The sequence below is a fragment of the Lysobacter sp. Root604 genome, assembly GCF_001427505.1.
Lineage (GTDB): Bacteria > Pseudomonadota > Gammaproteobacteria > Xanthomonadales > Xanthomonadaceae > Lysobacter.
Map to the genome: position 1 here is coordinate 236,091 of NZ_LMGS01000009.1, position 57,671 is coordinate 293,761.

Here is a 57,671-nt window from a genome sequence, read left to right on the forward strand (position 1 = left end):
GGTGTAGTAGCCGCAGTACTGGAGCGCCGCGCCGGTGACCGGGTCGTGGCCGGAAGCGCCGGCCGGAATCCGGCAGCTGCCGACTTCGGTGAGCTTGGGATATTTCTTGATCTCGATCCGCCAACCCTGGTCGTCGGTGAGATGCCAGTGGAAGGTGTTGAGCTTGTGCAGCGCCATCTGGTCGATCAGGGTCTTGACCTGGTCGACGCTCTGGAAATGGCGCGCCGAATCCAGCATCAGCCCGCGCCAGCCGAAACGCGGCGCGTCTTCGATACGTTGCGCGGCGATGGTCGCCGCGCCGCGGCCGCCGTCGGCGGTGGCCAGCTGCCACAGCGTGACCGCGCCGTAGAACAGACCGGCCGGCGCACGCGCTTCGATGCGCGCGCCCTGCGGGCCGATGTCGAGGTGGTAGGCCTCGTCGTTGGGCAGCGCGGCCTGAGGATCGATCGCGAATACGACGGTGTGCGCGGCCTCGCCGGCGGCGTTGCCGCTGGCGTCGACGTTGGGCGCGAAACCGCGCAGACGCTGCAGGCGCGCGGCGAAGTCGCGTGCGATCCGCGCCGCGTCGGCGTTGCCGCCGGCGGCCTGCAGGCGCGTGCTCACGTCCAGCACGAACGCGCCTTCGCGCGCGATCACCTTGGCCGGCAACGGAATGACCGGCGTGATCTGCGAGGCCTGGGCGGCGGGCACGTCCGCCGTCGCGTCCTGGCCGCCGCGCTGGCAGGCCGACAATGTGATCGCCGTCACCATGGACAGCACTACCGTCGCGGCCACCGCCGCGCGCATGCGTTTACCGCTCATCCCCGACCCCTCGTTGTCCGTCCGACACTCATACAACAAGCGGGCCCGGCATAACCGGGCCCGTTGTCGCAGCTGAAAGCTACCGGAGCGCCCGAAGGCGCGGTAGTGCCTGGATCGTAGGGTGCGGTGAGCCGTAGGCGAACCGCACCATCGCGTCGATCCGAAACTCCGCGACGATGCGGTCGGCACCGCACCCTACACCCGCACCTGAAACCAACGGATCGTAGGGTGTGGTGAGCCATAGGCGAACCGCACCATCGCGCTAATCCGAACCTCCGCGACGGTGCGGTTGGCACCGCACCCTACATCCGGACCTTAGTAGTTGAAGCGGAAGTTCAAGTAGTACTGGCGGCCGTTCTCGTAGACCGAACGCGGACGGTCCTTGGTGGCGTAGTACGTGGTCTTGGGGTTGTTGAGGTTCATCGCGTCCAGGCTCAACGCCATGTGGTCGTTGATCTTGTAACCGAACGAAGCCGACACGGTGTCGATTTCGTCCTGATAGAACGCCGAGTTGCGATCCAGGCCGCTGTAGAACTCGGAGCGGTAGGTGTAGTTGACGCGGGCGTTGAAGCGATCGTTCTCGAACCACAGGCCGACGTTGTAGGTGTTCTCGGACGTGCCCAGCATCGGCGTGCCGTCGTCGGTGTCGGCCTCGGCGTAGGTGTAGTTCGCGAACGCGCCGAAGTAGTCGCCGATCGGGCCTTCCCAGGCCAGCTCGAAGCCGTTGACCTTGGCGCCCGAATTGACCGGGATGGTCACGTCGTAGTCGACCATGGCGCCATTGGGACGCTGCGCATCGATGGTCAAGTACTGGCGGCGCACGTTGGCCAGCGAAACGTAGTTGTCGATGTTCATGCTGAACACGCCGAAGGAAAACAGCGCGCGCTCACCGTAGTACCACTCCACGGTCGCGTCGAGGTTGGTAGACAGGATCGGGGCGAGGTTGGGATTGCCACCTGTGCCGTTGCCCACGCCTCCTGCCGCGGCCGGCGGGAGCAGCGAGACCGCGCCGGCGATGGCCGAGAAATCCGGGCGGGTCAGGGTGCGCGAAGCGGCCAGGCGCAGAACCACGTCGTCGGTGATGTCGAGCTTGAGGTTCGCGCTCGGCAGCCAATCCTTGTACGTGTTCTTGGTCAGCACGGTCTTGTAGGGACCGAAGGCCGAGGTGGTGATCGCGGCCGGATCGGTGGCCGAAGTGCTCACGTAGTTGGTGACGTCTTCCTGGGTCTCCACGTAACGCAGACCGACGTTGGCCGTCCAGCGCTCGCCCTGGAAGTTGAGCTGGCCGTAGGCCGCGGTGCTCTTTTCCTCCAGACCGTAGGCGCCGAGGTAGTAGAAGCGCGAGACCGGATCGCGGTTGGCCAGGCGGTTGAACGCGGCCAGGCTTTCCGGCGAGAAGTACCAGATGTTGCGCGGGAAGTTGCCGCCGATGCCGTTGGCGAAATCGCCCGGGTAGTTGCTGAAACCCTGCGGCCAGTTGGCCGGATTGAACGGATCCTGCGGCAGAGCGAAGTTCGGTCCCTGCGCGGTAACCTGGTCGAGATTGCGCTCGTGACGCGCCTGGCGCACGCCGAAATCGATCGAGGTCACCAGGCCGCCGTCGAAGAAGTAGGTGCCGTCGATCTGGCCCCAGTCCTCCTTGTCTTCGACGTCGATGTCCTGGAAGCCGAAGATCCAGTCCAGGCGGTAGTCGGTGTTGGGAATGCCAGGCGCGCCGGTGTTGGCGTTGCCCAGGTGCCAGTTGGCCGCGCCGACGCCGTTGAGGCCCCAGCCGCCGCCGCTGTTCAGGCCCACGTCCCACTCGGCCACGTCCTGCACCGGGGTTTCGCCGTGGCCTTCGGAGGTGCCGGCCTGGGCCGAGAAGCGCAGCTTGTCGCTGACGTCCCACTTGCCTTCCAGGCTGAAGAACTCGGTGCTGGACTTGGCGCCCGGGCGCGAGATCTGGTCGTAGATGCCGAAGGCGTTGGACGGCGTGGCGCCCGGGGTCGGCGCGAAGTTGGCCGAGACCAGGGTGTTGTTGCGCACCACGTAGCCTGGCAGCGGCACCTGGCCGTTGGTGCCGTCAAGGCCGTTGATGATGCGGCTGCCCCAGATCATGTAGTTGCGGTTGTAGTTGTCGGCCTTCATGTCCGAGCGGAAGTAGTTGGCTTCCAGCTCGAAGTTGTCGGCCGGCTTCCACTGCGCGGTGAACATGCCGCCGGTGCGCTTGCGCTCCTGCTCGAACAGCGCCGAGCCCAGCAGGGTCGGGAAGAACACGCCGACCAGATCGGGATGGGCAACGCCGGCGGCGGTGTTGGCGCCAATCGCTTCGTAGCCCAGCAGCTCCTGGCCGTCGCGACGCAGGTGACGCTCTTCGCTGAAGGCCTGCACGGTGATGCCGAACGTGCCATCCTCGTTCTTCCAGTTGCCCAGCACCGAGATCTGCGGATCGGTCTTGCTGGGCTGCTCGGCGTACACGCCGCCGACCGAGCCGAAGATGCTGAAGCCCTTCTCGAAGTTGAGCGGGTTGCGGGTGACGATGTCGACGCTGCCGACCGCGCCGCCTTCGACCAGCTTGGCCTCGGACGACTTGCGCACCACCACCTTGTCGACCAGTTCGGACGGCAGCAGCGAATAGCTCACGCTGCGGCCGACGGTGCCGGTCTGGTTGAGCACGAACCAGTCGCCGGTGGCGATGTTGTGGCCGTCGATCAGGGTCTGGGTGAGGCTGGGGCTGGTGCCGCGCATGGACACGCGGTCGTTCTCGTCGAACGCGCCCTCGTTGGCGCTGGCCGCCGAGATGTTCACGCCCGGCACGCGCGCGAGCGAGTCGGCGACGTTCTTGTCGGGCATCTTGCCGATGTCTTCGGAGGTGATGACCTCGACGCGGGTGACGTCGTCGCGCTTGGTGTCCAGCGACTGCTCGATCGCGCCGCGGATGCCCTTGACCACGATGGTGTCCAGGTCCTTGGCGTCCGGCGATGCGCTGCTTGCGTCCTGCGCCACGGCCTGGCCGGCAAAGCCGAGGGCCGCAACGATACTGACGGACAGAATGGTCTTGCGAACTTTCATTGGGTTCTCTCCCTCGGGCTATGGTCCTCTCCGCCGCTCGATCTGCGTCGATTGGGCGAAGCCTGGTACGTCTGTTCCAGCGCCGTTGGTGGCCGGCGCCGGCAATTCAGCGGATAACGCGAAGCGCGCTGCCGGGCTCAGGCCTCATTGGCGTGCTCCAGGTACCAACTGGCGGCGCCGATGACGCCGAGTTGTTCGTTCTCGATCAGGCGCACCGGCACGCGCTCCAACACCGGGCGCATCGCGCCCTTGTTGAGCAGGCGCTCGCGGAACGCGCTGGCATCGAGGAAATCCTTGAGCTGCGGCAGGATGCCGCCGGCGATGAACACCGCCTTGGCGCCGCTGACCACGGCCAGGTCGCCGATCACGCTGCCCAGCAGCGCGCAGAAGGTCAGCACCGCCTCGCGCGCGATCGCGTCGCCGCGGCGCGCGGCCTGGGTGATCGCGGCCGGCGCGCGCAGGCTGGGTTCGACGCCGTCGATCGCGCACAGCGCGTCGTACAGGTTGACCAGGCCGGGGCCGGAGACCAGGTGTTCGGTGGATACGTGCGCGCCGCGCTGCTGCATCCAGCGCAGGATCTCGATCTCGCGCGCGCCGCCCGGCGCGAACGCGGTGTGGCCGGATTCGGTCGGCAGCACCACGGTGGCGTCGCGGAACGGAATGCGCACCGCCGCGCCCAGACCGGTGCCCGGGCCGATCACCAGCACCGGACCCGGTGCGGCATCGCTGACGCCGGGCGTGAGCAGGGTGGAGTCGGCGGGCGCCATGCATTGGGCGGCGTGGGCGGCGGCCTGGAAATCGTTGATGAACAGCACTTCGCGCAGGCCCAGCTCGCGACGCAGCTCGGACAGCGAAATCCGCCAGGGCAGATTGGAATTGATGACCGCGTCGTCCAGGACCACGCCCGCACAGGCGATCGCGACCCGGTCGGCGCCGGCGCCGGCGCCCGCGCCGGCCAGGAAGTCGGCCAGGATCGCGGACAGGCTGGGGTAGTCGGCGCACACGTACTTGCGATGCGCGAGCACCGCGACCGCGCTTTCGCCCGGACCGCCCGCGCGCACCAGGCCGACCCGGGTGTGGGTGCCGCCGACGTCGGCGGCGATGAACGGGGACGCGGCCGGAGCCAGCTTGCTGGCAGCGCTCATGCGGTCCGCTCCGGGACGGTGGTTGCGGCAACGGCGTTTTGACCGCCCGCCCTTTCGGCGCGCATCGGCTGCGCTGCACAGGGCGAAACCGCCGTCCGCTTGGAATCCCACTGCATCGCTTCCCTCCATTGATCCCGGCCAGCCCCCGCTGGCGGTGCCGAGATTGCCCACCATTTGACAACGTTGTCAACTCGCGGTCACGCAGCCCTAACAAAGGCACTAAAACTGCGAACTAGCGGCATTTTCCATGATGCGACGCAGCATAGGGACGCGCTCGTGCGGCCCAGGCCCAGGCAGGGTTTCGGGCTGCCTTCTGGCTTGTCGGACAAAGTTGTGACACCGTTGAGCCAACGGATGTCGTGCAAGTCAAATGCGACAGTGCCGTAACGCCGCGGGGCGCTCCCCGCGTTCCTGGAGGGGAGTCCTGATCACATGTCCACGCCCAATACCGGCGGCCCGCCGCAGCGCTATCTCGGCTCGATCGCGATCGTCGGCGCACTGTTCTTCATCTTCGGCTTCGTCACCTGGCTCAACGGCCCGCTGATCTCGTTCGCGCAGCTGGCGTTCGACGTGAGCGAATCGCTGGCCTTCCTGATCCCGAGCGCCTTCTACATCTCGTACTTCTGCCTCGCCCTGCCTTCGTCGTCGATCCTCAAGAAGACGGGCATGAAGAAGGGCATGGCGCTGGGCCTGTTCCTGATGGCCGTCGGCGCGGCCGTGTTCGGCCACTACACGACGCAGCGCATCTATCCGGGCGCGGTGACGGGCGTGTTCGTGATCGGCGCGGGTCTGGCGATTCTGCAGACCGCGGTAAACCCCTACATCAGCATCCTGGGACCGATCGAGGGTGCGGCGCAGCGCATCGCGGTCATGGGCATCTGCAACAAACTCGCCGGTTGGGCGGCCCCCTTCGTCATCGGCACGCTCGTCATGCATGGCATGGGCGACGTCGCCAGCCAGGTCGACGGCGCGGATGCCGCAACGAAGGCGGCGGTGCTCAACGAGTTCGCCGCTCGCATTCATACCCCTTACATGGTGATGGCGGGACTGCTGGCCCTGCTCGCAGTGGGCATCCTGTTCTCGCCGTTGCCGGAAATTCGCGCCGAAGAAGTCAATGCCGACGGTTCGGACGCCCAGTCCGGCGGCAGGCCGGCCGGACTGCTGCAGTTTCCTCATGTCTGGTTGGGCGCACTGTGCATCTTCGTGTACGTCGGCGCGGAGGTGATGGCCGGCGATGCGATCGGCACCTACGGCCACGGCTTCGGCCTGCCACTGGACCAGACCAAGTTCTTCACCTCGTTCACTCTGGGCGCGATGTTGGTCGGCTACCTGGTGGGCCTCGTCACGATCCCGCGCTTCATCTCGCAGGAACGCTACCTCAGCCTGTCGGCAGTGCTCGGCGTGGCCCTGACCATCGGCGCCTACCTCACCCACGGCATGGTCTCGGTCGGCTTCGTCGCCGCGCTGGGCTTCGCCAACGCGATGATGTGGCCGGCGATATTCCCGCTCGCGATCCGCGGCCTGGGCCGTCTCACCGAAAAGGGATCGGCGCTGTTGATCATGGGTATCGCAGGCGGCGCGGTGATTCCGCAGCTGTTCGTGCACCTCAAGCAGCACTACGACTTCCAAGCCGTGTTCGCGCTGTTGATGATCCCCTGCTACCTCTACATCCTGTACTTCGCCCTGCGCGGCTATCGCGTCGGGCTGCGCCGCAACGCCAACGTCGGCGCCGCGGCGGCCCAGCGCGGCTGAGCGCGACGCGACGGGCCGGGGATGCCTCCGGTCCGTCGCGAACGCCGATACCATAGGCGGCCGATACCGGCGCCAGGGTCAGCCAGGACTTTATGCAGCACGCGGATACCCGTTCGATCGCCAGCGGCGATACCCAGTACACCAAGGACTGGTTCCAGGCCCATGTGCGCAACTGGGAGCGCTGGCTGGACGGCTTCCGCGATCGCCCGGGTTTGCGCTTCCTCGAGATCGGCAGCTTCGAGGGCCGCTCGACGGTGTGGTTGCTGCAAAACGTGCTGACCCAGCCCGACAGCCGCATCGACTGCATCGACCTGTTCCGCCCCGATCCGCTGCAGGGCGACTACCACCAGCGCTTCCGCGCCAATGTCGCGCCGTGGAAGCAGCGGGTGACCGAGTACGCCGGTCCCAGCGCCGAGCAGCTGGGCCGGGTGACCGGCCCCTACGACATGATCTACGTCGACGGCTGGCATACCGCGTTCGGCGCGCTCGCCGACGGCGTGATGTCCTGGCCGCTGCTCAAGGTCGGCGGGCTGATGATCTTCGACGACTATCTGTGGATGCCGCCGGCCTACTACGAGGCCAGCAAGCCCAACAAGCTGGTGCGCGAATTCTGGCGCGCGCTGGGCAAGCGCTGGCAGGACCGCGCGATCGCGCGCATCGCCGCGCAGACGCCCAAGCTGGGCATCGACGGTCTGCTGCGCACGCTGGAAGGCCAGTACGAACTGGTCGAGCGCGGCTACCAGCTGGCGATCCGCAAGACCCGGGCGTTCGAGGACGTGACCCTGGAGCTGGACACCTGAACCGCCGGCGCGCGCCTGTGCCGAAACCGGCCGACCGCGCGCGCCGCTTGCGTCGCGTCGGCGCCCGAGTAGGCTAGGCGCAACGCCCACGCGTGCGAACGCGGCGGCGACTCCGATCGACTACCCCGAGGCAGCGGTGCGCCGACCCACGATCAAAGATGTCGCCGAACGCGCGCAGGTCTCGCTGAAAACCGTATCGCGGGTCATCAACGACGAACCCAGCGTGCGCGCCCGCACCCGCGCGCGGGTGAACCAGGCGATCGCCGAACTCGACTACCGCCCCGACCCGTCGGCGCGCAGCCTGCGCAGCGCGATGCCGTATGCGCTGGGCGTGGTCTACGACAACCCCAACCCCTACTACATTATCAGCGTGCAGAACGGCGTGCTCGCGGCCTGCCGCGAAACCGGCTACGGGCTGCAGATCCATCCCTGCGATTCGTCCTCGCCGTTGCTGGCCGCCGACCTGATCGACCTGGTCCAGGGCGCGCGCCTGGCCGGACTGGTGCTGGCGCCGCCGATGTCGGAACGCATGGAGCTGGTCAGCGAACTGGTCGCGCACGGGATACGCCTGGTGCGCATCGTCTCCGCCGCCGAAGATCCCAAGGACGGCTCGCCCTGCGTCTGGGTCGACGACCGCGACGCCGCTTACGACATCACCGAGCATCTGATCCAGCTCGGCCACCAGCGCATCGGTTTCCTCTGGGGCGGCAAGTCGCACCGCTCCAGCTGGGAACGTTACAAGGGTTACGCGCAAGCCTTGGCCGACTACGGTATCGGCGAGGACGAGGACCTGGTGCTGCCGGGCGACTACTCCTTCGACGACGGCTTCCGCGGCGCGCGCCGTTTGTTCGCCCTGCCCAACCGGCCTACGGCGATCTTCGGCAGCAACGACGAGATCGCCGCCGGCGTGCTGGCGGCGGCCAAGTCCAGCGGCATGCATGTGCCCTACGACCTGTCGATCGCCGGCTTCGAGGACAGCCCGTTCTCCAAGCAGTCCTGGCCGACCCTGACCACCGCGCGCCAGGCCACCGAGGAAATCGCGCGCCACGCCGCCTATCGCCTGATCGCCGACCTGCGCCGCGAGACCGACCAGCCCTTGCAGGTGCCGGCGAACGAAGGCTTCAGCCCGATCCTGGTGGTGCGCGGTTCGACCGCGCCGCCGCGACCGCCGCAGGCTTGAGCGCGCCAATCAGCGACGCCCCGCCTCACAGCCTCGGGCCCATAGGAGCGGCGCGTGCCGCGACCGCGAAACTACGGCTACTGCGCAATCGCGGCTTACGCCGCTCCCACAGAGAGCACGACGTTTCATCGCTATCCATGCGATGCGCTGGCTTCGTGTGGGAGCGGCGTAAGCCGCGATTGCGAATCTTCGGCGGCCTGCGCGGTCGCGGCTCACGCCGCTCCTACCCCAAGGCGGAATGCGGTCGTGCGATCAGCCGCGCAGTTGCGAGGCTACGCGCGCCAGGGCTTCGATCCGGGCCCAGTCGCCGGCGTTCACCGCGGCCGGCGGACACACCCAGGAGCCGCCCACGCAGGGCACGTTGGCCAGGGCCAGGTACTGCGGCGCGTTGTCCGGGCCGATGCCGCCGGTGGCGCAGAAGCGCAGGTCCGGTAGCGGTCCGCCCAGGCCGCGCAGGGCGCCGGTGCCGCCGATGGACTCGGCCGGAAAGAACTTCAGATAACGGTAGCCGTGATCGGCCAGCGTCATGGCCTCCGACGCGGTCGCCGCGCCCGGCAGCCACGGCAGATCGGTGCACTGCGCGGCCGCGATCAGACTGGCCGAGGCGCCCGGCGATACCGCGAAGGTCGCCCCGGCCTTCTGCGCGGCGGCGAAATCGGCCGGCCGGCGCACGCTGCCGACGCCGACCGCGGCGCCCTCGACTTCGTTGGCGATCGCACGCACCGCGTCCAACGCGACCGGGGTACGCAGGGTCACCTCGATCGCGGGCAGTCCGCCGGCGACCAAGGCGCGCGCCAGCGGAACCGCGTGCGCGAGATCCTCGATCACCAGCACCGGCACCACCGGCGCCAGCGCCAGCACGGCGGCGATGCGTTCCTGCAGATCGTGGATCGAGTTCATTGCAAGCTCCATGGATAGATGCACGGCTGGTATAGCCAAACGCAGTGCGGCGGTGTCGACGGCGTAGGATGCGGCGAGCGCAGCGAACCGCATCGTAGAGGCTGCGGACCCGGCGGTCACCCGGCCCGTTGCGCGTTGCGCTGGTCGCCGCGCGAGCGCCGCCGACGCTCAAGCGCGCGCGGCGACTTCGTCGATGTGCTTGAGCAGGTCGGCCGGGTCCTCGTAGACCCGGAACGCGCCGGCGCGCTCGAGCTCGTCCTGGCCGTAGCCCCCCGAGAGCAGACCCACGCCCAGCGCGCGTGCGCGCCGCGCGGCCAGCAGGTCCCAGATGCTGTCGCCGACCACGATGGAATGCTCGATGTCGGCGCCCAGCTTGTCGGCCGCGGCCAAGAACAGATCGGGATCGGGCTTGGCGTGGCGGACCATGTCGCGGGTGATCACCGGCACTTTCTCCGGATCCACGCCCAGCGCGACCAGGTTGTGGCGCGCGGTCTCCATGCGTCCGCTGGTCGCGATCGACCACGGAATCCTGTTCGCGCTGAGGTAGGCCAGCAGCTCGACCGCGCCCGGCAGCGGCCGGATTTGCGCGGCCTGCGCGCCGTAGGCCTGGGCATGCAGCTTATGCAGACGCTCGACCCGCTCCGCAGTGATGTCGATACCGGTCTCGCGCAGCAGGATGTTGGTGAACAGCCCGCCGCTCATGCCGATCTTGCGGTGGATGCGCCACACCGACAGCGGAATGCCGTCGGCATCCAGGGCCTGCTTCCACGCCAGCACGTGCTGATAGACGCTGTCGACCAGGGTGCCGTCCAGGTCGAACAGGAAGGCGGTGCGGACGGGGGCGGGCATGGGGGCTCCAGAGGTGGGGGCTAAGGGGGCTTCAGTTTTGCGGGGCTGTGACTGCTGCGAAATCTCTTTGCTTTTTTTGCCGTCATTCCCGCGAAGGCGGGAATCCAGTGACTTGGTTGTCGTAGCGATTACGATGGATTCGAACGGAGGTGGCTCGCATTGCCGTTCTTCGTAGCACTCGCCGTTGACGCTACATGGCGCTTAAGTCACTGGATTCCCGCTTTCGCGGGAATGACGGCGGAAGGAGCGCGGCAGATCCATCATGGCTGCGTTCGACCTCATCACGATTGCCGCAACAGCCAAGTCACAGGATTCCCGCCTTCGCGGGAATGACGGCCGTAGTGACGTCGCGATAACGGTGCGATAGCGACAAGGGTTAATGCATCAACGCGGTCCTATCCCTCCTCCCGCGCAAACACCCCCGCCCCCCGATCCGCCGGTGCGGCGTAATCGCGGAACGCGGCGAACAATTCACGGCCCATGCCGACGTGGTGCGAGGACAGATCCGCGCGCGCATGTTCGCGCTGGGTCCAATCGTCCTCGGTGCGCAGGCTGAGCGTGCCCGCGATCGCGTCCACGCGCACCACGTCGCCGTCGCGCAGCTGCGCCAGCGGGCCGCCGCAGGCGGCTTCGGGAGTGACGTGGATGGCCGCCGGCACTTGGCCGGAGGCGCCGGACATGCGGCCGTCGGTGACCAGGGCGACGCGATGGCCGCGCTTTTGCAGCACGGTCAGCGTGGGAGTGAGCTGGTGCAGTTCCGGCATGCCGTTCGCGCGCGGGCCCTGGAAGCGCACCACCACCACCACGTCGCGCTCGAGCTCGCCGCGTTCGAAGGCCTGCTTGACCTCGTACTGTTCGCTGAACACCCGGCACGGCGCCTCGACCACCCAGCGGTCCTCGGGCACCGCCGAGACCTTGATCGCGGCGGTGCCGAGCTCGCCGACCAGCACGCGCAGGCCGCCGTCGGCGCGAAACGGCTCGGCGACCGGACGCAGTACGGAGGGGTCGCCGCTGCGGCCGGTCGCCGGCACGTAGGCGATGCGCCCATCGCCTTCGAGCCGCGCTTCGACGCGGTAACGGTTAAGGCCGGGGCCGGCCACCGTCTCGACATCGCCATGCAGAAGACCGGCGTCGAGCAGCTCGCCTATCAGGAACGCCAGACCGCCCGCCGCGTGAAAATGATTCACGTCGGCGCTGCCGTTGGGGTACACCCGCGCCAGCAGCGGGATCGCCGAGGACAGGGCGTCGAAATCCTCCAGCCTCAGCTCGATCCCGGCCGCTGCCGCGATCGCGATCAGGTGCAGCAGGTGATTGGTGGAACCGCCGGTGGCGTGCAGGCCGATCACGCCGTTGACGATCGCGCGCTCGTCGACGATGCGGCCGATCGGGCGGTAGTCCTCGCCCAGGGCGGTGATCTGCGCGGCGCGCTGCGCGGTCGACGCGGTCAGCGCGTCGCGCAGCGGCGTGTTGGGATGGACGAAGCTGGAGCCGGGCAGGTGCAGGCCCATCAGTTCCATCAGCATCTGGTTGGAGTTGGCGGTGCCGTAGAAGGTGCAGGTACCGGGGCCGTGGTAGCTGCGCGCCTCGGCTTCCAGCAGTTCGTCGCGGGTGGCATCGCCGGTGGCGTAGCGCTGGCGCACGCGCGACTTCTCGTCGTTGGGCAGGCCCGAGGTCATCGGCCCGGCCGGCACGAAGATGCCGGGCAGGTGGCCGAAGTGCAGTGCGCCGATCAGCAGGCCCGGCACGATCTTGTCGCACACGCCCAGGTAGAGCGCGGCGTCGAACATGTCGTGCGACAACGCGATCGCGGTCGACATCGCGATCACGTCGCGCGAGAACAGCGACAGCTCCATGCCCTCGCGGCCCTGGGTCACGCCGTCGCACATCGCCGGCACGCCGCCGGCGACCTGCGCGGTCGCGCCGGCCTCGCGCGCGGCGGCCTTGAGCAGATCGGGGAAGCGCTCCAGCGGCTGATGCGCCGAGAGCATGTCGTTATAGGAGGTCACGATGCCCAGGTTGGGCGCGTGGCCCGAGCGCAGCGCCTGCTTGTCGCCGGGCGCGCAGGCCGCGAAGCCGTGGGCGAGGTTGCCGCAGGACAGGCGCCGGCGCTGCGGTCCGCCGCCCTGGGCGGCGTCGATGCGCGCGAGGTAGGCGTCGCGACGGACGCGGCTGCGTTCGACGATACGTTGGGTGACTTGCGCGACTACGGGATGCAATGAGGTGTTCACGGGGACTCGTTGGCTGCGAAGCGCGGGCGATGGAGGTCCGGGTCGGTACGTCGTCCAGCATAGGGCGACAGCGCGCCGCGGGTGGGAGGGGCGAACTCCGCGGCGGCGCTGCCTATGAGGTCCGTGGCGATCACGGACTCCAATACAGGGTCGGCGGCGAGGGCGCGCCCGCCAGCACCGAGCGGATCGGCAGAACGCTGCGCGGATCGCGCTGCACGGCGTCCAGCAAGGCGCGCTTCTTCGCGCCTTCGATATGCAGGTATAGCGCCGGCGCGGTGAAGATCGCGCTCAGGGTCAGGCTCATGCGCGGCTCCGGCATGGCCTCGGTGCGCACCGCCATCACCGACGCGCGTCCGCGCGGCTGCAGGCCGATCTCGCGCAGCGCCGGGTTGTCGCGGCCCAGGTCGGGGAACAGTGAGGCGACATGGCCGTCTTCGCCCATGCCCAACACCGCCACGTCCAGCGGCAGGCCTTCGTTGGCGATCTTGGTCAGCACCGGCATCAGCGCCGCTTCCGGGGTTTCGGTGGGACGGTACATCGGCAGCAGGCGCGCGGCGGCGGCGTTGTCCCGCAGCAGGTGATCGCGCAGCAGCTTCTCGTTGGAACGCGGATGCTCCGGCGGCAGCCAGCGCTCGTCCACCGGCAGCACCGTCACCCGCGCCCAGTCCAGGGTTTGTGTGGCCAGCGCCTCGAAGAAGCGCTTGGGCGTGTTGCCGCCGGACAGCGCGATGCAGGCCTCGCCGTGGCGCGCCAACGCGCCGCGCAGATCGGCCGCGACCTGCTTGGCCAAGGCCTGCGCCAGTTGTTCGGCATCCTCGAACAGGCGCTCGTGCAGCGGCAGGGGCAGCGGTTCGATCACGGTCAAGCGCTCAGCCTGCATCTTCATGCCAGGTCCTCCCGTCGCGTTCGATCAGGGCTACCGCGGCGCTGGGGCCCCAGCTGCCGGCGGTGTAGGGGCGCGGCGCCTCGGCGCCCGCGGCCCAGGCGGCCCGGATCGGGTCGATCCACTTCCAGGCGGCGTCGACTTCGTCGCGGCGCATGAACAGCATCGGGTTGCCACGCACCACGTCCATCAGCAGGCGCTCGTAGGCGTCGGCCTGACGGCCGCCGAAGGCCGCGGCGAAACTCATGTCCAAGGGCACGTGGCGCAGGCGCAGGCCACCCGGGCCCGGCACCTTGTTCATCAGCCACAGCTTCACGCCCTCGTCGGGCTGCAGGCGCAGCACCAACTTGTTCGGCGCCAGGCGGCTGGACGGGTCCTGTTCGGTGAGCTCTTCGAAGATCGAATGCGGCACCTGGCGGAAGGTCACCACGATCTCCGAGACCCGCTCGGCCAGGCGCTTGCCGGTGCGCAGGTAGAACGGCACGCCGGCCCAGCGCCAGTTCTTCACTTCGGCCTTGAGCGCGACGAAGGTTTCGGTGTGCGATTGCGCACCCAGCTCTTGCGCATAGCCCGGCACCGCGCGGCCGTCGACCGCGCCGGCCTTGTACTGGCCGCGCACGGTGTACTGGGCGGCGTTGCCGTTCTCGATCGGGCGCAGCGCGCGCAGCACCTTCAGTTTCTCGTCGCGGATCGCATCGGCGGCCAGCGAGGACGGCGGTTCCATCGCCACCAGGCACAGCAGCTGCAGCAGATGGTTCTGGACCATGTCGCGCAGCGCGCCGGACTTGTCGTAGTAAGGCGCGCGCGATTCCACGCCCACCGTTTCGGCCACCGTGATCTGGACGTGGTCGATGTGCTCGGCCTTCCATAGCGGCTCGAACAACGCGTTGCCGAAGCGCAGCGCGGTCAGGTTCTGCACCGTCTCCTTGCCCAGGTAATGGTCGATGCGGAAGATCTGGGTTTCGGCGAACACGCGCCCGAGCGCGTCGTTGATCGCGTCGGCGCTGGCGCCGTCCTTGCCCAGCGGCTTCTCCACCACCACCCGCGTCTTCGGGCCGACCAGGCCGTGCGACTGCAGACGGTCGCCGACGATGCCGAACAGGTCCGGCCCGACCGCGAGGTAGAACACGCGTACGCGTTCGTCGCCGGCGAACTCGGCCGCGAACTCCGGCCAGGCCGCGTCCGAACTCAGGTCCAGGCGGCGGTACAGCAGCAATGCGAGGAAGCCGTCGATGGCGTCGGACTCGCGCGCGTCGAGATTGGCGAACTGGGCCAAGGCCTCGCGCACCCGGCCGCGGTAGTCGTCGTCGCTCTGGCTGTCGCGCGCGATCGCGACGATGCGGGTGCCGGCGACGATCTGGCCATCGGCATAGCGGTGGAACAGCGCCGGCAGCAGCTTGCGCATGGCCAGGTCGCCGGTGCCGCCGAAGATCACCAGGTCGAAGGGAGACAACGGCGCCGAATGCGGCGCCTGGGACGGGGACGGCACGGAGTACACGCTCATGGACGGGCTCGGACTGGTATGGGCAAAACCATACCGGTAAAGATACCAGTGAGATACCACTTACGCAAATTTACGATAAATCAATCATTTATATCTAGACAAAGAGCCCAGGTTGCCGCCAGTGGTCTGTGACTGGTATCTTTTCACCATGGAGCCCTACCTCGTCAGCGAGTTCCGCCGCCAGGCCCAGACGCGTCGCGCGCCGGCCTACCAGCACCTGCGCCGGACCCTGCAGCACGCGATCGAGAACGGCGAAATCACTGCCGGCCAGGCCCTGCCCGGCGAACGCGAACTGGGCAAGCTGCTGGACCTGTCGCGGGTGACCGTGCGCAAGGCCATCGCCGGCCTGGTCGCCGACGGCCTGCTGGTGCAGCGCCAGGGCGCTGGCACCTTCGTGGCCGAGCGCATCGTCAAATCCTTCTCGCGCCTGACCAGCTTCACCGACGACCTGCGCGCGCGCGGGCTGGACCCGCGCTCGACCTTCCTGGAGCGCGGCGTCGGCGAGGTCACGCCCGAGGAGGCGATGGCGCTGAACCTGTCACCGGGCGCCTCGGTGATCCGCTACTACCGCCTGCGCACCGCCGACGGCGTGGCCCTGGCGCTGGAGCGCACGGTGGTGCCGCTGGCGGTGCTGCCCGATCCCGGCCTGGTCGAGAACTCGCTGTACGAAGCCTTCTCCAAGCTCGGCATCCGCCCGGCGCGCGCGCTGCAACGCCTGCGCGCGATCGCCTTCGACGCCGAACAAGCGCGGCTGATGGGCCTGCCCGAGGGCGCGCCCGGCCTGTTCATCGAACGCCGCACCTTCCTCGACGACGGCCGCGTCGTCGAATTCACCCGATCCTTCTACCGCGGCGACGCCTACGACTTCGTCGCCGAACTGCAGAGCGAAACCACGCCGTGAGCACACAAACCCTGCTGGACCCGACGAGCACGCGCATGTACGCCGAGGCGCAGGAAGCCGGCGACGCGGTCGCGCGCCAGTTCGCGGCCAACGCCGACGCGATCGACGACCTCAGCGATCGCCTGCGCCAGCGCCCGCCGCGCTTCATCGTCACCTGCGCGCGCGGCAGCTCCGATCACGCCGCGACCTACGGCAAGTACCTGTTCGAGACCCAGCTGGGCCTGGTCACCGCCTCGGCTTCGCCCTCGGTGGGCTCGGTCTACGCGATCCGGCCCAAGCTCGACGACGCCCTGTTCGTGGCGATCTCGCAATCGGGCAAGAGCCCGGATCTGTTGCGCAACGCCGAGATCGCCAAGTCCGCCGGCGCGCATGTGGTGGCCTTGGTCAACGTGCTCGATTCGCCGCTGGCCGGTATCGCCGACACGGTGCTGGGCCTGCACGCGGGCCTGGAAACCAGCGTGGCAGCGACCAAGAGCTATCTGTGCTCGCTGTCGGCGCTGCTGCAGCTGACCGCGCGCTGGAGCAACGACGCCACCCTGTTCAACGCCGTGCATGCTCTGCCCGAGGCGTTGCGCGCCTCGTTCGAACAGGACTGGTCGCCGTTGGTCGAAGGCCTGGTCGACGCGCGCAATCTGTTCGTGGTCGGTCGCGGCCTGGGCCTGGGCGCGGCGCAGGAAGCCGCGCTCAAGTTCAAGGAAACCTGCGGCCTGCACGCCGAGGCCTTCAGCAGCGCCGAGGTCAAGCACGGCCCGATGGCGATCGTCGGCCCCGGCTTCCCGGTACTGGCCTTCGCCCAGGACGACGGCACCGGCGACGGCACGGTCGCGGTGGCCGAGGAGTTCCGCGCGCGCGGCGCGCCGGTGTGGCTGGCCGCGCCCGGGCGCTCGGGCGCGGGCAGCCTGCCCCTGGCGCGCTCGCAGCATCCGGCGATGACGCCGCTGCTGACCGTGGCCAGCTTCTACAAGGCGGCCAATGCGCTGTCGGTGGCGCGCGGGCACAATCCGGATCTGCCACCGCATCTGAACAAGGTCACCGAGACCGTCTGATGTCCGCTTCCGTCGCCACCGCCTTCGTCAACGGCCGCGTGCTCAGCGAACGCGGTTTCGAATCCGATCTGTGCGTGATCGTCGAGGACGGCCACATCGTCGCCGTGGTGCCGGGCGCCGCGCCTGCCGGCGCGCAGGTGGTCGATCTGCAGGGCCGCTATCTGGTGCCCGGCTTCATCGATACCCAGGTCAACGGCGGCGGCGACGTGTTGTTCAACGATGCGCCCACGGTCGAAGGATTGCACCGGATCGCCGAGGCGCACCGCCGCTACGGCACCACCGGCCTGATGCCGACCCTGATCAGCGACGACGTCGCGGTGATGCTGCGCGCGATCGCGGCGGTGCGAGAGGCGATCGCGCAAGGCGTGCCGGGCATTCTAGGCATCCACCTCGAAGGCCCCTATCTGGCCAGCGCGCGCAAGGGCGTGCACAACCCCGACAAGTTCCACACCCCGGACGCGGACGAACTCGACCGCATCGCCTCGCTGGGCGTCGGCAAGACCATGCTCACGCTGGCACCGGAACGTTTCGACGATGCCACCTTGCAGGCCCTGGCCGCACGCGGCGTGCTGGTCTGCGCCGGCCACACCGCGGCCGACTACGAACGCCTGCGCGCGGCCTTCGCCCACGGCGTGCGCGGCGTGACTCATTTGTTCAACGCGATGACGCCGATGGGCAGCCGCGAACCCGGCGGCGTCGGCGCGGCGATCGAGGACCCGAACAGCTGGTGCGGCGTGATCGTCGACGGCGAACACGTGCACGATGCATCCTTGCGCATCGCCATCGCCGCCAAGCCGCGCGGCAAGATCATGCTGGTCACCGACGCGATGCCGCCGGTCGGCGGCGAGCGCGAGGACTTCGTGCTCTACGGCCAGACCATGACCTGCCGCGACGGCAAGTGCAGCACCGCCGAAGGCACGCTGGCCGGTTCCGCGCTGGACATGGCCAGCGCGGTGCGCAACACCGTGCAGCGCCTGGGCTTGCCGCTGGACGAGGCCTGCCGCATGGCCTCGACCTATCCGGCCGAGTTCCTCGGCCTGGGCCACGAACTGGGCCGGATCGCACCGGGGTATCGCGCGGATCTGGTGGTGCTGGACGAAGCCTTGCGGGTTACCGGCACCTGGATCGGCGGTCGCGCCTAAGCGTCCGCGCGCAAGATCGACGAACGCAGGGTGTGTTGAGCGCAGCGAAACGCACCATCGCCCTACCCGGCGCCTCGCCTCGATTGGCTAGAGGCCCCGCACCTCAAGCACCCGCAGGATGCGGCTCCTCGATGTTTATGGCCCCACGACGAGACCGTTTGTACCCGACGCAAGGTCACGGCAGGACGGAATGCTCATAAGCCAACCGCTGCGTATTAGTCGCTGAGCCAGACCCGCAGAAATTTTTGCTTCGAGTTGCTCCAGAAGTAGAGCGAGGCGGCACTTCCTGGCCTGAAGTACATGAGACTTGGGGAGGACAACTTCAGTTTTGGCCGGCCCGAATCAGGGCCGAAGTTGCAATCTTCCGCGTAATCGAAACATGCGTACGCGACGATGCCCGGCGGCTCCACGTCTATCGCCATCGCCAGGGAGGCATCCGGATGGCTTGCGCTGCCTTTGATGTGATCAAGCTTGATCCAGTGGTAACCGCCATCCCGATCCGACAAATGAATCCAGAGCGCTTCGTCGCTGGACTTGCGGCGGATGAGCAGCAAGGCCGTATCTTGCCGGCCATCCGCGTTGAAGTCGGCGATCGCCCGGGTGAATTTGTTCGGCGACTGCTGGAGCATCGGATCGGCAAGCTCGCGGGCGTTCGGCGGGCGCCAACCCGAAGGCAGCTCACCATGTACCGGCAGCGCACCGGCGGCCAACAAGACAGTCGCAAGTATCGACATAACGCAGACGTTCCCCAAAGACGGCGTGCGACTCGAATCTTACGTCGGCCGTCCATCGCGCGCCACGTCGCGGCCGAACCGAGCGCCTACTCTTTACAGCGGGCGATCGCGCACGAGCATCGAATGATGCACCGCCAACACCGTCGCCACGCCCACATCGCGCGAGCCCTCCGCCACTTTCAGCACGCGACCCACCCATAGCGTGCCGGGATATTGCTCCGGCGCCAGAAACCACACGTCCGCACGCGCACGGCCGCCGGTTTCCACGTGCGGCACACCGATAAATTCGTGATAGCTGGAGGTCCACTCGTCGGCCCCGATCGCGTACAGCGGCCGGTAACCGGACAACACGCGCTTGACGTTACCGGCGTGCGTGCGCGCGGTCAGTTCGAACAACACGGTTGCGTGAGCGGGCATGGGCGGACGACTCATGGCTTAGCTCTTCTCGAATACATGCTCGGACGGCTTCGCGCCGCAGGCGGGGCAGTAACTCGCTTGCGGCGTACGCAAGGGTTTTCCGCAGTTCGTACAGGGCGGGCCGTACAGCGACGCGCGGTGATGCCACAGCGCATTCGGGTTGGTCTCGCGGAAGCCGGTCAAACGCTCGTAGAAACTCAACGCGCGGAGGCTGTCGACGGATTGCATCGCCGCCGCGAGGCCGCCGTCGGTAATGACACGGTGGCGCTGGACATCCTCGATGACCCGCATCAGCAACGGCTCCATCGACTGCCACTCTTCGTCGGTCAACATCGGCAGGACCCTGTCGCAACGCCAGCAATAGAGGTCTTGGGGCATGGCGCGAGTCCGGTTCGATCAATGGTTCGCCACGTCGTTCGATGAGGGCGTAGCCTGCGCCGCCAACCTGACGATCGCCGCGATCCCCGCCTCCATCCGCAAGCGCGCCGCCGGATTGGCCGAGTGCACCGCGATCGCGGGCGGGCGGAAACCGTCCAGCGCCACCGCTTCCTCGATCCAGGCGATCACGTCGTAGCCGGTGCCGCGGGCGTCGTCGCCGAGGTCGTGGTCCAGGCTGATCTGCGTCACCGTGCCCTGGCGCAGCAAGGCGATCGCCTCGTCGGGCCAATAGACCCGTACCCAGCCGTCAGGCGTCGTTCGTTCGTCGTCGAGGTACACGCGCATGGCCGCGACCTTAGCGACAGGGCGCGGCGAACGCGAGCGACCGGAGGCAATCGGTTTCAATTGAAACCACCGCCACATTGCGCGTGCCTGCAGGCCCGCTTCGCCTCGGCCATTGCGGCCGCGGCGGGCCGCCTCGCGGCCGCCATACGCACAAAGGCTATAATTCCGAGTCTTTGCTCGGACCCGGCGGTCGCCGGCTCCCGGCCGGACGCCGTCGTCCCTCCCCCGCCAGCCCACCCGCGGCACCGCCGCGAGAGCCCGCCATGACCAGCACCGCAGAACTCAGCTCGCCCTCGTCGGCGAACACCGCCCTGACCAACAGCGTCCTCGACCCGGACTACGGACTGGACCACAAGTACACCCGTCAGGAAGGCCGCATCTACCTGTCCGGTGTGCAAGCGCTGGTGCGCCTGCCGCTGATGCAGCGACTGCGCGATCAGGCCGCCGGCCTGAACACGGGCGGCTTCATCTCCGGCTACCGCGGCTCGCCGCTGGGCGGTTTCGACCTGGAGCTGTGGCGCGCGCGCAAGCATCTGGAGGCGGCGGGCGTGAAGTTCACCCCGGGCCTCAACGAGGACCTGGGCGCGACCATGGTCTGGGGCACCCAGCAGACCAATCTGTTCCCGGGCGCCAAGGTCGAAGGCGTGTACGGCATGTGGTACGGCAAGGGCCCGGGCGTGGACCGCACCGGCGACGTGTTCAAGCACGCCAACGCGGCCGGCACCGGCAAGTACGGCGGCGTGCTGGCGCTGGCGGCCGACGATCATGCCTGCCGCTCCTCGACCCTGCCGCACGGCTCGGAAGGCGAATTCGTCAGCGCGATGATGCCGATCCTGAACCCGGCCGGCGTGCAGGACATCCTGGACATGGGCCTGGTCGGCTGGGCGATGTCGCGCTACACCGGCCGTTGGGTCGGCTTCAAGACCATCGCCGAGACCGTCGAGTCCTCGGCCTCGGTCGACGTCAATCCGCTGGCGCTGCAGATCGTCACCCCGGACGACTTCCAGTTGCCGCCGGGCGGCCTCAACATCCGTTGGCCCGATCCGCCGATGGATCAGGAAATGCGCCTGCACCAGTACGCGGTCAAGGCCGCGCAGGCGTTCGCGCGCGCCAACAAGATCGACCGCCTGGTCATCGATTCGGCGAACGCGCGCCTGGGCATCATCACCACCGGCAAGAGCTACCTGGACGTGCTGCAGGCCCTGGAATACCTGGGTCTGGACGCGCGCGCCTGCTCGGAGCTGGGCATCCGCGTCTACAAGGTCGGCATGACCTGGCCGCTGGAGCCGGTCGGCCTGCGCGCGTTCGCGCGCGGCCTGCAGGACATCCTGGTGGTCGAGGAGAAGCACGCCTTCATCGAAAGCCAGATGAAGGAGTCGATGTACAACTGGGACGGCGGCCAGCGTCCGTCGATCGTCGGCAAGTACGACGAGAGCGGCGAGTGGATCCTGCCGTCCACCGGCGAACTCACCCCGGCCCGCATCGCCGGCGTGATCGCGCGCCGCATCCAGCGCTTCCACGACAGCGAACACATGCGCGACGTGCTGCGCTGGATGGAGGAGAAGGAATCCGAACTGGCCCTGCCGCGCGCCGCGTTCCCGCGCGTGCCGCACTACTGCTCGGGCTGCCCGCACAACACCTCCACCGTGGTGCCGGAAGGCTCGCGCGCGCTGGGCGGCATCGGTTGCCACTACATGGTGACCTGGATGGATCGCAGCACCGACACCTTCACCCACATGGGCGGCGAAGGGGTGACCTGGTCGGGCCAGGCGGCGTTCACCGAAACGCCGCACGTGTTCCAGAACCTCGGCGACGGCACCTACTTCCACTCCGGCTCGCTCGCGATCCGCCAGTCGGTCGCCACCGGCGTCAACATCACCTACAAGATCCTCTACAACGACGCGGTCGCGATGACCGGCGGCCAGCCCGTCGACGGCACCCTGTCGGTTCCGCAGATCGCCCACCAGGTGCGCAGCGAAGGCGTGCAGACCATCGTGCTGGTGTCCGACGACATCGCCAAGTGGCACAAGCGCGAGATCTTCCCGGGCGAAATGGAGTTCTACGATCGCAAGGAACTCGACGAGGTGCAAAAGCGCCTGCGCGAGGTCAAGGGCGTCAGCGTGCTGATCTACGACCAGACCTGCGCCACCGAGAAGCGCCGTCGCCGCAAGCGCGGCAAGATGGTCGATCCGCAGAAGCGAGTGATGGTCAACAGCCTGGTCTGCGAAGGCTGCGGCGACTGCGGCAAGAAGTCGTTCTGCGTGTCGGTGCTGCCCAAGGAAACCGAGTTCGGCCGCAAGCGCGAGATCGACCAGTCCAACTGCAACAAGGACTATTCCTGCGTCAACGGCTTCTGCCCCAGCTTCGTCACCGTGCACGGCGGCGGCTTGAAGAAGAAGAAGGGCAGCAACGCCAAGGACCGCCTCAGCGATCTGCCGCTGCCGCAGCTGCCCGCGCTGGATCAGCCCTGGAACATCCTGATCACCGGCGTCGGCGGCACCGGCGTGGTCACCATCGGCGCGTTGCTGGGCATGGCCGGTCACCTGGAAGGCAAGGGCGCGTCCGTGCTCGACCAGACCGGTCTGGCCCAGAAGGGCGGCGCGGTCACCACCCACATCCGCATCGCCAAGACCCCGCAGGACATCCACGCCGTGCGCATCGCCGCCGGCGAGGCCGACCTGGTGCTGGGCTGCGACATGGTCGTGGTCAACGACTACTGGGCGCTGTCCAAGGTGCGCGCCGGCCGCAGCGCGGTCGTGCTCAACAGCTATGAAGCGATGCCGGGCACCTTCACCACGCGTCCGGACATGCAGTTCCCGGCCACCGACATCGTCGCCGCGATCAAGCTGGCGCTGGGCGGCCAGGACCCGTACGTGGTCGACGCGACCCAGCTGGCCACCGCGCTGATGGGCGATGCGATCGCGACCAATCTGTTCATCCTCGGCTACGCCTGGCAGCGCGGCCTGGTGCCGATCGCGTTCGACGCGCTGATGCGCGCGGTCGAGCTCAACGGCGCGGCGATCGAGATGAACAAGACCGCCTTCGCCTGGGGCCGCCTGGCGGTGGTCGATCCGGCCGCCGTGGCCGAGGCCGCCGGCCTGGTGCGCAACGCCCAGACCCGCGCCGAAGCCACCCCGCACGACCTGCCGCACCTGGCGCCGGGCGAGTGGGAAGGCAACGAATGGGGCGCCACCTCGGCCCCGCGCGCGACCCGCAACGAAGACGAACTGCGCCACGTGCCGGCTCAGGCCGACAGCGACAACGTCGCCTTCCTGCCGCTGGACGACCTGCGCCTGTCGCGTTCGCTGGACGAGCTGATCTCGCGCCGCGTCGCCTTCCTCACCGACTATCAGGACGCCAACTACGCCAAGCGCTACACCGACTTCGTCGCCAAGGTGCGCGAGGCCGAGCAGCGCAAGGCGCCGGGTTCGACCGACCTGACCGAGGCGGTCGCGCGTTATTTCTTCAAGCTCATGGCCTACAAGGACGAGTACGAAGTGGCGCGCCTGTACACCAGCGGCGAGTTCCAGCGCCGCCTGCAGCAGCAGTTCGACGGCGACTACACGCTCAAGTTCCACCTCGCCCCGCCGCTGCTGGCCAAGAAGGACGCGCAGGGCCGCCTGATCAAGCAGGAGTTCGGCCCCTGGGTGTTCACCGCGTTCAAGTGGATGGCCAAGCTGCGCAAGCTGCGCGGCGGCAAGCTCGACATCTTCGGCTACACCGAGGAGCGCAAGATGGAGCGCCAGCTGATCGCCGACTACGAGCGCACCGTGGGCGAACTGCTGGGCACCCTGGACAGCGGCAACGCCGATCTGGCGGCCGAGATCGCCTCGATCCCGGAACACATCCGCGGCTACGGTCACGTCAAGGAAGCGCACCTGCACAAGGCCAAGGAGCGCGAAGCGGAGCTGATCAAGCAGTACCGCAATCCGCTGCGGATCGTGCAGGCGGCATAAGCGGTCGTCACCACCGGAACAGAAGAAAACCCCGCGCTGCGGGGTTTTCTTTTGGGCGCGGGGCGACGGCCACGCCCATGGCTCCTGCGCCGGTTTGACCAGGGGCGGCGCTCTGGTTAGCCTCGGCGGCGCGCAGCGCCGCCGAGGCTAACCAGAGTAAAAACAAAAGTATCTATTCACCGAATTACCGGCCCCAGGGTCTTAAGTCCGAATTTTCGGGGTCAAGACCGGTTTTATGCTTGACTATCTATTCATAAATAGATTCAAATTAAAGCATGAGCCGTCATACCGAAGCCGCCGAGGCCCTGCTGCGTCGCGGGCCGCGCACCGCCGCCGAGCTGGCCGCGGCGATGGAGCTCAGCCAGCCCACGGTGTCGCGCGCGCTGGCCGGGCTGGGCACGCGCCTGGTCCGGATCGGCCGTGCCCGCTCCGCCCGTTACGCGCTTTCGCGCCCACTGGGGCGGGCCGGCAGCGACTGGCCGCTGCACCGGATCACGCCCGATGGCCAGCCCGATCAACTCGGCCGATTGCATGTGGTCTATGGCGGTTGGTTCCTGCAATCCGAGCGCCCGCTGCCGCTGTACCAGCACGGCGAATTCGCCGACGGCCTGTATCCGGATCTGCCCTGGTTTCTGGACGATCTACGGCCGCAGGGATTCCTGGGCCGCGCGTTCGCGCATCGCCATGCGGCCGAACTGGAGGCGCCCGCGGACGTGCTGCTGTGGCAGCCCGAAGACGTGGTGACCGCGTTGCTACGTCGCGGCAGCGATCTGCCCGGCGACCTGGTGCTGGGCGAACAGGCGCTGGAACAGGCGCTGCTGGACACCGTGCTGGATAACCTGGATACGATCATCGCGCCCGACGAGCGCGCGCTGATCTATCCGCAACGCGCGCTCCAGGCCGAAGCCGGGGAGGCGCCCGGCTCCTCGGCCGGCGGCGAGCAGCCCAAGTTCACCGCCGAGCTGGATTTGCCTACGGGCGAACGCCAGAGCGTGATCGTGAAGTTCGCGCGCCACGACCCCGACAATGCCACCGCGCGCCGCTGGGTCAATCTGTTGGCCTGCGAGCACTTGGCGGGCGAGGTGCTGTCCGAGCGCGGCATCGACGCGGCCGCCACCGAATTGATCGACAGCGACGGCTGGCGCTTTCTGCAATCCACGCGCTTCGATCGCACGGCGCGGCGCGGGCGGCGCGGCATGGTGTCGCTGCTTGCGCTGGATGCGGCCTACGCCGGCAGCGATCCGGGCAACTGGCCGGTGTCGGCGGCCGCGTTGCAGCGCGAAGGCCTGATCGGTGGCGACGATGCCGAACGCATCCGCCGCCTACACCTGTTCGGCCGCTTCATCGGCAACATCGACATGCACTTCGGCAACCTCAGTTTCCTTTGCCAGCCGGATCGGTTGCAGGTCGCGCTGGCGCCGGTCTACGACATGCTGCCCATGCACTATCGGCCCGGGGCCGGCGGCGCGGTGCACGAGCGCCCCTACCCGCTGCCGTTGCCGACCGGCGCCCTGGCGAGCTGGCGCTGGGCCGGCGAGGCCGGGCTGGCCTTATGGCGGCGCGCCATGGCCGACGAGCGCATCGGGCCGGCGTTCCGCGCAATCGCGCAAGGCAACGCGCAACGGATCGAGCAACTGCTGGAGCGCTTCCCCGGCTGAGCGCACCGGACCGGCGAGCTCATCGCGTGCGGCGCGGCTTGGGGTTCGAACGCGACGCATTACCCAACGCAATCCCGACGTGGCGGCACGCGCGAAAAGCGGACGGGCTCAGGCGATGGGTTTGGCGACGCGCGTCGGACGCGGCTGCAGCTGGCCGCCGCAGTTGGGACATACGCCGTCCAAGGGCCCTTGCACGCAGTCGACGCAGAACGTGCATTCGTAGCTGCAGATCAGCGCCGCCGCGCTGTCGGGCGGCAGGGCGGCGTTGCAGCGTTCGCACTGGGATTTCATTTCGAGCATGCGGGCGGCCTCGGGCGCGACGGATGCGCGCAGCCTAGCGCGCGACGGCGGCGACGACGAGCGTCGCCACGTCGGATCGCGTTGGCTGCGGCGCCGCCTGCGAGGCCATCTACTTCGGCGCCAGGATCTTCGACAACCGATCCGGCGTGCCGGGGATGCGCTCCAGGCTCGGATACTTGAGCCCCTCGCGGTAATCGATGCGCACGGTCTTGACCGCTTCGCCCTGCTTGACCACCAGCTCGATCGGCTCGCCCTTGTCCTTGGCCTCGGTGATCGCGTCCTTGAGGCGCTCGCCCTCGAAGGTATAGCCGTTGACCGCAAGCAGGGTCGAGCCCGGCGCCAGGCCGGCGTTGAAGGCCGGGCCGTCCCAGCGCACCGAGGACAGGGTCGCGTCCTTGTTCGACACGATCAGGCCCAGCGACCAGTTCAGATCGGTGACCTTGCGTGCGCCCTCGCTCTGTTTGACGTAGTCGCTGGGCTTGTCGGTGTAGACCAGCTTCCAACCGCTCGCGGCCAGGCCGTCCAGCGGCGCGGCGTTGGCGTCCAGGCGCTGACGCAGGAACGCGGCCCAGTCGTGGGGGGCTACCGCGTTCAAGGTCGCGACCACGTCGTCGAAGGTATAGGGCTTGACCGCGTAGCTGCCGTCGTCGACGCCGAAGAAGGCGGCGGCGAAATCGTCGAGCGAGCGCTTGTCGCGGCTGAGTTCGCGCAGTTTGGCGTCGACGGTAAGCCAGATCAGCTGGCCGGCGGAGTAGTACTCCTCGCTGAGCTGCTGGCTGCGGTAGGCCTGCGGCCGGCGCAGGCCGATGATGGGATCGTTGGTGGTGTCCTGGACGTTGCGCCAGGCGAAGCCGGGGCGATCGGTGGTGTAGGCCGCGACCGTCATCGCCAGCGCGTCCAGCGCGGTCTGCGGCTTCCACATGCCGGCGCGCGCGGTCAGCACATAACCCCAGTACTGGGTCTGGCCTTCGTAGACCCAGAGCAGGCTGTCCTGCATGGGCACGTTGAAGTTGGGCGTGGCCAGATCGGCCGGACGGCGGAATTTGCCGTTCCAGGAGTGGGTGTACTCGTGCGCCAGCAGGTCGCGGCCGACCGCGCTCTTGTCCCAGTCAGTGAAGTACTCCGGATCCACGCCGTTCTCGCTGGAGCGGTGGTGCTCCAGGCCGATGCCGCCGATCTGGTCGGACAGCGAGAACAGGAAATCGTAGCGATCGTAGTGTTGGGAGCGGAACAGGCGCATCGCTTGCTCGACCATGCGCCGGTGCGCGGCGAGCTGCTCGGGCTTGGCTTCGAGGTATTTGGGATGGTCGGCGACCATGTTCAATCGCACCGGCACCTTGGCGCCGGGCGCGAGGTCGATCTGGCGGTAGTAGCGGCCCGCGAACAACGGCGAATCGACCAGGGTCTCGAACGACACCGGCTTGTAGCGCAGGGTGTCGCCCTCGCGCGATTCGACCTCCAGCGCGGTGCCCGATTGCCAGCCCGCGGGCAGCTTCAAGGACGGCGCGATCTGGATGCGGCCGGCGGCGTGACCGGCCGGATACAGCGCGACCGCGTTCCATTGCAGGCTCAGCAGGTCCTGGCTCATCACCACCCGGCCCTGCTCGCCGCCGGTGGGCGAGAGATAGTCGAACGCGAGCTCGATCGTGCTCACGCCCTCGGGCACCACCAGCTTGAAAGCGTAGACATCGAGCGGATCGCGCGTCCAGGCGATGCGCTGGCCGTTGCCGGTGACGACCAGGCCGGCGAGCTTGTTGATCGGACCGGTCGGCGAGTGATTGCCGGGCAGCCACTGTGGATACAACAGGGTCAAGGGGCCGGGCTGCACAGGGATGCGCTGCTTGCTGCGGAACACGCGGTGGGCGACGTCGGTGGCGTCGACCTCCAGCGTCAGCGTGCCCGGGTACGGTGTGTCCGCCGGCGGTGCGGTCTGGGCTGCGGACGACAGGGGCAGCAGCGCCGCGATCAGCAGCGGCAACACGGCGGGCGACGGACGATGGGGCATGGAGCGGCTCCGGCGTAACGGGGACGATCCCGCATCCTACGTGCGCCGGCCGCGCGCTCCTCTCCCATAGGTCACGTTTCGCGGCCCGTCGCGCCGAATGCCGGCTCCGGCACACGGCGCAGGCGGCCGCACGGGCTCAGGGCGCGCGCTGGAACTCCAGTACCGCGCCGCCCTGGCGCAGGGTCAGGGTCTTGGCCGGGCCGGACTCGGGCGCGAACTCCAGCACCGCGCCGACCGAGTCGATCGCGAAGCGCGTGGGCGAGGTGGCGGCCAGTACGAACGAAGGCTGCCCGGCCATCTGCGCGAGCAGCTGCTCGCCCTGCTGGAACACATTGAGCACCATGCCCTCGCGCGTGTAGCGCCCGGCCACGCGTTCGCGCGCCGCCGCGGGCAGCGCGATCGCGACGGTCGCCGCGGGCAGCGGCTCGTCGGTGCGCGGCGAGAACGAGCCCTCGCCTTCGCCGTCGGCGTAGAAGCGGGTGCCGGTCACCGCGCCCTGGGCGTCGCGCTCGAAGCGCAGCCGGCTCAGACCGTCCTCGAATACGAACTCGTCCGGGCCGATCGCGGTCATCGCCACGCGCTGGCCGCCGAAACGCTGCGAGACCAGGCGGCCGTCGACCACCTGGATCGCGCGCGCGGTCTTGGGATCGGAGCGGTACACGCCTTCTAGCGACTTCAGTTGCGCCGGCGGCGGCGCGATCGCCTGGGCTTCCGGATAGGGCCGACCGATCGCGTAGGCGGCCAGCTTGCGCGCCAGCACCTCGGGCGCGCGCTTACCCGGCGCCACGCTGTCGCTGTTCTGCACGATCGCCACGGTCACGTCGCTGCCCGGCAGGTAGAGCAGGAACGACATCGCGCCGAAGATGCCGCCGCCGTGCGCGAGCAGGTCGCCGTCGCGCAGACGGGTGTGCTCGATGCCGTAGCCGTAGTGCTCCTTCAGCGCCGCGCCTTCGGGCTGGATCATCTTGGCGTAGAGATCGGCGCGCACGACCTTGCCTTCGTGCAGCGCGCGGTTCCAGCGCAGCAGATCGTCGACCGTGGACACCAGCGCGCCGGCCGCGTGCGGCTGGCTCATGCTGGCGTAGTTGGCCGGCGCCGGACGGCCCTGGCTGAGCGTGTAGCCCTGGACCTGGCCCGGGATCAGGGCGTGGTCGTCGCCCCAGCGGGTGTGCTTCAGGCCCAGCGGTTCGAACAGCGCCTGCTGCAGATACGCATGCCAGGGCTGGCCGCTGGCGGCCTCGATGACCGCGCCGACCAGCACGTAGCCGGAGTTGTTGTAGGCCCACTGCGCGCCGGGCGCGAAATCCACCGGCTGATTCTTGAAGGTGTCGATCAGCTGCGCCGTGCTCAGATCCATGCGGATCGGCCCGGCCATCACGCCGGGAATGCCGGTGTAGCTCTTCACCCCGGAGGTGTGATTGAGCAGCTGATGGACGCTGATGTGGGCGCCGTTGGGATAGTCGGGCAGATACTTGGACAGCGGGTCGTCCAGCGAGACCTTGCCGGCCTCGACCAGCTTGAGCAGGCCTGCGGCGGCGAACTGCTTGGTCACCGAGCCGATCCGGAACACGCTGTCGGGCGTGAGCGGCACGCCCAGCTCGACGCTGGCTTCGCCGCGCGCGCCGCGGAACAGCACCTGATCGCCGCGCGCGACCAAGAGCGCGGCGCCGGGGCCGTCGGCCGGGTAGTTGTCCTGTAGTTGCCGTTCGGCGAAACGCGCGACCTCGGCCGCATTCGGCGGCGTGGCGGCGAGCGCCGGCAGCGACGCGGCGGTCAGCGCGAGGGACAGAATCCAAAGACGCATGCGGGGGAGCTCCGTGAGCGACGGCGCCGGGGACTACGCCCGTCGATCGAGCGTCCCTGCCGTCGAGACGACGATACGGTCATGGGCCGGTGCGTTGCCAGTGTCGTAGCGGCCCGCGCGGGTCCGCTACGTCGCCGGCATCAAGGCCAATTTCTCGGCCGACCGACGCAAGCCACCGAGCACCGCGTCGGCGACATAGGCGGGAAAATCCGCGGGCAGCTCGCGTTCGACCTGAGCGATCGCCCGCGGCGTCGCGTCGATGATGTCCGCGATCTGGCTTTCGAAATCCATCCCCAGCCCGATCGAGCGCGCCATCGCGTTCCAGTGCCGGCGTTGGATTTCGGCGATGCGGTAGTGGTTGCTCTTGCTGCGTACGGCCATCGCCATTTTGAGTTTCTGCTGCGGGATCTTTCCGGCACTCGCCCCCGTCACCGGCCATGCCGACAGCACGTCGTACAACGGCGTCATGCGATAGCTGCCGCCCGCGCCTATGAACACGCTGAAGTTCTTGGCATGGCCATCGGTGGCCGCGAGCATCCAGAACAGCAGTTGGGCGCGATAGAAGGTTTCGCGATCGGCCTCGCGCTCAACCGAGTTCGCCAGCACTCGCAGGATGTCGGCCATGCCGGGGCCGCCATCGGCTTCGTATTTCCGCCATGCCGGCTGCCCCAGCACCTGGCAGAAATCCTCCTGGGGGATGCGTACGATCCAGCGCCCGTCCGCCGCCAGTTCGCGATCGAAGCGTCGCACCACCAAGGTCTGCTGGTCGCCGAATCGCATCATCCGGCACTCGGCTACCGGAATGCCGTAGGCGTGCAGCACGCGCGAGCACAGCCATTCGTTCTCGACCGAATCGCGCAGGTCGACGCGCAGGTTGCCTACCAGGCCCAGCGGCAACTTGAAGATATGGGTACTGGGCGTCGCCCCCAGCGGGCGCTGCCATCGGTCTTGATGCCAGAGCAGCGCGGTCTTTTCCTGTGCGCCCGCGATCGAGATCCGGAAATCCGTATCGTGGTCCTGGTTGGCGGCGCCATCGGGACGCACCACGTCGCGCAGCAACTGTTCGATCTCGGCCTCGTCCAGCGGCTTTCCATGGATCGCGCGCACGTCCTGCGGGGTCTCGCCCTCCGGCATCAGCTGCAAGGCCCCGACGCAGTCGCGGCCGATCTCGCGCAACAGGTCGAACGCCTGTTGCGAGGTGGCCCCGTACTTGGCCGCCAATCGTTCGCGGATCTTCTGGCTGTCCGGCAACAGATTCTCAAAGTAGTGGCGCACCTTGTCGCCACGATGCGGTGCGTTGGCCGGAGTGAACGGCAACGAAAGCGACAGCGGCCGGGCACGCGGAGATGCCAGCCAGGCAGGGTCATAAACCAGTTCCTGCCCCTCGCCGTGCGCGTTTCGCCACAGGCCCACGCGCTCCCCGTTCATCCATAGGGTCAGTGCACCGCTACGTTTTGCGCGCGCCATGGATCACCAGTGCCCAGGCTGACCTTCATCGGCGCCCGACTTTCGGTCGCGCAACAGGATTTCGACGTCGAGCGCGGCCAGTATCTGCAGCAAGCGCGAGAAGCTCGCGCTTTCGGGGTCGCGCTCCAGCGCGGACAGCGCCTGCTGAGTGATGCCCAGACGGTGCGCCAAGTTCGCCTGACTGTACTTCTTGGCTTTCCGGAAGCCTTTCAGCAGGGGCTCCAGTTGTCCGACCGTCCGCACGGTGTAGTCCATGGAGCGCTCCTCATATCAAATTACAGCTCATAACTTGTATATCATAAATACAAGCGATAAGTTGTTAAATGTAAAAACAACTCATAAGTTGTTAATGTGAAAAACAACTTAAGAGTTGTACTGACGAATCACAAGCGACTACATGCCCGAGCCGATCAGCGCCGCCAAATCAAACTGCGGTTATGAGCCGGCATCTCGACATCGTCGACCAGGTCCAGACCGATGCCGCGGGCGAGCGCGTCGACCGCTTCGAAATCGCGGATGCCCGAGACCGGATCGCGCTGCTTGAGCCAGCCATCGAAGTCGCGGTTGCTGTCGCTGGTGTAGGCACCGGCGTAATTGAAGGGGCCGTAGATCGCCACGGTCGCGGCATCGGCCAGCACCGTCGCCAGGCCGGCGAACACCGCCTCGACCTGCGGCCAGCCCATGATGTGCAGGGTGTTGGCGCTGAACACCGCGTCGTAGCCCGAGCGCAGCGCCACCGGATCGGTGGGGATGCGCGGCGGCGGCGCGAATCCGGGTACCGGCGCGGTCGCCGCCGACAGCTCGAACGGCGGCGGCGTATTGGCCAGCGCGGCCTCGTCCAGCCAGGCACGGATGCCGGGCAGGTGTTGGGCGCGATCGGAGCATTGCCAGACCCAGCCCGGCATCGCCGCGGCGAAATGCACCGCGTGTTGGCCGGTGCCGCTGCCGATCTCGAGCACGTTCGCGCGCGCCGGCAGGTGGCGCCGCAGCACCGCCAGAATCGGCTCGCGGTTGCGCTCGCAGGACGGCGAATGCGGTTTGCCGCTCATGCGCTCAGGCGTTCGCGCCGGCGCGCGCCAGATCGGCCAGCAGGCTCAGCGCCACCGCCTCGGCGGTCTTGATGCCGTCCACGCCGGCCGAAAGGATGCCGCCGGCGTAGCCCGCGCCTTCGCCGGCCGGGAACAGGCCGCGGGTGTTGAGGCTGTGGCCGTCGGCGCCGCGCGCGATGCGCACCGGCGAGGAAGTGCGCGTCTCCACCCCGGTCAGGATCGCGTCGTGCATGGCGAAGCCGCGCAGCTGTTTGTCGAAAGCCGGCAGCGCTTCGCGGATCGCCTCGATCGCATAGCCGGGCAGCGAGGCGTCCAGGCTGCCCAGGCGCACGCCGGGGGTGTAGGAGGGCTTCACCTCGCCGAATTCGCTGGACGCGCGGCGGGCGATGAAATCGCCGACCAGCTGCGCCGGCGCTTCGTACTCGCCGCCGCCCAGCTCGAACGCCAGCGCTTCCCAATGCCGCTGCAGGGCGATGCCGGCGAGCGGGCCCTCGCCGTAGGGCGCGTAGTCCTCGGGCGTGATCCCGCACACGATCGCGGCGTTGGCGTTGCGTTCGTTGCGCGAGTACTGGCTCATGCCGTTGGTGACCACGCGCCCGGGCTCGCTGGCGGCCGCGACCACGGTGCCGCCGGGGCACATGCAGAAGCTGTAGACCGAGCGGCCGTTGCGGCAGTGATGGACCAGCTTGTAGTCGGCCGCGCCCAGGATCGGATGCCCGGCTTGCGGGCCGAAGCGGGCGCGGTCGATCAACGACTGCGGGTGCTCGACCCGGAAGCCGATCGAGAACGGCTTGGCCTCCACGTATACGCCGCGCGCGTGCAGCATGGCGAAGGTGTCGCGCGCGCTGTGGCCCAGGGCCATGACCACGTGGTCGGCGCGCAGTTGCTCGCCGTTGGCCAGGGTCACGCCGCGCACATGACGCACGCCGGCCGCGTCGGTCTCGACCAGCAGGTCGTCGACCCGGTGCGAGAAACGGATCTCGCCGCCCAGCGCCTCGATGGTCGCGCGCATGTGCTCGACCATCGAGACCAGGCGGAAGGTGCCGATGTGCGGCTTGCTGACGTAGAGGATTTCCTCGGGCGCGCCGGCGGCGACGAACTCGGTCAGCACTTTGCGGCCGTGGTGCTGCTTGTCGCTGATCTGGCTGTACAGCTTGCCGTCGGAGAAGGTGCCGGCGCCGCCTTCGCCGAACTGCACGTTCGACTCCGGGTTGAGCACTTTCTTGCGCCACAGGCCGAAGGTGTCGACGGTGCGCTCGCGCACGGCCTTGCCGCGCTCGAGCACGATCGGGCGGAAGCCCATCTGCGCCAGCACCAGGGCGGCGAACAGGCCGCAGGGGCCCATGCCGATCACCAGCGGGCGCAGCGGCAGCTGGGCCGGCGCGCGGCCGACGAACTTGTAGGTGGTGTCCGGTGCGGGGCCCAGCTTGATCGGCGAACCCGCGCCGCGCGCCGACGCGGCCTCGGCCTGGGCGCGCCGCAGCAGTTCGGGCGCGCGCGGGCTGTCCACGTCCACCGTGTAGATCAGCACGATCGCGCCGCGCTTGCGCGCGTCGTAGCTGCGCTTGACCACGGTGTAGCCGTTGAGCTCGTCGGCGCCGATGCCCAGCCGGGCCAGGATCGCGTCGGTCAGCGCCGGCTCGGCGTGGTCCAGCGGCAGCTTGATGTCGGTGAGTCGGAGCATGGGCCAGGGCCTGGGCGGTGGCGCATTTTAGCGGGTCGCGGCGCCGCATCGCGGACGCGGCGGGCGCGGGCGTCGTCGCTGCCGTCGAATCGGCGACTCGCACGGCGCGCGCGGGCTGGCTGAACGTCTCACAGGCTGAGACGGCCGCGGGCTTAACTCGCCGCCTACCCCAGGCAGGAGCGGACATGGCACAGGCATTGGCGCGTCACGACGACGACGAACGCGGCCTGGTGCCGGCGCAGGGCCAGCGCGGCGACGGCGCCGCGCTGGTGCAGGCCCTGGGCCGCCGCTACGCCGACCGCATCACCGGCCACTACGTGCTGCCGGGGCGCGAGGGCCGCTACGCGCCCCTGCCCGAGGACGTGCCCGCGGCCCTGCGGGCAGCCCTGCGCGCGCGCGGCATCGAGCGCCTGTACAGCCATCAGGCCGAGGCCTGGGCCGCGACCCAGGCCGGCGAGCACGTCGCCGTGGTCACCCCGACCGCCTCGGGCAAATCGCTGTGCTACACCCTGCCGGTGCTGTCGGCGGCGATGGCCGGCGGCGCCAAGGCTTTGTATCTGTTCCCGACCAAGGCCCTGGCCCAGGACCAGGTCGCCGAACTGCTGGAGCTCAATCGCGCCGGCGAACTCGGGGTGAAAGCCTTCACCTTCGACGGCGACACCCCGGGCGATGCGCGCCAGGCGATCCGCCTGCACGGCGACATTGTGGTGTCCAACCCGGACATGCTGCACCAGGCGATCCTGCCGCATCACACCAAGTGGGCGCAGTTCTTCGAGAACCTGCGCTACGTGGTGATCGACGAGATCCACACCTACCGCGGCGTGTTCGGCAGCCATGTCGCCAACGTGCTGCGGCGGCTGAAGCGGGTGTGCACGTTCTACGGCGCGAATCCGCAGTTCATCCTGTGCTCGGCCACCATCGGCAATCCGCAGGCGCATGCGCAGGCCCTGATCGAGGCGCCCGTGCGCGCGATCGTCGACTCCGGCGCGCCCAGCGGCGACAAGCACGTGCTGCTGTGGAATCCGCCGGTGGTCAACGCCGACCTCGGCCTGCGCGCGTCGGCGCGCTCGCAGAGCAACCGCATCGCGCGCATCGCGATCAAGTCCGGGCTCAAGACCCTGGTGTTCGCGCAGAGCCGGCTGATGGTGGAAGTGCTGACCAAGTACCTCAAGGACGTGTTCGATCACGACCCGCGCAAGCCGGCGCGGATCCGCGCCTACCGCGGCGGCTACCTGCCCGGCGAGCGCCGCGAGGCCGAGCGGGCGATGCGCGACGGCCGCGTCGACGGCATCGTTTCGACCTCGGCGCTGGAGCTGGGCGTGGACATCGGCAGCCTGGATGCGGTGGTGCTCAACGGCTATCCGGGCTCGGTCGCCGCGACCTGGCAACGTTTCGGCCGCGCCGGCCGCCGCCAGCGCCCCGCTCTGGGCGTACTGGTGGCCAGTTCGCAGCCGCTGGACCAGTACGTGGTGCGGCATCCGGAATTCTTCGCCGATAGCCCGCCCGAGCACGCGCGCATCGCGCCCGACCAGCCGCTGATCCTGTTCGATCACATCCGCTGCGCGTCCTTCGAGCTGCCGTTCCAGGTCGGCGAGGCCTACGGCCCGATCGATCCGCAGGTGTATCTGGAGGCGCTGGCGGAAACCGAGGTGCTGCACCGCGAGGGCGAGCGCTGGGAATGGATCGCCGACAGCTACCCGGCCAACGCGGTCAGCCTGCGCTCGGTCGCCGACGGCAACTTCGTGGTGGTCGACCGCAGCGACGGCCGCCAGACCATCATCGCCGAGGTCGACTACTCGGCCGCAGCGCTGACCTTGTACGAAGGCGCGATCCACATGATCCAGTCCACGCCGTATCAAGTGGAGAAGCTGGATTGGGAGGGGCGCAAGGCCTACGTCACCCGCACCCACGTCGACTACTACACCGACTCGATCGATTACACCAAGCTCAAGGTGCTGGAGCGCTTCGACGGCGGCGAGGCCGGCCTGGGCGACAGCCACCACGGCGAGGTCCACGTGGTCCGGCGCGTGGCCGGCTACAAAAAGATCCGCTACTACACCCACGAGAACATCGGTTACGGCCCGGTCAACCTGCCCGACCAGGAACTGCACACCACCGCGGTGTGGTGGCAGCTGCCGGCGGCGGTGCTGCGCTCGGCCTTCGCTTCGCGCCAGGATGCGCTGGACGGTTTCCTCGGCGCCGGCCATGCGCTGCACGTGGTGGCGACGGTGGCGGTGATGGCCGACGCGCGCGATCTGCAGAAGGCGGTGGGCAACGGCGACGGCGCCTGGTTCGCGGCCGCCGACCGCAACGGCCGCGGCCAACTGCGCGGCGTCGAAGGCGGCGAGGTCGCCTTGCTGGAAGTGCAGCAGTTCGTGCCCACGGTGTATCTGTACGACAACTTCCCCGGCGGCGTCGGCCTGAGCGAACCGCTGTGGACGCGCCAGGCCGAATTGCTGACGCGCGCGTCCGAGCTGGTCGAGCGCTGCGACTGCCGCGCCGGCTGCCCGGCTTGCGTCGGCCCGGCCCTGGCCGCCGACGAACGCGACGGCACGGCCACGCCCAAGGCGCTGGCGCGGCAAGTGCTGAGCCTGCTGCGCGCGGACGCGGCGGCATGAGCGTCAGCGCCGAGAAGCTGCGCCTGCTGCAGCGGCAGGCGCGCGGCGTGGCAGCGCCACCGTCCGTATCGGCGCCCGCGCCGGACGCGCCGCCGGACGCGCAGCACAGCCTGGAACAACTGCGCCGCCTGCTCGGCGTGCGCGAACGCGCGCCGAACGCGTGGGCCATGCCGCGCGCACCGCTGGACCGCGATCTACCCGGCGAGGAGATCGCGCCCGGCCTGCGCCTGATCCAGCAGCATCTGGCTTGCGAATCGCCCACGCAGGCGCTGTCGCTGGCCTTCGCCAAGCGCGCCGAGGACAGCGTCGATCCGCGCCGACTGCTGTTCTTCGACACCGAGACCACCGGCCTGGCCGGCGGCACCGGCACCCGCGCCTTCATGATCGGCGCCGCCGATTGGCACCGCGATCCGCTGCACGGCGACGGCCTGCGCGTGCGTCAGTTGCTGATCGCCTCGCTCGCGGCCGAGCCGGCGATGCTGCGGGCTTTCGCCCAGTGGCTGCGGCCGGACACCGTGCTGTCCAGTTACAACGGCCGCTGCTACGACGCGCCGCTGCTGAAAACGCGCTACCGCCTGGCCCGCATCGAAGATCCGCTGCAAGCGCTGGACCACGTCGACCTGCTGTTCCCGACCCGGCGCCGCTACCGCGGCACTTGGGAGAACTGCCGCCTGGCCACGGTCGAACGCGAGCTGCTGCGGATCGTGCGCGAAGACGACCTGCCCGGTTCGCAGGCACCGGCGGCCTGGTTGCAGTACCTGCGCGGCGGCGGCGCCGGCCTGCTGCGGCGCGTGGTCGCCCACAACCACCAGGACGTGGTGACCTTGGCGCAGCTGATGCGCCGCCTGGTCGAGGCCGAAGCCGCGAGCCCGCACTGAGGCGACGCCTTCATGCCGCGCACACGCAGACCGCCGCAGGCTGCATCCACCCCATCCTCGCGGAGCCGTGCCATGTCGCGCCTCGTCCTGCCCACCGTGCTGCTGTTGTCGATGACCGCCTGCGTCAGCGCCCCGCCGCCGCCCGGCGCCGCGGTCCCGCCCAGCGGGCAGTGCAATGCCGAAGGCGCGCGCTGGGCGATCGGCCGCGGCATCGACGACGACACCACCAACCGCATCCTGCGCGACACAGGCAGCCGCGACGCGCGCGTGCTCAAACCCGGCATGGGCGCGACCATGGATTACCGCCCCGACCGCATCAACATCGACCTCAACGACCGCGGCGCGATCACCGGCCTGCGCTGCGGCTGAGCGGTAGTTCGAAACGAGAACGCGCGGCGGCGGGTTAATCTTCGGCACAGCCACGGGCGCGCACCCTGAGCGCGCCCCACGAACCGGAGCCCCGCCATGCCCTCTATCCGTATCGCACTCGCCGTCGGCGCCCTCGCCGTGGTCGCCCTCGGCGCTTGCGCCAGCCAGGCCAATCCGCCGCAAATGTCGCGCCCGCTGCCGCCGGAAGAACTGACCTGCAACGCCGACGCCGCCAAGGCCGCCGCGCTGGGCAAAACCGCGAGCGCCGAGGTAGTGGAGCGCGCGCGCACCGACGCCGGCGCGCGCAATGCGCGCGTGCTCAAGCCGGGTCAGATGGTGACCATGGAGTACCAGGAAGGCCGGCTCAACATCGACGTCGACGAAAACAACGTCATCACCCATCTGCGCTGCGGCTGAGGCCGGCGCGCGGACGCCAGCGCGCGCTAGACTCGGCGACGACCCCGCTTGGAGTTCCGCATGCGTCGCGCGCCTTGGCTGATCGCCGCCATCGTCCTGCTCGGCCTGTGGCTTTGGTCGCAGCGCCAGGCGCCCCTGCCCGCGCCGACCGCGCCGACCGCGTCGCCCGCCGCTTCGCGTTCGGCGCCGGTGCCGGTCGCGGCGGGTAACGCCGCCACCGACTTCCTGCCGGCCGAAGCCCACGAGGTGCTCGCTCGCATCGCGCGCGGCGGGCCCTACCAGCATCGCCAGGACGGCGGCACGTTCCAGAACCGCGAACGTCGCCTGCCCGCGCAACCGCGCGGCTATTACCGCGAGTACACGGTCGAAACCCCGGGCGAGAACGACCGCGGCGCGCGCCGCATCGTCACCGGCGGCGATCCGCCCAGCGAGTACTACTACAGCGACGATCACTACCGCAGCTTCCGCCGCTTCGATCCCGGCCAGGTGCAGCCATGAAGACCCAGGAACTGCGCGAGCTGCTCGCCGATCCGGCCCAGGCCGGCGCCTATTTCGTCGACGCGGCCGATACGCAGGCCCTGGCCGAGGCCGGCGCCTTCCTGGAATTCGCGGTCGCGCGCATCGACCTGGACGGTTGCGGCGACAAGGGCGAACTGCTGCGGCGCGTGGCGGCGGCGCTGAATTTTCCGGACTGGTTCGGACACAACTGGGACGCGCTCGCCGACGGCCTGGAAGACCTGTCCTGGTTGCCGGCCGGCGGCTATCTGCTGCTGCTGGAGCGCGCCCAGGATTGGCAGGCGCAGGCTGGCGAGGATGCCGCGGTGCTGCTGGACATCCTCAACGAGGCCTCGGCGCAATGGGCCGAGGCGCGCAAGCCGTTCTGGGCGCTGTTTCCGCTGCCCAGCGAACGCTTGGATGCGATGGGGTGATGGGCCGCAGAGCGTGCGGACGCCGCGCGCCGCGCCGCATTCGCCGCGATGGCGGGTTGCGCGATGGTGCGGTCATCACCGCACCCTACGCAGAGGAGTCGGCCAGTGGATGCCGCAGGCTGCGGTGAGCCGCAGGCGCACCGCACCGACGCCCTCCACCGAACCACGCCGCGCGCATCGAGTGCGCGGAGACCTCAACGGCGATCGTCGCCCTTATCGTCCTTGCCCTTCAGATCGATCTTGTCTTCCTTGTCGCTCCAGCGCACTTCCTGCTTGCGCTCGCACCAGCTCGGCACCGGTTCGCCGGGGCGGTCGGGCTGGCTGGTGCATTCCGGACGCGCATCGACCGCGGCGTTGGTGTCCAGGTAATCGGGCGAGCTGGCGCAGGCGCCCAGCAACAGCAGCGGCGCGAGCAGGGACAGACGGGCGGGCAGCAGGGACATGGAAGGCTCCGTGACGAGGGGGAACCCGACCTTGCCGCAGCACCAGGCGCCGCGGCAAGGGTCGTCGGTCAGGCGGTCTCGGCGACCACGTGGGACGGGACGGGTTGGGTGCGCGCGTAGCGCCAGGCGATCAGCACGCCCAGCACCAGCAGGCCCGAAGCGATGAACCAGGGTACGCCCGGCAGGTGCACCGGCGTGGACTTGCCGACGAAGTAACCGAAGCTGCCCGCGAACAGGGTCGGGCCGACGATACCGGCCAGGCTGATCAGGCTCATCAGCGCGCCCTGGATGCGGCCCTGCACGTCCGCGCCGACCTGGCGCGTGATCAGGGCCTGGGTCGCCGGCGCGGCCATCGCCCACAACGCGCTGATCGGCAGACCGATCAGGAACAACCAGCCGACATCGGCGAAACCGTAGACCATGAAGCCGATCGCGCCGCAGCCCAGTCCCAGCAGCAGGGTGCGGCGTTCGCCGAACGCCTTCACCGCGCGTCCGATCAGGACCACGTTGACGATCACGCTGAGCACGCCGACCACGCCCAGCACGTAGCCCACTTCCTGCTCCTCCCAACCGTAGCGGTAATCGGCGAACAGCACGAACACGCTGGGATAGACGTAATGGGCAAGGTTGGCGATGAACACCACCGCGGCCAGGCCGAACACCTGCGGATAGCGCTTGAGCAGGACCAGCGAGCCGATCGGGTTGGCGTGCGACCAGTCGAACCTGGCGCTGCGCTTGTCCGGCGGCAGCGATTCGGGCAGCACGAACAGGCCATAGCAGAAGTTCAGCAGCGCCAGCGCGGCCGCGAACCAGAACGGCAACCGCACGTCGTAGTGGCCGAGCTGTCCGCCGATCACCGGACCGACGATGAAGCCCAGGCCGAACGCGGCGCCGATCATGCCGTAGCTCTTGGCGCGCTCTTCCGGCGCGGTGACGTCGGCGATGTAGGCGTTGGCGGTGCTGAAGCTGGCCGAGGTGATGCCCGAGATCACCCGGCCGACCAACAGCCACGGCAAGGTGTTGGCCAGGGCCATGAAGATGAAGTCCAGACCCAGCCCCAGGCACGACAGCAGGATCACCGGACGGCGCCCGTAGCGGTCGGATAGCGAACCCTGGATCGGCGCGCACACGAACTGGATCGCCGCGAACAAGGTGCCGAACACCGCGATCCAATAGGCCGCGTGTTCGGTGTCGCCCCCGGCGAATTGTTTGATCAGTCGCGGCAGCACCGGAATGATCAGACCGAACGACAACACGTCGATCAGCACGGTAATGAAAATGAAAACGAGCGCGGCGCGGCGCGCGCCGGGAACGGATGCGGTCACGAGGGGGGCGTCGAAGCGGAAGCGATGGCGCAGTCTAGCGCGCGCGACCCCAGGCGACCCGTGCCGGAGCGCCCACGGGGATGGTTTCCGACGTTACTAATTGCCCGCGTCGCGACGGATTTCACGATTGCGATCAGTCACTTGCGCAACCGGTGCGGAGCGCTGCGCAGGCGCTGCGCAGCCCATTGCGGGCATGGCGCCCGAACGCATACCCGAACGAATTGCCGCATCGCACAAATTGTGATTTATTCGAATCACGCTCGGTCACGACACGCTGGTACGGGACATGTCCCGCGCCCTTGGCAGGTCTGCCCGCGCGTGCAGCTAGCCAGCGATCCATTCGTGTTCTTACGGGCCTGCGCCGACCGGCGCGGGCATGTTCACCGAGAGCCTTCCGGAGCAGCGATGCAAGCCAACCCGCAAGCGATGCTGTACGACCCTCGCGACGAGCGGGACAGCTGCGGCTTCGGCCTGATCGCGCAGCTAGACGACCGCCCCAGCCGCGCATTGGTCGACCGCGCACTGGAAGCGCTGGCGCGCATGACCCATCGCGGCGGCATCGCCGCCGACGGCCTCAGCGGCGACGGCTGCGGCCTGTTGATCCGCCATCCCGACAGCTTCCTGCGCACGCTCGCGCGCGAAAGCGGCATCGCCCTGGGCGCGCATTACTGCGCCGGCCTGGTGTTCCTGCCGCACGACGAGGCGCAGGCCGCGCAGGCGCGCGCGATCCTTACCGAGACCCTGGAGCACGAGAATCTGCGCCTGGCCGGTTGGCGCATCGTGCCGGTGGATCTGAGCGCCTGCGGCGAACTGGCGCGCAAGACCATGCCGCGGATCGAGCAGGTGTTCGTGGAGGCGGCCTCGCCCTTCGATCCGGCCGGCTTCCAGCGTTCGCTGTTCCTGGCCCGGCGCCGCGCCGAGCAGCGCCTGCGCGCGATCCAGGACTTCTACGTCGTCAGCCTGTCCTCGGCCAGCATCGGCTACAAGGGCATGGTCCTGCCCGACCGTCTGACCCAGTTGTATCCGGATCTGCAGCGCGAAGACCTGGTCGCCAGCGCGGTGGTGTTCCACCAGCGCTTCTCCACCAACACCACGCCGCGCTGGCCGCTGGCGCAGCCGTTCCGCCTGCTCGCCCACAACGGCGAGATCAACACCATCGCCGGCAACCGCGCCTGGGCGCAGGCGCGCGCGCACGCCTGGCGCACGCCGACCCTGGACCTGCGCGAGTTCGACCAAGTGGTGAGCACCGACGGTTCGGATTCGCAGAGCCTGGACAACATGCTGGAGGTGCTGCAGGCCGGCGGCATGGACCTGCTGAAGGCGATGCGCATCCTGATTCCGCCGGCGACGCAGTCGCTGGAATACAAGGACGCCGACCTCGCCGCCTTCTACGAGTACTACGCGCTCAACACCGAACCCTGGGACGGCCCGGCCGGCATCGTCACCTGCGACGGCCGCTACGCCGCCTGCACCCTGGACCGCAACGGCCTGCGCCCGGCGCGCTGGCTGCGCTCGCGCGACCGCCATTTCCTGATCGCGTCCGAAGCCGGCGTGTGGGAACTGCCGGCCAGCGAGATCGAGGCCAAGGGCAAGCTCGGTCCGGGCGAGATGATCGCCGCCGATCTGTATCAGGGCGAGCTGCTGGACTCCGAGGCGATCGACCGCATCAACCGCGCGCGCGCGCCGTACAAGCGTTGGCTCAAGCAGGGCATGACCTACCTGCACAGCGAGCTGATCGATCCCAACCTGGCCGCCGAACCCTTCGATCCCGACACCCTGGCCGGTTTCCAGAAGCTGTTCCAGCTCAGCCGCGAGGAGCGCGAACAGGTGCTGCGCCCGCTCGCCGAGACCGAGCAGGAAGCCACCGGCTCGATGGGCGACGACGTGCCGATGGCGGTGCTGTCGCAGCAGGTGCGCCCGCTCTACGACCATTTCCGCCAGGCCTTCGCTCAGGTCACCAACCCGCCCATCGACCCGCTGCGCGAGGACTGCGTGATGTCGCTGGCGGTGCAGCTGGGCCGCGAGGGCAACGTCTTCGTCGACGGGCCCGGCAACGTCGGCCACATCCACCTCAACTCGCCGGTGCTGGCGCAACGCAAGCTGCGTCAGCTACTGGCGCTGGCGCCGTTCGACCGCTCGCATCGCTTCATCGACCTCAACTTCGATCCGGCCGAGGGCCTGAAGGCCGCGCTGCACCGGATCTGCGCCGAGGCCGAAGCGGCCGCGCGCGAAGGGGTGGTGCTGCTGATCCTGACCGACCGCCGCCCGCGTCGCGACGCGCTGATGCTGCATGCCCTGCTCGCCACCGGCGCGGTCCACCAGCACCTGGTGCGCACCGGCCTGCGCTGCGAATCCAACCTGATCGTCGAGACCGGCACCGCGCGCGATCCGCACCACTTCGCCTGCCTGCTCGGCTTCGGCGCGACCGCGGTGTATCCGTACCTGGCCTATCAGACCCTGCACGACCTGGGCGTGCGCGGCATCCTCAAGACCAAGCACGGCGAAGTCGCGCAGATCGGCCGCAGCTACCGGCGCGGGATCAAGAAGGGCCTGCTCAAGATCATCTCCAAGATGGGCATCGCGACCATCGGCAGTTATCGCGGCGCGCAGCTGTTCGAGATCATCGGCCTGGACCGCGAGGTGGTGGAGCTGTGCTTCGATGGCGCGCCCTCGCGCATCGGCGGCGCCGGTTTCGCCGAGCTGCAGGCCGACGCCGCGCACCTGGCCGCGCAGGGCTGGGACGCCAATCGCCTGCCCGAGATCGGCGGCCTGCTGCGCTACGTGCCCGGCGGCGAATACCACCTGTTCAACCCCGACGTGGTCACGCGCCTGCAACGCGCGGTCGGCAGCGGCGACTGGGCCGATTGGCAGTCCTATGCCGAGGCGGTGAACGAACGCCCGACCGCGGCGCTGCGCGACCTGCTGCAGCTACGCAGCGAAGGTGTGACGCCGATCGATGTCAGCGAAGTGGAACCGGTGTCGGCGATCGTCAAGCGCTTCGACTCGGCCGCGATGAGCCTGGGCGCGCTGTCGCCGGAGGCGCACGAGGCGCTGGCGATCGCGATGAATCGCCTGGGCGGGCGTTCGAACTCCGGCGAAGGCGGCGAAGACCCCGCGCGCTATCGCAGCGACAAGGTCTCCAAGATCAAGCAGATCGCCTCCGGCCGCTTCGGCGTGACCCCGGAGTACCTGGTCAACGCCGAAGTGCTGCAGATCAAGATCGCCCAGGGCGCCAAGCCCGGCGAAGGCGGCCAGCTGCCCGGCCACAAGGTCAACGAGCTGATCGCGCGCCTGCGTTTCGCCATGCCCGGCATCGGCCTGATCTCGCCGCCGCCGCATCACGACATCTACTCGATCGAGGACCTGGCCCAGCTGATCCACGACCTGCGCCAGGTCAATCCGCAGGCGCTGATCTCGGTCAAGCTGGTCTCGCACGCGGGCGTGGGCACTATCGCCACCGGCGTGGCCAAGGCCGGCGCCGATCTGATCACGGTGTCCGGCCACGACGGCGGCACCGGCGCCAGCCCGCTGTCGTCGATCCGCTACGCCGGCACGCCGTGGGAGCTGGGCCTGGCCGAAGCGCGCCAGGCCTTGATCGCCAACGACCTGCGCGAGCGGGTGATTCTGCAGACCGATGGCGGCCTGAAGAGCGGCCTGGACGTGGTCAAGGCCGCGCTGCTGGGCGCGGAAAGCTTCGGCTTCGGCACCGCGCCGATGATCGCGCTGGGCTGCAAGTACCTGCGCATCTGCCACCTCAACAACTGCGCCACCGGCGTGGCCACCCAGGACGACAAACTGCGCCGCGACCATTTCACCGGCCTGCCCGAGCGCGTGGAGAATTTCTTCCGCCTGCTGGCCGAGGAAGTGCGCCAGTGGCTGGCCACGCTGGGCGTGCGCACGCTGGGCGAGATCGTCGGCCGCACCGATCTGCTGCTGCAAAGCGACGGCGACAGCGCGCGCCAGCAGCGTCTGGACCTGGCCCCGCTATTGGCTGGCTCCGGCCTCAGCCACGGCGGCCATTGCGGCATGCCGGCGCCGCCGATCGCGCCCGAGGGCCTGTCCGCGCAACTGGAGCTGGAACTGGCCGACGCGATCGCGCACAAGCGCGGCGGCGCATTCGCCTACCCGATCCGCAACACCGACCGCAGCATCGGCGCGCGTTTGTCCGGGCGTATCGCGCGCCTGCACGGCGACCGCGGCATGGCCGACGCGCCGCTGGACCTGCGCTTCACCGGCACCGCCGGCCAGAGCTTCGGCGCGTTCCAGGCCGGCGGCCTGCGTTTCGAGCTCGAAGGCGAAGCCAACGACTACGTAGGCAAGGGCATGGCCGGCGGCCGCATCGTGCTGCGCCCGCCCAGCGGCGCGCGCTACGTCGCTCACGAGACGCCGATCCTGGGCAACACTTGTCTGTACGGCGCCACCGGCGGCGAGCTGTACGCGGCCGGCCGCGCCGGCGAACGCTTCGGCGTGCGCAACTCCGGCGCGACCGCGGTGGTGGAAGGCGCCGGCGATCACTGCTGCGAGTACATGACCGGCGGCGTGGTCGCGGTGCTGGGCCGCACCGGCCTGAACTTCGGCGCCGGCTTCACCGGCGGCATGGCCTATGTGCTGGACACCGAGCGCGATTTCGTCGACCGCTACAACCACGAACTGATCGACATCCTGCGCATCTCCGCCGACGGCTTCGAGCACCACCGCTCGCATCTGCGCGACCTGCTGGAGACCCACGCCGAACTCACCGGCAGCGTGTGGGCGCGCCGGATCCTGGACGAGATGCGCGACTACATGGGCAAGTTCTGGCTGGTGAAGCCGAAGGCGGCGAGTCTGGAATCGCTGGCGGAAACGCTAAGGAGCGCAGCATGAATTCGATCGTCTTCGCAGCAAGAGCAAATCCCCCCTGCCCCCCTTTTTCAAAGGGGGGGAAGGCAATTGCGTTTTCGTCGCCGCCTGAAGTCTGCGCCTCACGCCACAAACCGGTACGTCTCCCCCCTTTGAAAAAGGGTGAAGTGGCGTGCTTACGAACCGCAGGTTCGTACGCCACCGAACGCCAGCAGGCTATGCCTGCTGGCCGGGGGGGATTTGCTTTCACCGCGAATACCTCAGACCGCACGCGACAACGCAGCCCACGGGGTCAGGCAGGATGAGTAAGAAGCAGGTGTTCCAATTCCGCGAAGCGCCGCGCGAGATGCCGGCGCGGATTCCGCTGGCGCTGCGCCAGGGCGGCGACTGGGGCGAGTTGTACGGGCGCTTCGGCGAGGCCGAGGCCAAGAAGCAGGCGGGCCGCTGTCTGGACTGCGGCAACCCCTACTGCGGCTGGGCCTGCCCGCTGCACAACTACATTCCGAACTGGCTGGAGCTGGCGCGCGAGGGCCGCATCGACGAAGCCGCCGCGCTGTGCCACGAAACCAATCCGCTGCCCGAGATCTGCGGCCGCGTGTGCCCGCAGGACCGTTTGTGCGAGGGCAGCTGCACGCTCAACGACGGCTTCGGCGCGGTCACCATCGGCGCGGTCGAGAAGTACATCGTCGACAAGGCCCTGGACGGCGGCTGGCGTCCGGACCTGTCGACCGTGCAGCGCCTGGGCAAGCGCGTGGCCGTGGTCGGCGCCGGACCTGCCGGTCTGGCCTGCGCCGACCGCCTCGCGCGCGCGGGCATCGACGCGGTGGTGTTCGACCGCTACGAGGCCATCGGCGGGCTGCTGCATTTCGGCATTCCCAGCTTCAAGCTGGAGAAGTCGGTGATCGCCACCCGCCGCGAGGTGCTGGAAGGCATGGGCGTGGAGTTCCGCCTCGGCGTCGAGATCGGCCGCGATATCGCCTTCGACACTCTGTTGGCCGACTTCGACGCGGTGTTCCTGGGCCTGGGCAGCTACCGCTATACCGACGGCGGCCTGCCCGGTCAGGACCTGACCAACGTGCTGCCGGCGCTGCCGTTCCTGGTCCAGAACGGGCGCCTGGTGCAAGGCGAGGCGATGACCGCCGGCCGCGCGATCGCGGGCTGGGAAGATCACATCGAACTGCCCGACCTGCACGGTAAGCGCGTGGTCGTGCTCGGCGGCGGCGACACCGGCATGGACTGCGTGCGCAGCGCGGTGCGCCTGGGCGCGGCCGAGGTCAGCTGCGTATACCGCCGCGACGAGGCCAACATGCCGGGCTCGGCGCGCGAGGTCGCCAACGCGCGCGAGGAAGGCGTGCGCTTCCTGTTCAACCGTCAGCCCTTGGCCTTGTTGGGCGAGGACCGGGTCAGCGGCGTGCGCGTGGCCGAGACCGTGCTGGGCGCGCCCGACGCGCGCGGCCGCCAGCGCGCCGAAATCGTGGCGGGCAGCGAATCGGTGCTGGAGGCGGACGTGGTGGTGATCGCGTTCGGCTTCCAGCCCGATCCGCCGGCCTGGCTGGCCGCGCACGGCATCGAGCTGGAAAGCGACGGCCGCATCCGGGTGCCGAACACCGGCGGCTGTAAGTCGCGCCGCAGCGAGGTCGCGCAGACGCGGCCGTACCAGACCACGCATCCGCGGGTGTTCGCGGGTGGCGATGGCGTGCGCGGCGCGGACTTGGTGGTGACGGCCGCTTACGAGGGGCGCGAGGCGGCGGCGGGGATCGTGGCGTTGCTGCGGGAGGCGGCGGTGGTGGCGCCGCTGGAGATCTTGGCTACGGAAATGGGTTGAGAGTCTCAAGGTGAGTTTGCTGCCCCGCGCGCCCTCACCCCAACCCCTCTCCCGCTAGCGGGAGAGGGGCTTCAGAGCGGAAAAGACTGAAGCACGAAGCCTTGCTGTCCCTTCTCCCGCCTGCGGGAGAAGGTGCCCGGAGGGCGGATGAGGGCAGCCTTTACCGCCCTGGACCCACATCGATAAACCGCAGGAACTCCGCGCGCGTGCGCGCGTCCTCGCGGAAGGTGCCGAGCATCTTCGAGGTGATCATGCTCACGCCGCGCTTGTGCACGCCACGCGTGGTCATGCATTCGTGCGCGCCTTCGATCACCACGCCCACGCCCAGCGGCTGCAGCACGTCCTGGATCGACTGCGCGATCTGCGCGGTCATCTTCTCCTGGACCTGGAAGCGGCGCGCATAGGTCTCGACCACGCGCGCCAGCTTGCTGATGCCCACCACCTTGCCGTTGGGCAGATAGCCGACGTGGGCTTTGCCGATGATCGGCGCCATATGGTGCTCGCAATGGCTTTCGAACTCGATGTCGCGCAGCACGATCAGCTCGTCGTAGCCGGCGACTTCCTCGAAGGTGCGCGCGAGGTAGTCGCGCGGGTCGTCGTCGTAGCCGCTGAACCAGTCGCCGTAGGCCTCGACCACGCGCTTGGGCGTGTCGAGCAGGCCCTCGCGGGCGGGGTCTTCGCCGGCCCAGGCCAACAGCGTGCGCACGGCCGATTCGGCCTGTTCGCGGGACGGCTTGTTCTTGTCGTCGGCCATGACGCAGCCTCAGCAATGGGGGATGGGCATCCTACTCCACTGCGCTCGGGCATCGGAAACACACTGTGTTCCGTCCCCGCGCCGGCTCAGCCCGCTTCCAGCGCCGGCAGCGCCGCCGCGGGCGCGATGCCGACCGTGTTGCGACCGGTGTTGCGGGCGCTGAGCAGGGCGTGCTCGGCGCGGTCGAGCAGGCTCTGCACGGGCTCGCCGCGCTGGGCCATGGCCAGGCCGACGCTGGCGCTGACCGCGATCTCGTGGCCGTCGATGCGGAACGGGCGCTGGCCGAAGGCGTCGGCCAGGCGCCGGCCCAGCAGCTCGCAATCCACACGCTCGCATTCGGCCACCACCGCGAAGCTGTCGCCGCCCATGCGCGCGATGGTGTCGTCCGGGCGCAGCACCCCGCGAATGCGCGCGAGCGCCTGTTGCAGCAGGGCGTCGCCGATCGCGCGGCCGTAGCGGGCGTTGATCTCGCCGAAGCCGTCCAGGTCCAGCAGCAGCAGGCCGTGATGCTTGAGCCCCAGGCTGCCAGGCGCCGACCAGGTCTCCAGCAGCAGGCGCAGCGCCGAGGCGTTGAGGGTGCCGGTCAGCGGATCGCGGTCGCCGGACTGGCGCGCCAGCAGGGACAGGCGGTGGCGATTGGCCGCGTGCTGGCTCAGCGCCAGCGCCAGCACGCCCGATTCCAGCACCGCCGCCAGGGCCAGGCCGCGGTCGGCCCACTCGGCGCGGCCGACGCCGAAGGGATAGGCCGCGAGCACACCGACGAACAGCAGCAGCGGCGTCCAGCCCAGCAGGTAATAGCCCGCATACGGCGCACCGCGGCGCCAGGCCATGATCGCGGCGGCGAACATCAGCGGAATGCCGACCAGCAGCAGGGCGTTGCCGCCGATGTACCAGAAGTCGTGCACGCGCTCGCGCAGCGCCAGCAGCACGGCCAGCCACAGGATGTTGGCCCACTGCACCGTGCGCACCAGCACCGCCAGGCGCGGCAGCAGGCGCGGCAACTCCAGGAAGCGCAGGCTGAAACCGAGCTGGAAGATCGTGGCCAGCGTGGCCAGGGTCCAGGTCACGGTCAGGCGGCCGCTGGCCAGCCCGGCCAAGCCCCACATCTCGGCCGCATCGCCGGACACCAGCAGCAGGTAGATCGCCGCGCAGGCCAGGTAGGCGCCGTAGGCCATGTAGACCAGGTCGCGGAAGGCGTACCAGATCGCGATCATCGCCACCGCCATCAACATCATCGCGGTGAACGCGGCGACCATGAAGCGCGAATCGCCGCGCTCCTGGCGCGCCAGCTCGGGCACGGTCGCCAGACGCAGGCTCAGCGCCTCGGCGGTATTGCCGCCCACGCGCAGATAGGCGACGTCGCCGCGGGTCCAGCCGTTGGGCAGCGGCAGCACCCAGCCGCGCCGCAGCAGCACCGGGCCGCCGTTCTCGGCGTCGTTGACGATGCGCGGCGGCGCGCCCGGCGGGTAATAGGTGACCGGCCCGCGCACGCGCGCGCCGCGCAATACCAGCAGTTGGCTTTCGCTGGCGGCGATGTCGCGGTCGGTGGTCAGGCGGATCCAATAGCCGGCCTCGCGGCGCGGCATGGTCAGGTAGACCAGGTCGCCGGGCGCCTCGGCGACCGAGCGCTCGGTCACCGGCGCCGAGGCCGGTGGCCCGTCGAGTTCGCCCTCGGTCAGCAGCAGCTCGGCCTTCAACGATTGCGCCATGGCCGGCATGCAGGCGAACGCCAACGTCAGCGCGAGCATGGCGCTGCCCCAGATCCTGCGCATCCGTCGATTCCCCAGCGGCATGGACGGAGTCTAGCGTCTGCAGACGCGCTCGGCCGCATCGGCGGGTAACATTGCGCGATCGAGGCTCGCCGCGACCGCCGCGAGCATCGGCGGCCTTAGCGGCGACCGCGCCCGCTGGCCTGACGCTGCTCGCGGCGGTGCCGTTCGGCCGCGCGCTGGGTCAGCGCGATCATCAGCACGCCGGTTTCCATCACCACCGCCAGCAGCAGTCCGCGTTCGATCAGGTAGGAGTTGCCGAGGCCGAAGGTCTTGGCCGCGACCAGCCCGGCGAACAGCATCAGCGGCGTCCAGCCGATCAGGTAATAGCCCGCGTACGGAGAGCCGCGCCGCCAGGCCACGATCGCCGCATAGACGATGATCGGGATCGACAGCAGCAGCAGGACGTTGCCGACCACGTACCAGTGTTGGTAGACGAAGTCGAACATCAACACCAGCGCCGCCAGCGCGAGCGCGTTAGCCCACACGATCGCGTGCAGCGCGGTCGCCGCGCGCGGCAGCAAGCGGGGAAGTTCGAGGAAGCGCACGGTGAAGCAAAGTTGGAACATCGTGGTCAAGGTAGCGACGAACCAACCCGCACCGTCGCGCTGCACCGCCGAACCGAACCATTCGACCGGTATCTTGATCCAGGCCGTCATCAACAGCAGGTAGATCGACAGGCAGATCATGTAGCCGCAGTAGTACAGGTACACCGAATCGCGCGACGCCACCCAGAAGCCGGCGACCACCAGGGTCATCGTCAGCATCAAGGCGTACACGACGATCGCGAACCGACGATCGCTCTCCAGTTCGCGCATCAGCACGGCGCGATCGGCCAGAGCGATATCGAGCATGGTGTCGTTGCGTGCGGAAATCTGGGCGTAGGCGACGCTGTGGGCGCTCCAGCCCGCCTTCAGCGGCAGCGCCCAGCCGCGCCGCAGCAGTCGGGGGCCGTCGTCGCGCACATAGCCGATCAGCGACAGCCGCTCCGATCCAGGCGGATAGTAAGCGACCATGCCGTAGGCCTGCGGACTGCGCAGCACCACCACGCGCTGGCTGGCGGCGGGGATATCGCGGTCGATCGACAAACGCAGCCAGTGCCCATCCGGGCTGCGTGGCAGCTCGATACGCATCGGGACATCGGGGCCCGCGGCGGTCCAGCGCTGCACCGCCCGACTGGCATCGGGACGCGACCACCTGCTGCCGTCGGCCTGCAGACGTTCGACCGTCAGCGTCTGGGCGCCGGCCGCCGCCGCGAACAAACCGACCAGCACGGCCAGCATCGCGATCCATGCAGTCCTCATGTCCCTATGCATGCCGGTCTCTTGCCGTCTGTTCGTATCGGCAGTCTAACGATTCAGGGCGGCGCCGGCCTCGTTTTCAGCGTGTGCCGATGGCGTGCCGCCGCGCGCTGAGTCAGCGCCAACACCAGCACGCCCGATTCCAACACCACCGCCACCACCAGGCCGCGTTCGGCCCACTCGATGTCGCCCAAGCCGAAGGTCTTGATCGCGATCAGGGCGGCGAAGGCCATCAGCGGCGTCCAACCCAGCAGGTAATAGCCCGCGTACTCGGCGCCGCGGCGCCAGGCCACGACCGCCGAATACACCAACAGCACGATCGTCGCCAGCAGCAGGCCGTTGCCGCCCAGGTACCAGTACATATAGACCGTCTGAAATGCCGTCAGCAACACCAGTAGCCAGGCCAGATTGAGCCATACGATGGCGCGCAGGATCGCCGCGATGCGCGGCAACCAGCGCGACAGTTCGAGAAAACGCAGGCTGAAGGCGATCTGGAACACCGTCGCCAGGGTCGCGGCCGCCCAGGCCGCGCCGTCATGGCGCGCGGCGGAACTGCCCCAGCTGATTGGAATTTCGATCAGCTTGGACAGCAGCAACAGGTAGCACGAGATGCACACCGTATAGCCGCAGTAGTACAGATATACCGCCTCGCGCGTCGTCGCCCACAAGCCGGCGACGAGCAGGGTCATCAGCAGCAAGGCCGAGTACGCCAGGATCGCGAAGCGGCGGTCGCTCTCGTGCTTGCGCGCCATCTCGGCGCGGGTCGACAGGCTCAGGCTGAGGGCGCTGGAAATATGTCCCTGCATGCGCAGATAGATCGCGTCGCCGTGCTTCCAGCCCTCGCTCAGAGGCAGATCCCAGCCCAACTGCAATAGAGTCGACTGGTCGTGCTGCACGGGACTGATCACGGTTCTGCGGGCGGACCCCGGCGGGTAGTAGCTCAGAGACCCGTAGGTGCGTGCGCCCGCGATGGAGACCGTGCGTCGTTCGCCGGCGCCGATGTCGCGATCGACGGTCAGGCGCAACCAGTGGCCGATGGGCTGGCGCGGCAGCTCGAGGCGGATCGTGTCCTTCGGCGTCGCCGCAGTCCAGCGTGCGAGCGTCGGCGCGCTCAGCGGCCGCTCGCGCTGCAACTGGTCCACGCGCAGCACTTCCACCGTGAGCGACTGCGCGGCGGCGGGCGTCGCGAACACGGCGGCCAATGCGATCGACAGCGCGATCCAGGCCGATATCCAGCTTGCGCGCATACAGGGTCCCGACAGCGATGTCGGCGGGAAGTCTAGCCCTTGGGCATCGGGAATACAGTGAACCCGGCGCGCAAGCCGGACATCGCCACGCGCACTCCGTCGCGCAGCGGGACGATCGGGTAAAGAAAGCCGATGAGCCGGCGGCGACGTATTCGAGGGGGAGGGACTGACGCCATCCACCGGCTCATCGGTAAACAGACGGAACGACGGCGCGTCGGTCGCTCCATCGGTCCAACCATCGCGGCGAATGCGCGCCGGGCCGGCAGCGCATTACCGCGACATCGCGCGGCGTTCCGGTCGAGCGGAGCGCCGCGGCCAGCGAAAAACCGGCCCGCCACCAGGAGGCGGGCCGTGCGACGGCCGGGCCGACCGCCGCAAAACCGCTGCCTCAGCGCGAGGCCACGTCTTCGCGCAGAGGCGTGCGCGAAGACCAACCGCCGGCCAGCGCCTTGTACAGCGCGACCGCGCCGGTGACGCTGCGGGTACGGCCGTCGGCGAAGGCGTCCTGCGCCTGCAGTTGGGTGCGTTCGGCGTCCAGTACTTCGAACAGGTCGGCCGCACCGGCCTCGTAACGCACGCGTGCGAGCTGCGCGGCCTTGGCGCTGTCGATCGCGGCGCGTTCCAGGTGGCCGTCCTCGACGCGCGCGCGGCCGTAGCGGACCAGCGCGTTCTCGGTGTCCTCCAGCGCCAGCAGCACGGCCTGCTGATAGCGCGCGAGTTCGCCGGCGGCGTCGGCATCGCTGGCGGCGATGCGCGCGCGCACGCGGCCGATGTCCAGGAACGACCAGTCGATGCCCAGCGCGACCAGACGGGTTTCGCTGGCACGTTCGAACAGCGCGCTGCTGTCGATCGCCTGACTGCCGATCAGCCCGCCCAGGGTGAAGCGCGGGAACAGGTCGGCGGTGGCCACGCCGATGCGCGCGGTGGATGCGTGCAGGCGGTGTTCGGCGGCGGCGACGTCGGGACGGCGGCGCAGCAGATCGCCGGGCGTGCCCGCGTCCAGCAGCGCCGGCAAGGCCGGCAGCGGCTGCTGCGGTTCCAACTGGGCGATCAAGGCGTCGGGGGTTCGGCCGGTCAGCACCGCCAGGCGGTGCATGGCGACGGCGACCTGGGCTTCCAGCGCCGGCACGCGCGACAGCGTGGCCTCGAGCTGGGCGCGCGCGCGCGAGGTATCGAACTCGGTGCCGCGGCCGGCGCTGAAGCGCGCGTCGACCAGGCGCAGAGTCTCGCGCTGGTTGTCGGCGTTCTCGCGCGCCACCCGCAGGCGTTCCTGCAGGCCGCGCAGTTCGACGTAGCCGCTGGCGACCTCGCCCACGATGGTGACCTGCAGGGCCTGCAGATCCGCCGCGGTGGCCCAGGTATCGGCGCGCTGGGCCTCGACGTTGCGGCGCACGCGGCCCCACAGATCGAGCTCCCAGCTGGCGTTGACCCCGGCGCTGTAGCTTTCGTTGTCGCGGCCGGCCGCGGGCACGCCCGGCAGCTGGTCGCTGCTGGAACGCGCGTCCTGGGCGTTGGCGCTGGCGGTCAGGGTCGGGAAGCGATCGAACTTGGCGCCACGCAGCAGCGCGTTGGCGCGGTCGTAGCGCGACAGGGCGATGCGCAGGTCGTGGTTGGCCGACAGCGCCTCTTCGACCAGTTGGGTCAGCATCGGGTCGTTGAAGCCGCGCCAGAACTCGACGTCGGTTTCCGGGCTGGCGGTGGTGGACGCCGCGGTGGCGGCGACCACGGCGGTTTCGCCGGCGTGGGCGAAGTGGTCCGGCGTGGCCAGGGTCGGGCGCACGTAGTCGGGGCCGACCGCGCACGCGCTCAGCAGCGCCGCGGCGACGCCGAGCGCCAGGGTACGGATCACCATGGCAGGGATTCCTCGAGGTGGTAGTAGCCGCCGTTGGGGCCGGCTTCGTCGATCAGCGCCAGACGCACGCTGGTGCGCGCACCGTCGGGAATGCTCATGTCGCCGTTGGCGTTCATGTCGGTCTTCACCGAGCCGGGGTGCAGGGTGTTGACCTTGTGCGGGGTGTCGCGCAGCTCGTAGGCCAGGTGCGCGGTCCAGGCGTTCACCGCGGTCTTGGAGACGTTGTAGGCCGGCACCTTGTAGTGATAGATCGGCGAGGCCGGGTCCTGGTGCAGCGCGATCGAGCCCAGGATGCTGGACACGTTGACGATGCGCGCGGCCGGCGCCTTGTGCAGCAGCGGCAGGAAGGCCTGGGTGGTCGCGATCAGGCCGAACAGATTGGTGTTGAAGGTTTCCAGCCAGATGTCCAGGCTCTGCTGCGAGGGCTTGAGCTGGCCGTCGTCGCGGAACACGCCGGCGTTGTTGACCAGGATGTCGAGACGGCCGTGCTTGGCGGCGACCTCTTCGGCGGCGGCGGCGATGCTGCTGTCGCTGGTGACGTCCAGCGCGATCGCTTCGACCGGCAGGCCCTCGGCCTGCAGCTGCAGCGCGGCCTCGACCGCCTTGCCGCGATCGCGGCCGGCCAGCAGCACGTGCACGCCTTCGCCGGCGAGCTGGCGCACGGTCTCCAGGCCGATGCCGCGGGTGGCGCCGGTGACCAGCGCGATCTTGGAAGCGTGTGGGTTAGCCATGGGAGAGTTCCTTGATTCGTGGGGGACGGACCGGATCCGGTCCGAGGGCCCGGCGGTGGAGGAGCCCACCGCCAGGCCTTGCATCGTGGGCGTGCGCCGATCAGGCATGCGCGGAGGCGGCGTGATCGGCCGAGTGGTTGACCAGCGGCTTGCTGCCGGCCAGCTTGCGCAGGGCGACGTAGAACACCGGGGTCAGGAACAGACCGAACAGGGTCACGCCCAGCATGCCGGCGAACACGGTGATGCCGGTGACCGAGCGGATTTCCGCACCGGCGCCATGCGACAGCACCAGCGGCACGGTGCCGGCGATGAAGGCGATCGAGGTCATCACGATCGGACGCAGACGCAGGCGGCAGGCTTCCAGCGCGGCTTCGATGATGCCCTTGCCCTGCAGTTCCAGTTCGCGGGCGAACTCGACGATCAGGATGGCGTTCTTACACGCCAGGCCCATCAGCACGACCAGACCGACCTGCACGAACACGTTGTTGTCGCCGCCGGTCAGCCACACGCCGAGCAGCGCGGACAGCATGCACATCGGCACGATCAGGATCACCGCCAGCGGCAGGGTCCAGCTTTCGTACAGCGCCGCCAGCACCAGGAACGCGAGCAGGATGGCCAGCGGGAACACGATCAGCGCGGCATTGCCCTGGCTGGCCTGCTGGTAGCTCAGGTCGGTCCATTCGATTTCCATGCCGTGCGGCAGCACCTTGGCGGCCACGTCCTTGACCACGTCCATGGCCTGGGCCGAGGACATCACGCGCGGATCGACGTCGCCGGCGATGTCGGCGGCCGGGTAGCCGTTGTAGCGCAGCACCGGGTCGGGGCCGTAGGTCTGCTTGACGCTGACCATGGAACCGATCGGCACCATCTCGCCGCGGTCGTTGCGGGTACGCAGGTTGGCGATGTCCTCGACGCTGTCGCGGAACGAACCGTCGGCCTGTGCGATGACCTGCCAGGTGCGGCCGAACTGGTTGAAGTCGTTGACGTAGGCCGAGCCCAGGTAGGTCTGCAGGGTGTCGAACAACTCGGTCAGCGGCACGCCCTGCGCCTTGGCCTTGACGCGGTCGACTTCGGCGTCGAGCTGCGGCACGTTGGCCTGGTAGGTGCTGTTGGCGTAGCCCATGCCCGGGGTTTGCATGACTGTGCCCTGGAACGCGCTGACCGCGTTCTGGAGCGCGCCGTAACCCAGGTTGCTGCGGTCCTCGATGAACATCTGGTAGCCCGCGCCGTTGCCCAGGCCGAGGATCGGCGGCGGCATCAGGGCGAAGGTGAAGCCTTCCTGGAAGCCGCCGATCTTCTGGTTGAGCTCGGCGGTGATCTCCACCGCGCTACGGCTGCGCTCGCTGAAGGGCTTGAGCGGCAGGAACGCCACGCCGGTGTTGGGCGTGTTGGTGAACTGCACCGCGTTCAAGCCCGGGAAGGCCATGGTGTTCTGCACGCCGTCGATCTTGCCGGCGATGTCGGTGACCTTCTTCAGCAAGGCGTCGGTGCGCGCGATCGAGGAACCTTCCGGCAACTTCACCGCCGCGATCAGGTACAGCTTGTCCTGCAGCGGGATGAAACCGGCCGGCACCAGCTTGAACATGAAGCCGGTCGCGACCAACAGCACCGCGTACACCACGAACACCGCGCCGCGCTTGCCCAGCGCACGCGAGACGGCGCCCTGGTACTTCTGCGAGCTGGAGGCGAAGAAGCGGTTGAACGGACGGAAGATCCAGCCGAACAGACGATCGATCAGACGCGAGGGCGCATCCTTGGCGGCGCCGTGCGGCTTGAGCAGACGCGCGGCCAGGGCGGGCGACAGGGTCAGCGAGTTGATCGCCGAGATCACCGTCGAGATGGCGATGGTCACCGCGAACTGCTTGTAGAACTGACCGGTCACGCCCGACAGGAACGCCATCGGCACGAACACCGCGCACAACACCAGCGCGATCGCGACGATCGGGCCGGACACTTCCTTCATCGCCTGATGCGCCGCGGCCAGCGGGGTCAGACCTTCCTCGATGTTGCGCTCGACGTTCTCCACCACCACGATCGCGTCGTCGACGACGATGCCGATCGCCAGCACCAGGCCGAACAGGGTCAGGGTGTTGATCGAGAAGCCGAGCAGGTACAGGGCGGCGAAGGTGCCGACCACCGAGACCGGCACCGCCAGCAGCGGGATGATCGAGGCGCGCCAGGTCTGCAGGAACAGGATCACCACCAGCACCACCAGCGCGATCGCCTCCAGCAGCGTGGTCACCACGGCCTTGATCGAATCGCGCACGAAGATGGTGGTGTCGTAGACGGCTTCGTACTTGATGCCTTCCGGGAAGCTCTTGGACAGGCGATCCATGTTGGCGATCACCTGCTCCTGGATCTCCAGGGCGTTGGCGCCCGGCGACTGGAAGATACC

Annotated in this window: 43 protein-coding genes and 1 pseudogene (2 of these 44 cut by a window edge); 16 read left to right on the plus strand and 28 right to left on the minus strand. The window is 68.8% G+C overall.

The genetic code is table 11. The features are described 5' to 3' along the window. The 3 genes from ASD69_RS09435 to ASD69_RS09445 form a co-directional block, all read right to left on the minus strand. Nucleotides 1-801 carry the 5' end (the start) of a family 20 glycosylhydrolase gene (locus ASD69_RS09435; protein WP_157499131.1) on the minus strand. The gene continues 1,593 nt to the left of window position 1, outside the view, so the window shows 801 of its 2,394 coding nt (coding positions 1-801); its start codon is at nucleotides 799-801; its stop codon lies off the left edge, out of view. Nucleotides 802-1,116: 315 nt separating this feature from the next. Then, on the minus strand, nucleotides 1,117-3,852 hold the full coding sequence (locus tag ASD69_RS09440; protein WP_056177202.1) for a TonB-dependent receptor: 2,736 nt from the start codon (nucleotides 3,850-3,852) through the stop codon (nucleotides 1,117-1,119). Nucleotides 3,853-3,989: 137 nt separating this feature from the next. Further along, nucleotides 3,990-4,997 carry a glucokinase gene (locus ASD69_RS09445; RefSeq protein WP_056177204.1) on the minus strand — a complete coding sequence of 336 codons (1,008 nt, stop codon included), beginning with the start codon at nucleotides 4,995-4,997 and terminating at the stop codon, nucleotides 3,990-3,992. A gap of 432 nt (nucleotides 4,998-5,429) precedes the next feature. Here ASD69_RS09445 and ASD69_RS09450 point away from each other — a divergent pair, with 432 nt between their 5' ends. The 3 genes from ASD69_RS09450 to ASD69_RS09460 all read left to right on the plus strand — a co-directional run bounded on the left by ASD69_RS09450 (nucleotide 5,430) and on the right by ASD69_RS09460 (nucleotide 8,729). Further along, nucleotides 5,430-6,749, plus strand: coding sequence for a sugar MFS transporter (locus ASD69_RS09450; protein WP_056177206.1), 1,320 nt, complete (start codon nucleotides 5,430-5,432; stop codon nucleotides 6,747-6,749). A 92-nt stretch (nucleotides 6,750-6,841) separates the two neighbouring features. Continuing rightward, nucleotides 6,842-7,549, plus strand: a complete 708-nt coding sequence (locus tag ASD69_RS09455) for a class I SAM-dependent methyltransferase (RefSeq protein WP_056177208.1) — start codon at nucleotides 6,842-6,844, stop codon at nucleotides 7,547-7,549. Nucleotides 7,550-7,685: 136 nt separating this feature from the next. Continuing rightward, complete coding sequence (locus ASD69_RS09460) at nucleotides 7,686-8,729, plus strand: LacI family DNA-binding transcriptional regulator (RefSeq protein WP_056177210.1); 1,044 nt, start codon at nucleotides 7,686-7,688, stop codon at nucleotides 8,727-8,729. Between the two features lie 252 nt (nucleotides 8,730-8,981). Here the strand turns inward: ASD69_RS09460 and eda are convergent, their stop codons facing one another. The 5 genes from eda to zwf form a co-directional block, all read right to left on the minus strand. Then, nucleotides 8,982-9,629 carry a bifunctional 4-hydroxy-2-oxoglutarate aldolase/2-dehydro-3-deoxy-phosphogluconate aldolase gene (eda, locus tag ASD69_RS09465; protein WP_056177212.1) on the minus strand — a complete coding sequence of 216 codons (648 nt, stop codon included), beginning with the start codon at nucleotides 9,627-9,629 and terminating at the stop codon, nucleotides 8,982-8,984. Nucleotides 9,630-9,797: 168 nt separating this feature from the next. Then, entirely contained in the window at nucleotides 9,798-10,478 is a 681-nt protein-coding gene (locus ASD69_RS09470; RefSeq protein WP_056177214.1) for an HAD family hydrolase, read from the minus strand. A gap of 395 nt (nucleotides 10,479-10,873) precedes the next feature. After that, the gene (edd, locus tag ASD69_RS09475) at nucleotides 10,874-12,706 is read right to left on the minus strand and encodes a phosphogluconate dehydratase (protein WP_056177216.1); all 1,833 of its coding nucleotides are present in this window, start codon (nucleotides 12,704-12,706) and stop codon (nucleotides 10,874-10,876) included. Nucleotides 12,707-12,836: 130 nt separating this feature from the next. Beyond that, nucleotides 12,837-13,592 carry a 6-phosphogluconolactonase gene (gene pgl, locus ASD69_RS09480; RefSeq protein ID WP_056177218.1) on the minus strand — a complete coding sequence of 252 codons (756 nt, stop codon included), beginning with the start codon at nucleotides 13,590-13,592 and terminating at the stop codon, nucleotides 12,837-12,839. Continuing rightward, complete coding sequence (gene zwf, locus ASD69_RS09485; RefSeq protein ID WP_056177220.1) at nucleotides 13,576-15,093, minus strand: glucose-6-phosphate dehydrogenase; 1,518 nt, start codon at nucleotides 15,091-15,093, stop codon at nucleotides 13,576-13,578. Before zwf ends, pgl begins: the two co-directional genes overlap by 17 nt. A 148-nt stretch (nucleotides 15,094-15,241) precedes the next feature. Here zwf and ASD69_RS09490 point away from each other — a divergent pair, with 148 nt between their 5' ends. From ASD69_RS09490 to nagA, 3 genes are read left to right on the plus strand one after another with little or no spacing between them, the layout of a single operon-like run. Then, entirely contained in the window at nucleotides 15,242-15,994 is a 753-nt protein-coding gene (locus tag ASD69_RS09490; protein WP_056177222.1) for a GntR family transcriptional regulator, read from the plus strand. A 35-nt stretch (nucleotides 15,995-16,029) separates the two neighbouring features. Next, nucleotides 16,030-17,040: an SIS domain-containing protein gene (locus tag ASD69_RS09495; protein ID WP_056177224.1), complete on the plus strand. Its 1,011-nt coding sequence runs from the start codon at nucleotides 16,030-16,032 to the stop codon at nucleotides 17,038-17,040. Beyond that, entirely contained in the window at nucleotides 17,040-18,182 is a 1,143-nt protein-coding gene (gene nagA, locus ASD69_RS09500; protein ID WP_056177226.1) for an N-acetylglucosamine-6-phosphate deacetylase, read from the plus strand. Before ASD69_RS09495 ends, nagA begins: the two co-directional genes overlap by 1 nt. Before the next feature lie 215 nt (nucleotides 18,183-18,397). On the opposite strand, the gene ASD69_RS09505 is transcribed toward nagA, so the two are convergent. The 4 genes from ASD69_RS09505 to ASD69_RS09520 all read right to left on the minus strand — a co-directional run bounded on the left by ASD69_RS09505 (nucleotide 18,398) and on the right by ASD69_RS09520 (nucleotide 20,056). Continuing rightward, a complete protein-coding gene (locus ASD69_RS09505) occupies nucleotides 18,398-18,916 on the minus strand; it encodes a hypothetical protein (RefSeq protein ID WP_056177229.1) in 519 nt (172 codons plus the stop codon). A gap of 93 nt (nucleotides 18,917-19,009) precedes the next feature. Beyond that, entirely contained in the window at nucleotides 19,010-19,348 is a 339-nt protein-coding gene (locus tag ASD69_RS09510) for a hypothetical protein (RefSeq protein WP_157499132.1), read from the minus strand. A 3-nt stretch (nucleotides 19,349-19,351) separates the two neighbouring features. Then, the gene (locus tag ASD69_RS09515; RefSeq protein ID WP_157499133.1) at nucleotides 19,352-19,711 is read right to left on the minus strand and encodes a zinc ribbon domain-containing protein; all 360 of its coding nucleotides are present in this window, start codon (nucleotides 19,709-19,711) and stop codon (nucleotides 19,352-19,354) included. A gap of 18 nt (nucleotides 19,712-19,729) precedes the next feature. Continuing rightward, nucleotides 19,730-20,056, minus strand: coding sequence for a cyclic-phosphate processing receiver domain-containing protein (locus tag ASD69_RS09520; protein ID WP_056177237.1), 327 nt, complete (start codon nucleotides 20,054-20,056; stop codon nucleotides 19,730-19,732). 263 nt (nucleotides 20,057-20,319) lie between these two features. On the opposite strand from ASD69_RS09520, the gene ASD69_RS09525 reads away from it, so the two are divergent. Continuing rightward, nucleotides 20,320-24,012, plus strand: a complete 3,693-nt coding sequence (locus tag ASD69_RS09525) for an indolepyruvate ferredoxin oxidoreductase family protein (RefSeq protein WP_056177239.1) — start codon at nucleotides 20,320-20,322, stop codon at nucleotides 24,010-24,012. A 275-nt stretch (nucleotides 24,013-24,287) separates the two neighbouring features. Further along, the gene (gene yjjJ, locus ASD69_RS09530; protein ID WP_056177240.1) at nucleotides 24,288-25,670 is read left to right on the plus strand and encodes a type II toxin-antitoxin system HipA family toxin YjjJ; all 1,383 of its coding nucleotides are present in this window, start codon (nucleotides 24,288-24,290) and stop codon (nucleotides 25,668-25,670) included. A 108-nt stretch (nucleotides 25,671-25,778) separates the two neighbouring features. On the opposite strand, the gene ASD69_RS09535 is transcribed toward yjjJ, so the two are convergent. The 7 genes from ASD69_RS09535 to ASD69_RS09565 form a co-directional block, all read right to left on the minus strand. Then, nucleotides 25,779-25,961, minus strand: a complete 183-nt coding sequence (locus tag ASD69_RS09535) for a DUF1272 domain-containing protein (protein WP_235567196.1) — start codon at nucleotides 25,959-25,961, stop codon at nucleotides 25,779-25,781. 118 nt (nucleotides 25,962-26,079) lie between these two features. After that, entirely contained in the window at nucleotides 26,080-27,975 is a 1,896-nt protein-coding gene (locus ASD69_RS09540; RefSeq protein ID WP_056177244.1) for a M61 family metallopeptidase, read from the minus strand. A 136-nt stretch (nucleotides 27,976-28,111) separates the two neighbouring features. Beyond that, the gene (locus ASD69_RS09545; RefSeq protein WP_056177246.1) at nucleotides 28,112-29,779 is read right to left on the minus strand and encodes a serine hydrolase domain-containing protein; all 1,668 of its coding nucleotides are present in this window, start codon (nucleotides 29,777-29,779) and stop codon (nucleotides 28,112-28,114) included. A gap of 126 nt (nucleotides 29,780-29,905) precedes the next feature. Further along, nucleotides 29,906-31,246: a type II toxin-antitoxin system HipA family toxin gene (locus tag ASD69_RS09550; protein ID WP_056177248.1), complete on the minus strand. Its 1,341-nt coding sequence runs from the start codon at nucleotides 31,244-31,246 to the stop codon at nucleotides 29,906-29,908. A 3-nt stretch (nucleotides 31,247-31,249) separates the two neighbouring features. Then, entirely contained in the window at nucleotides 31,250-31,501 is a 252-nt protein-coding gene (locus ASD69_RS09555; RefSeq protein WP_056177250.1) for a helix-turn-helix transcriptional regulator, read from the minus strand. A gap of 155 nt (nucleotides 31,502-31,656) precedes the next feature. Beyond that, a complete protein-coding gene (locus ASD69_RS09560; protein ID WP_056177253.1) occupies nucleotides 31,657-32,295 on the minus strand; it encodes a DUF938 domain-containing protein in 639 nt (212 codons plus the stop codon). A 4-nt stretch (nucleotides 32,296-32,299) separates the two neighbouring features. Further along, on the minus strand, nucleotides 32,300-33,979 hold the full coding sequence (locus ASD69_RS09565) for an NAD(P)/FAD-dependent oxidoreductase (RefSeq protein ID WP_056177255.1): 1,680 nt from the start codon (nucleotides 33,977-33,979) through the stop codon (nucleotides 32,300-32,302). A gap of 185 nt (nucleotides 33,980-34,164) precedes the next feature. Between ASD69_RS09565 and ASD69_RS09570 the strand changes: the two genes are divergently transcribed. The 6 genes and pseudogenes from ASD69_RS09570 (at nucleotide 34,165) to ASD69_RS09595 (ending at nucleotide 39,190) form a co-directional block, all read left to right on the plus strand. After that, nucleotides 34,165-36,597 (plus strand): DEAD/DEAH box helicase, encoded by a 2,433-nt coding sequence (locus ASD69_RS09570; protein WP_056177257.1) that lies wholly within the window; start codon nucleotides 34,165-34,167, stop codon nucleotides 36,595-36,597. A gap of 119 nt (nucleotides 36,598-36,716) precedes the next feature. After that, nucleotides 36,717-37,475, plus strand: a pseudogene (locus tag ASD69_RS09575) (ribonuclease H-like domain-containing protein); the annotation flags it as partial. Nucleotides 37,476-37,547: 72 nt separating this feature from the next. After that, nucleotides 37,548-37,844, plus strand: coding sequence for an I78 family peptidase inhibitor (locus ASD69_RS09580; protein ID WP_056177259.1), 297 nt, complete (start codon nucleotides 37,548-37,550; stop codon nucleotides 37,842-37,844). Between the two features lie 96 nt (nucleotides 37,845-37,940). Further along, nucleotides 37,941-38,261 carry an I78 family peptidase inhibitor gene (locus ASD69_RS09585; protein ID WP_082576403.1) on the plus strand — a complete coding sequence of 107 codons (321 nt, stop codon included), beginning with the start codon at nucleotides 37,941-37,943 and terminating at the stop codon, nucleotides 38,259-38,261. 60 nt (nucleotides 38,262-38,321) lie between these two features. Then, nucleotides 38,322-38,759 (plus strand): ribonuclease domain-containing protein, encoded by a 438-nt coding sequence (locus ASD69_RS09590; RefSeq protein ID WP_056177262.1) that lies wholly within the window; start codon nucleotides 38,322-38,324, stop codon nucleotides 38,757-38,759. Continuing rightward, the gene (locus ASD69_RS09595; protein ID WP_056177264.1) at nucleotides 38,756-39,190 is read left to right on the plus strand and encodes a barstar family protein; all 435 of its coding nucleotides are present in this window, start codon (nucleotides 38,756-38,758) and stop codon (nucleotides 39,188-39,190) included. Before ASD69_RS09590 ends, ASD69_RS09595 begins: the two co-directional genes overlap by 4 nt. 194 nt (nucleotides 39,191-39,384) lie before the next feature. Here ASD69_RS09595 and ASD69_RS09600 read toward each other — a convergent pair whose 3' ends face one another. Both ASD69_RS09600 and ASD69_RS09605 read right to left on the minus strand, forming a co-directional pair. Then, entirely contained in the window at nucleotides 39,385-39,633 is a 249-nt protein-coding gene (locus tag ASD69_RS09600) for a hypothetical protein (protein WP_056177266.1), read from the minus strand. Nucleotides 39,634-39,701: 68 nt separating this feature from the next. Further along, nucleotides 39,702-40,958, minus strand: coding sequence for a TCR/Tet family MFS transporter (locus tag ASD69_RS09605; RefSeq protein WP_056177268.1), 1,257 nt, complete (start codon nucleotides 40,956-40,958; stop codon nucleotides 39,702-39,704). Nucleotides 40,959-41,363: 405 nt separating this feature from the next. On the opposite strand from ASD69_RS09605, the gene gltB reads away from it, so the two are divergent. Then, nucleotides 41,364-45,821 (plus strand): glutamate synthase large subunit, encoded by a 4,458-nt coding sequence (gene gltB, locus ASD69_RS09610; protein WP_056177270.1) that lies wholly within the window; start codon nucleotides 41,364-41,366, stop codon nucleotides 45,819-45,821. A gap of 277 nt (nucleotides 45,822-46,098) precedes the next feature. Beyond that, nucleotides 46,099-47,622: an FAD-dependent oxidoreductase gene (locus ASD69_RS09615; protein ID WP_056177272.1), complete on the plus strand. Its 1,524-nt coding sequence runs from the start codon at nucleotides 46,099-46,101 to the stop codon at nucleotides 47,620-47,622. Nucleotides 47,623-47,782: 160 nt separating this feature from the next. Here the strand turns inward: ASD69_RS09615 and folE are convergent, their stop codons facing one another. The 7 genes from folE to ASD69_RS09650 all read right to left on the minus strand — a co-directional run. Next, nucleotides 47,783-48,376, minus strand: a complete 594-nt coding sequence (folE, locus tag ASD69_RS09620; protein ID WP_056177274.1) for a GTP cyclohydrolase I FolE — start codon at nucleotides 48,374-48,376, stop codon at nucleotides 47,783-47,785. A gap of 86 nt (nucleotides 48,377-48,462) precedes the next feature. Beyond that, on the minus strand, nucleotides 48,463-50,148 hold the full coding sequence (locus tag ASD69_RS09625) for a diguanylate cyclase (RefSeq protein WP_056177277.1): 1,686 nt from the start codon (nucleotides 50,146-50,148) through the stop codon (nucleotides 48,463-48,465). Between the two features lie 116 nt (nucleotides 50,149-50,264). Beyond that, on the minus strand, nucleotides 50,265-51,449 hold the full coding sequence (locus tag ASD69_RS09630) for a 7TM-DISM domain-containing protein (protein ID WP_162250640.1): 1,185 nt from the start codon (nucleotides 51,447-51,449) through the stop codon (nucleotides 50,265-50,267). A gap of 53 nt (nucleotides 51,450-51,502) precedes the next feature. Further along, complete coding sequence (locus ASD69_RS09635) at nucleotides 51,503-52,693, minus strand: 7TM-DISM domain-containing protein (RefSeq protein WP_056177281.1); 1,191 nt, start codon at nucleotides 52,691-52,693, stop codon at nucleotides 51,503-51,505. Nucleotides 52,694-53,081: 388 nt separating this feature from the next. After that, nucleotides 53,082-54,545 carry an efflux transporter outer membrane subunit gene (locus ASD69_RS09640; protein WP_056177283.1) on the minus strand — a complete coding sequence of 488 codons (1,464 nt, stop codon included), beginning with the start codon at nucleotides 54,543-54,545 and terminating at the stop codon, nucleotides 53,082-53,084. Then, the gene (locus ASD69_RS09645; protein ID WP_056177285.1) at nucleotides 54,539-55,276 is read right to left on the minus strand and encodes an SDR family oxidoreductase; all 738 of its coding nucleotides are present in this window, start codon (nucleotides 55,274-55,276) and stop codon (nucleotides 54,539-54,541) included. The genes ASD69_RS09640 and ASD69_RS09645 overlap by 7 nt, the downstream gene beginning before the upstream one ends. Before the next feature lie 100 nt (nucleotides 55,277-55,376). Further along, nucleotides 55,377-57,671: the 3' portion of a multidrug efflux RND transporter permease subunit gene (locus tag ASD69_RS09650; protein ID WP_056177287.1), read on the minus strand. It continues 873 nt past the right edge of the window; only the last 2,295 of its 3,168 coding nucleotides appear in the window; the start codon falls outside the window, past its right edge; the stop codon is at nucleotides 55,377-55,379.

What these genes read in the sequence shown, in the direction of transcription:
- ASD69_RS09440 (WP_056177202.1), bottom strand. Translation starts at nt 3,852, where the DNA reads ATGAAAGTTCGCAAGACCATTCTGTCCGTCAGTATCGTTGCGGCCCTC.
- ASD69_RS09445 (WP_056177204.1), bottom strand. Translation starts at nt 4,997, where the DNA reads ATGAGCGCTGCCAGCAAGCTGGCTCCGGCCGCGTCCCCGTTCATCGCC.
- ASD69_RS09450 (WP_056177206.1), top strand. Translation starts at nt 5,430, where the DNA reads ATGTCCACGCCCAATACCGGCGGCCCGCCGCAGCGCTATCTCGGCTCG.
- ASD69_RS09455 (WP_056177208.1), top strand. Translation starts at nt 6,842, where the DNA reads ATGCAGCACGCGGATACCCGTTCGATCGCCAGCGGCGATACCCAGTAC.
- eda (WP_056177212.1), bottom strand. Translation starts at nt 9,629, where the DNA reads ATGAACTCGATCCACGATCTGCAGGAACGCATCGCCGCCGTGCTGGCG.
- ASD69_RS09470 (WP_056177214.1), bottom strand. Translation starts at nt 10,478, where the DNA reads ATGCCCGCCCCCGTCCGCACCGCCTTCCTGTTCGACCTGGACGGCACC.
- pgl (WP_056177218.1), bottom strand. Translation starts at nt 13,592, where the DNA reads ATGAAGATGCAGGCTGAGCGCTTGACCGTGATCGAACCGCTGCCCCTG.
- zwf (WP_056177220.1), bottom strand. Translation starts at nt 15,093, where the DNA reads ATGAGCGTGTACTCCGTGCCGTCCCCGTCCCAGGCGCCGCATTCGGCG.
- ASD69_RS09490 (WP_056177222.1), top strand. Translation starts at nt 15,242, where the DNA reads ATGGAGCCCTACCTCGTCAGCGAGTTCCGCCGCCAGGCCCAGACGCGT.
- ASD69_RS09495 (WP_056177224.1), top strand. Translation starts at nt 16,030, where the DNA reads ATGTACGCCGAGGCGCAGGAAGCCGGCGACGCGGTCGCGCGCCAGTTC.
- nagA (WP_056177226.1), top strand. Translation starts at nt 17,040, where the DNA reads ATGTCCGCTTCCGTCGCCACCGCCTTCGTCAACGGCCGCGTGCTCAGC.
- ASD69_RS09505 (WP_056177229.1), bottom strand. Translation starts at nt 18,916, where the DNA reads ATGTCGATACTTGCGACTGTCTTGTTGGCCGCCGGTGCGCTGCCGGTA.
- ASD69_RS09510 (WP_157499132.1), bottom strand. Translation starts at nt 19,348, where the DNA reads ATGAGTCGTCCGCCCATGCCCGCTCACGCAACCGTGTTGTTCGAACTG.
- ASD69_RS09515 (WP_157499133.1), bottom strand. Translation starts at nt 19,711, where the DNA reads ATGCCCCAAGACCTCTATTGCTGGCGTTGCGACAGGGTCCTGCCGATG.
- ASD69_RS09520 (WP_056177237.1), bottom strand. Translation starts at nt 20,056, where the DNA reads ATGCGCGTGTACCTCGACGACGAACGAACGACGCCTGACGGCTGGGTA.
- ASD69_RS09525 (WP_056177239.1), top strand. Translation starts at nt 20,320, where the DNA reads ATGACCAGCACCGCAGAACTCAGCTCGCCCTCGTCGGCGAACACCGCC.
- yjjJ (WP_056177240.1), top strand. Translation starts at nt 24,288, where the DNA reads ATGAGCCGTCATACCGAAGCCGCCGAGGCCCTGCTGCGTCGCGGGCCG.
- ASD69_RS09535 (WP_235567196.1), bottom strand. Translation starts at nt 25,961, where the DNA reads ATGAAATCCCAGTGCGAACGCTGCAACGCCGCCCTGCCGCCCGACAGC.
- ASD69_RS09540 (WP_056177244.1), bottom strand. Translation starts at nt 27,975, where the DNA reads ATGCCCCATCGTCCGTCGCCCGCCGTGTTGCCGCTGCTGATCGCGGCG.
- ASD69_RS09545 (WP_056177246.1), bottom strand. Translation starts at nt 29,779, where the DNA reads ATGCGTCTTTGGATTCTGTCCCTCGCGCTGACCGCCGCGTCGCTGCCG.
- ASD69_RS09550 (WP_056177248.1), bottom strand. Translation starts at nt 31,246, where the DNA reads ATGGCGCGCGCAAAACGTAGCGGTGCACTGACCCTATGGATGAACGGG.
- ASD69_RS09555 (WP_056177250.1), bottom strand. Translation starts at nt 31,501, where the DNA reads ATGGACTACACCGTGCGGACGGTCGGACAACTGGAGCCCCTGCTGAAA.
- ASD69_RS09560 (WP_056177253.1), bottom strand. Translation starts at nt 32,295, where the DNA reads ATGAGCGGCAAACCGCATTCGCCGTCCTGCGAGCGCAACCGCGAGCCG.
- ASD69_RS09565 (WP_056177255.1), bottom strand. Translation starts at nt 33,979, where the DNA reads ATGCTCCGACTCACCGACATCAAGCTGCCGCTGGACCACGCCGAGCCG.
- ASD69_RS09570 (WP_056177257.1), top strand. Translation starts at nt 34,165, where the DNA reads ATGGCACAGGCATTGGCGCGTCACGACGACGACGAACGCGGCCTGGTG.
- ASD69_RS09580 (WP_056177259.1), top strand. Translation starts at nt 37,548, where the DNA reads ATGTCGCGCCTCGTCCTGCCCACCGTGCTGCTGTTGTCGATGACCGCC.
- ASD69_RS09585 (WP_082576403.1), top strand. Translation starts at nt 37,941, where the DNA reads ATGCCCTCTATCCGTATCGCACTCGCCGTCGGCGCCCTCGCCGTGGTC.
- ASD69_RS09590 (WP_056177262.1), top strand. Translation starts at nt 38,322, where the DNA reads ATGCGTCGCGCGCCTTGGCTGATCGCCGCCATCGTCCTGCTCGGCCTG.
- ASD69_RS09595 (WP_056177264.1), top strand. Translation starts at nt 38,756, where the DNA reads ATGAAGACCCAGGAACTGCGCGAGCTGCTCGCCGATCCGGCCCAGGCC.
- ASD69_RS09600 (WP_056177266.1), bottom strand. Translation starts at nt 39,633, where the DNA reads ATGTCCCTGCTGCCCGCCCGTCTGTCCCTGCTCGCGCCGCTGCTGTTG.
- gltB (WP_056177270.1), top strand. Translation starts at nt 41,364, where the DNA reads ATGCAAGCCAACCCGCAAGCGATGCTGTACGACCCTCGCGACGAGCGG.
- ASD69_RS09615 (WP_056177272.1), top strand. Translation starts at nt 46,099, where the DNA reads ATGAGTAAGAAGCAGGTGTTCCAATTCCGCGAAGCGCCGCGCGAGATG.
- folE (WP_056177274.1), bottom strand. Translation starts at nt 48,376, where the DNA reads ATGGCCGACGACAAGAACAAGCCGTCCCGCGAACAGGCCGAATCGGCC.
- ASD69_RS09625 (WP_056177277.1), bottom strand. Translation starts at nt 50,148, where the DNA reads ATGCGCAGGATCTGGGGCAGCGCCATGCTCGCGCTGACGTTGGCGTTC.
- ASD69_RS09630 (WP_162250640.1), bottom strand. Translation starts at nt 51,449, where the DNA reads ATGAGGACTGCATGGATCGCGATGCTGGCCGTGCTGGTCGGTTTGTTC.
- ASD69_RS09635 (WP_056177281.1), bottom strand. Translation starts at nt 52,693, where the DNA reads ATGCGCGCAAGCTGGATATCGGCCTGGATCGCGCTGTCGATCGCATTG.
- ASD69_RS09640 (WP_056177283.1), bottom strand. Translation starts at nt 54,545, where the DNA reads ATGGTGATCCGTACCCTGGCGCTCGGCGTCGCCGCGGCGCTGCTGAGC.
- ASD69_RS09645 (WP_056177285.1), bottom strand. Translation starts at nt 55,276, where the DNA reads ATGGCTAACCCACACGCTTCCAAGATCGCGCTGGTCACCGGCGCCACC.